Origin of the sequence: Flavobacterium reichenbachii, from assembly GCF_002217435.1 — a bacterium.
In the GTDB taxonomy this organism is placed as follows: domain Bacteria; phylum Bacteroidota; class Bacteroidia; order Flavobacteriales; family Flavobacteriaceae; genus Flavobacterium; species Flavobacterium reichenbachii.
In genome coordinates, this window is record NZ_MUHF01000003.1 from 346,030 (window position 1) to 403,700 (window position 57,671).

Consider the following 57,671-nt stretch of genomic DNA (forward strand, 5'->3'; position numbering starts at 1 on the left):
ATACCTATATCGCCAGTATTTTGGCCATTATAGAAGCTGGTTTAGTTCCGGTTTTTGCAGAGCCCAGATTAGAAACTTATAATATCGATCCCGACCTAATTTTAGAAAAAATTACAGCAAAAACAAAAGCGATTTTAGTCGTTCATTTATACGGTCAACTGGCAGAAATGGATCAAATTGGCGCAATTGCAGAATGCAATAATCTTTTGGTTATTCAAGATGCAGCGCAGTCGCATGGTGCAGATTCAGTAAACGGCACACAGCTTAAAAATCAAGAAAATCTAAAATCGACAGCTGCGTATAGTTTTTATCCAGGCAAGAATCTGGGTTGTCTGGGCGATGGCGGGGCTGTTACCACAAATGACGAAGCCTTGGCAAAAGTACTTTATTCGCTTCGGAATTATGGTTCTGAACAAAAATATCATAACGAATATATTGGAGTAAATTCCAGATTAGATGAACTTCAGGCTTCCTTTTTAAATTTAAAACTTCCCAATTTAGACGATGATAATCAAAAACGTCGAAACATTGCAAAACGCTATTTATCAGAAATTAAAAATGACAAAATAAAACTTCCGTTTTGGGATTTATCAGAGAATCATGTGTTTCATTTATTTGTCATTAGAACAGAAAACAGACAAGCCTTGCAGGATTACTTATTAAAAAATAAGATACAAACCGTAATTCATTATCCGATTCCGCCCCACAAACAAAAAGCTTTTTCTGCCTATAATAATCTCTCGTTTCCAATTACAGAAAAGATTCATAATGAGGTTTTAAGCCTGCCGATAAGTCCTGTTTTAACAATGGAAAAAGTCAGTATCATTATCGAAATTTTAAATCAATATTAATTTGAATTTCCTTAAAAAAATAATCCAAACGACTTTGTTTAAGATTACTTCTTTAAACAGTTTCAGTGTAGGCTTAAAAATCGGAATAGGATTAATTACTTCAAAGATATTAGCCGTTTTTGTTGGTCCGGGCGGTATGGCTTTGGTTGGAAATCTACGTAATTTTTTAACTTCATTAGAGAGTATTTCTACTTTAGGTTTTCAAAACGGGATTGTAAAATACACTGCAGAAAATGAAAAAAATAAAGAAGCACTTCAAAAAATAATCGCTACAATTTTTATCAGTTTAATGCTGATAAGCCTTGTTTTAAGCGTTTTCTTATTCTTTTTTGCTTCCTATTGGAACCAAGCAGTCTTTGGTTCTGGTTTTGAATATGCTTTAGTTTTCAAAGTACTTGCTCTTGCTTTGCCGTGGTACGCCGTTTCCATTTTTTTGATAGCCGTAATCAATGGTTTGGGGAAATTTCAAAAAGTAATCTGGATAAACATTATCGGCAATATTATAGGTTTAGTATCTTCAGTTTGTATGATCTTGCAGTTTAGAACTTTAGGAGCTCTATTGGCAATTGTAATTACACCCGCACTGTTGTTTTTTGTAACCTTTTATTTTGTTCATAAAGAGATTAAGTTTTTAGAAACAATCAAATTAGGTTTATTTGATTTTAAGATCTTAAAAAACCTTTCTTCTTATTCTTTAATGGCTTTAGCTTCGTCTGTTTTTGGACCTTTTGTTTTCTTAGCAATACGAACTCATATTATTCAGAATCTCGGAATAGAAGAGGCAGGGTATTGGGAAACAATGACTCGTATTTCGTCTTATTATCTATTGTTTGTAAGCACAATTCTAACCGTTTATTTTTTGCCTAAATTATCAAAAGCAAAAGATAATCTGGAAACAAAAAGTATTTTTTGGCAGTTCTACAAATCAATTCTGCCTGTTTTTATTTTTATAGTAATACTGATTTATTTTACTCGGTTTTTTATTATTGAGATCTTATTTAGTAAAGCATTTTTGCCTGTAACTTCTTTGTTTTTCTGGCAGTTATTGGGAGATGTTTTTAAGGTTTGCGCCTTGATTTTAGGTTTTCAGTTTTTTGCAAAAAAAATGACTGCCGCTTTTATAATTACAGAAATTCTTTCGCTGTGCTTTTTATATTGTGCCAGTTTATATTTTATCCGTTTTTTTGCAATAGAAGGCGTTGTAATGGCACAGGCTCTTGAAAATTTTGTTTATTTTATAGTTCTTGCCGTATATTTTAGAAAAAGTTTGATATAAAATTTTAAAAAATGAATCAAAACAGTAATTCTATAAATAAGATCTTCAATTCATTTTTTACTAAAGAAATTAGAATTTTAATTGGGTTAGGATTGCTTTTTCGTGCTTTATTATCAGTTCTGTATTTTCATGTAACTATCTTTCCGGATTCTGAGGGATATTTGTTTTTAGCAAAAAAAATATCCGAATTTAATCTGGATTTTTATAACGGAGAAAGAAGCCTGGGTTATCCCTTATTTATTTCATTGGCTTTTAATTCTGTTGTTGTAACGGTTGTATATCAGGTGTTTTTAGGTATTATCACGTCAGTATATTGGTATAAAACAATTTTGAATTTTAATTTTAGTTCAAAAAAAGCTTTATGTCTTACACTCTTTCTTCAAAGTTTTTTGCAGATTCATTTTTACGAAAGAATAATATTAGTAGAATCGCTCACACTCTTTTTTGTGTCTCTTTTATTCTATTATTTATCATCAGATTATTTAGAAAGCAAAAACATAAAAAAAGATTTAGCAGTAGGATTTGTGCTTGGGATTTTGGTATTGATAAAACCTTTTTATGCTTTTATTCCTTTTGTTATATACGGTTTGAGCGTGATTAAAAATTTTAGGTTTTCAAAATTTATAAGCTCTAAAATAATCATTTTGATTTTTCCTCTTCTGGCTTATTTTGGCTGGTCTTATGTCAATAAAGTAAATACGGGATATTTTGTTTCCACTACTTTTTTTGGACTTAATCTATCTCAAAACTGTGTTTATTTTGCCGAAAAAACAACTCAGGAATACCATTGGATTGGTTCTGTATATGCAAAAACCAGAGAGAATATTATTGTTCAAAATAAAAAGTTGCAGCCAGAAAACAGAAAAGAGGAAGCGATGACCATCTGGGATGCTCAAAATGAATTAATAAAAAAAACAGACCATAATTTTCCTAAACTGTCTGCAGTTTTAGGCCGTTATGCAATAGCGACAATTAAAAAAAATCCGTTGGAATACGCAAAACAAGTAGTTTTGAGATCGTGGTTTGATTTCTGGAAACCCAAATTGTATTGGAATTATAACAACTTTTCTTTTCCATTTGTCAATAAAATATTTTTAGGAATTTGGTATTTACAGACGCTGCTAATCTGGTTTTTCAAGCTTTCGTTTGTATTTTTAATTCCTTATTATTTGATACAATTCTTTAAGAATCGCATAATCTCAAAAGAGGTGGTATTTATAACCATTATTTTTGCAGTTTCTGTGCTTCAGGCACTCGTGACATATGGAGGCAATGCCAGATTTAGTTTCCCTTTTGAGTACATTATGATGCTGGTTGTTATTTTATTTATAAAAGAGAACTTCAATAAAAAGAAAGCACTTTAAATTCTTTTAGTTTTCATTCCAGGTATTCAAATATTGTTGTGCGATTTGAATATAATGATGTTCTTTTTCTATAAAATCTCGCGCTCTTTTTCCTATTGTGATAATCTCTTCAGGATTTTCAATTAGAAATGATAATTCAGTTACCAAATAATCCACATCTGGTAAGGCATTAATGCATACTTTTTCCGTTAAATTATAGTAATCCATAAATTCCTTTTCCGCTCCTGTAAAAACAACTTTTCCTTTGCTCATAGCTTCCAGTGCATTGTAACCTTGATCATAACCATAAACCTGATCCAGAATAATATGAGCGCTGTTATAAAGTTGGACATATTTCTGGTAAGGAAGACTTTTACTTATTATGATTTCTACCTTATCAGTATATTTTTGGTTTATAATTTCTAATGCTTTTTCAAAATATATTGTTCCTTTTTTTGTAAAACTGCTTTCATTTATTCCAAGAAAAATAATCACTTTTTCTAAAATAATTAAAGGTTCAAAAGCAATTTTATCGGTGTTTACAGGGTTTGGAATTAGTTTACACTGCGGAAGCGGAATTTTATAATCTAAATCAGAAACAATGGTCTGGCACACATTTGAATTTATAAAATCGTACAAATCCCTATAATTTTTTTGAGTATATTTTAAAGAAAAAGAATAAGAAGATTTTAATTTTTCGTTCTCAAGAAGCGGTGTCAAAATAGAATACTTCATTTCGTTTTTTAACAGGAAATCAATAATCGGCGTGTCTTCTCCGCATACTAAAAGGAAACTTTTTTTATTATTTTTAAAAATCTTTTTCAATAAATATTTAGAGAAAAAAGGGTACGTTTCAACAGCATTAGAATTGATTAATTGCACAATATCATAGTTCTTGAGTTTGGGTAAATAAAACCAAAATCGGATTCCCTTTTCTGCTGTTTGCAAATCGGTTCTAAAAATTTTAAAGAAGACTTTATTAAAAAAAAGCAACAGTCTAGTTGAGGTAATAAACCTAGGAAAGGTGGAGTAATCAACAGGAAACTGCTTAAAACTATCGCCCGTTCCTATAATCTTTACGTCGTGTTTTAGTGCTTCTAATCCTTCTTTTAAAGAATTATGCAGCCGGCTGTATTCTCCAATTAAGAGGATTTTCATTTTTCTTAATAAAAACATTTATATTTACGTAAATATAGATTAAAATGGCAAATGTTTTTTCGGAAAATGATCTGGAAATTTTGATTGCGACTAAAGACAGGAGCAATTTAGACTTTTTGACGAAGATGTTTCCGTCAGAACATTTTTCGAATTTTAATTTATTGATTATAAACCAATCAGAAATTTTGGTTTTACATTCAGAATATCCAACTGTCCGGGTTATAAATGCTGCGGAAATCGGTTTGTCCAAAAGCAGGAATAAGGCAGTAAAAAATGCTGTAAAAAAGATCTGCCTGATCACCGATGACGATGTTGTGTTTATTCCTAATTTTCAGAAAGATATCGTCGAAGCTTTTTCAGAACTTACAGAAGCTTCTGTAATTACTTTCAATCATATTCGATTTGGAAATTCCCAGCCCGAAAAGAAAGAAATTCAATCCTATAAACATTCTTTAAAATCAATTTGGAAGGTAAGCTCTATAGAAATTGCTTTTAAATTGGAAGAAATTAAAAAGCATCAGATTTATTTTGACGAATGGTTTGGTTTAGGTTCGTTTTTTGAAACTGCTGAAGAATTTTTATTTCTCAAAACTGCTTTAAAACACAGATTAAAGATGTATTACAGTCCGAAAATTATTGTTTCACATCCCGAAATATCTTCTGGAAGAAACGAAGGTTCACACCAATTAATCTTTGCCAGATCTGCATTATTTTACAAAATAAAAGGCAAATATGCCTACTTATGGCTTCTGAAATACTTGCTTTTTTTATACAGAAACGATCATATAAGCAAATCGGGTTTTAAGGAAAAATATAAAATAGGTTTATCTGGTATTTACAAATATCAAGAATTAGCACAGAAAAATTTATGACAACAATCGCTGATGTTCAATTGATTGAAATTCCCAAAATTCAGGATCGAAGAGGGAATCTTTCTGTAATTCAGGGAGAAACTATTCCGTTTGTGTCCAAAAGAGTGTATTATTTGTATGATGTTCCCAGCGGCAGTAAAAGGGGAGGGCACGCGCATAAAGAACAGCAGGCATTTTTGATTGCTTTAAGCGGCAGTTTTGATGTTGTGCTAAAAGACGGCAGACAAATAAAAACAGTAACACTCAATAAGCCCAATATTGGTCTGCTTATTGTTCCCGGCATTTGGCGTGAACTGCAGAATTTTTCTTCAGGTTCTGTCTGTCTGGTATTGTCTTCGGATGAATTTAATGAGGAAGATTATATTCGGGAATATAAAAAATTCAAATTATTTAAAAACAGCTGATACCAAACCTAAATCTGCTAATCTGGTTTTAAACGAAATTAGAATTTTTAATAAAGCGGAAGGAAGTCTTAAAAGTATTTTCTTTTTAAGACTCAAATTGTTCAGATCAATATCCTTATAATACATTTTGAATTGTTCATTTTCTTCGGCAATTTTGCTTTTTACGGCTAATGAAAAGCGATTTAAATCTAAGAATTTTTTCAACTCTGCATTTGATTTTTCTGCTTCGTTAAATTTAGAAAAATCCATTTTTTCATGAATAAGTTTTGTGTTTTTAGAAAGACTTTTAGAGTCGTAAACGTAACGCGCTAAAATTTTCCAGATAAACACAACAGGATATTTAAGCCCGATTCTAATCCATAAATCAGTGTCTTGTCCGCTTTTTATTTTAGTATCAAAATTTCCAATTTCGCTAAAAATAGTTGTGTGAAATACGGCGCAGGAAGTCCATATCGCACTCTCTTTCAGGCTTGCCTTAAAGTAATTTACAATTTGAGATTCTGGATCAGATTTTATAATAGAATACTGTGCCGGAATTGTTTTTTTTGAAGTTTCAAACTCAATTGCACCAGCAAAAACTTTCTGTTCCGGAAAGCGTTTGATGTTTTGCAGCATCGCCTCTAAAAATATCGGCCGCCAATAATCGTCTGCATCCAGAAAGGTAATATAAGATGCGCTTGCTTTTGTAATTCCGTAATTTCTGGCTGCAGAAACACCATTATTTTCTGTGCTGAAATAACTAATCCTTAAATCCTCAAACTGCAGTATTTTTTCTTCACTTTTGTCTGTAGATCCGTCGTTTATTACAATGATTTCAAAATCGCCAAAAGTTTGCTCCAAAACACTTTGTATCGTGTTTTTGATGAAATTCTCTTTGTTGTACAGCGGAATTATAATTGAAAAAAAAGCCATTTATTTTGTTTTTAAAGAGCAGTAAAAGCCCAATTTATAAAGGTCAAATAAAAGTAATGATGGTTTTTCTGAAAGTAAATTTTGTTCAATCCTTGATGCCGTCTTTTTAAACAAAAAAGCAAATGCAGTGGTAAGTTTAAGTGTTTTTAAACGAACAAACAACGCTATAATTTTACTATTGTCTTTTGTTATTTTTTTTGAATCATAAAGAAAAGAAAGATTCTCTAGTGCTGTTTTTGTTTTGTTTAGAAATACAGCACCCGTTTCTAAATTAAGATGATAAACAGGATTTTCCAGGTGTGTAATTGGTATTTTTCCGGATTTTAAAACAGAAAAAAAAAGCATATCCTCGAAACCATATTTTATAATTGTCTCATCAAAAGGAAAGCGGACAGCAATTTCTTTTTTTATCAATAAGTTCGATACAAATGCCGACTGAGCAGGATTTTTAATTCGGTCATCTACCTTTAAGGCTTCTCTTTTTCGACCATAAATCCAGCGTAAAAGCTGTTCTTTTGGAGGTTTTATATCTTTATATAAAATTCCGCCGTAAGCAATTGTTGTGCCTTTTTGCAGTTCCTGAATGTATTTTGAAATGAAATCATAATGCACCGGAATTGTATCGGCATCTAGAAAAAGTACATTTTCGTAAGAAGCTTTTTGAACTAATAAATTTCGAATATTGCTTCTTCCAACATTGTTTTTTAAACTACTGAAAGATACATTGTTAAGTTGATTTAGCTGCTGATTTTTAGTCAAAAACTCGTTTGACGCATCATCTAAACAGATAATTTCAAAAGAAATATCAGACTCCAGACATTGATTATAAAGTGTTTCAACTAAAGTAAAAACATTATAATTATAAACTGGAATAAGAATAGAAAGCATTACACGCTTCTTTGCACCACTTCAAAAATTCTTTCGTCTTCACATTTTAATGTTTTAGACGGGAATTTCATCAATAAAGCATAATCGTGAGTTGCCATAATAATGGTTTTACCGTTAGCGTTGATTTTTTTCAATACTTCCAAAACTTCAGAACTTGTCTGCGGATCCAGGTTTCCTGTAGGTTCATCTGCAAGAATAAATTCTGGATCATTAAGAAGTGCTCTTGCAATCGCAACACGCTGCTGTTCTCCTCCAGAAAGCTGATGAGGCATTTTGTTTACAAAATCTTTCATCCCGACTTTGTCTAAAACTTCATCAATTTTATGCTCCATTGCATCTTTTTCATGCCATCCGGTAGCTCTTAATACAAAAAGCATATTGTCTTTGATAGAACGATCAGGAAGTAATTTAAAGTCCTGAAACACAATCCCAATTTTACGTCTTAAAAACGGAATATCATTTTCTCTAATAGCAGCCAGATCAAATTCTACGATATGTCCTTCGCCTTCTGTTAAGGGTAAATCGGCGTATAAAGTTTTCATGAAGCTGCTTTTTCCAGAGCCTGTTTTTCCGATTATGTATATAAATTCACCGTGTTTAACATCTAAATTTATGTGAGATAAAATTTTTCTTCCTTCTTGATATATAGTGACTTCTTTAAGAGATAGTACGGTTTGTGACATAATAAAGTGATTAGAATGGTAAAAGTAATAAGATAACGGTTGGATTCAAAATAAATTTCAATCAATTCTTAAGAAAAACTTTAAAAAAAACAATTGCTTTTGAAAGTTTGAGAACCAATATTTTGAAGTTCATACGGCATTAAATAACAGCTTTTAAAATATTTGTTCATAATAAAACCTTAAAACAATTCGTTATAAACGTTATAAAATGATAAATTTGAATACTAAACAAAATTAAAATGCGTAAACTTTCTTGGTTCTTTTTATTACAAATTATCCTTTTTTCGACCATAGTTTCGGCACAAAAATCAGCTATATATACTTACGATTTAAAGGATTTTGACAAAGCACTCGCTTTATACAATGATAAACAATATGCTTCTGCACAACATATTTTTGAAGAAGTAAAAAATAAAACAGCAAACGAAGAAGTTAAGTCAGACTGTGCTTATTATATCGCCAATTGCGCCATTAGAACCAATCAGGCAAATGCAGATGATTTGATGGAAAGGTTTGTAGACGATTACCCTACAAGTACCAAACAAAACCAAGCCTACATTGAGGTTGCTCAATATTTCTTCGAACAGGGAAATTATCCAAAAGCGCTGGAGTGGTTTGACAGAGTTGACGAAAGTTACATGAGCAAAACCGAATCTGATAAATTCAATTTTCAAAAAGGATACAGCTACTTTAATGCTAAAAAGAAAAATGAAGCTACAACCTATTTTAATAAAGTTGTAAATTCTCCTGAATTTGGTTCGCAAGCCAAATATTATTTAGGATTTATGGCGTATGAAGGTGATGATTACAAAGAAGCAACAAAATATTTTGATGAGGTTTCTGGCGAAGAAAAATACAAAGAAAAGCTGTCGTATTATCAGGCTGATATGAATTTTAAGCTTGGAAATTTTCAAAAAGCAATTGATTTAGGGCAGAAAGCAATGGATAAATCAAACGCTCTGGAAAAATCTGAACTGAATAAAATTATCGGAGAGAGTTATTTCAATTTAAAACAATACGACAAAGCTATTCCTTTTTTGGAGCAGTATACAGGGAAAAAAGGGAAATGGAGCAATACCGATTTTTATCAGTTAGGGTATGCTTATTACGAACAGAAAAATTACGAAAAAGCAATTTCTCAATTCAATAAAATTATTGAAGGAAAAGATTTTGTGGCTCAAAATGCTTATTATCATTTGGGGTTGAGTTATCTAAATACAGGCAAAAAACAAGAAGCTCTTAATGCTTTTAAAAATGCTTCTGAAATGGATTTTAATGCACAGATTCAGGAAGATGCATCTTTAAATTATGCCAAAGTAAGTTACGATATAGGAAATGCATACCAGACAGTTCCGGGAATTTTGCTTGATTTCTTAAAAAAATACCCAAATAATTCGAGCAGATCTGAGATCGAAAAATTGTTGGTTGACTCTTATATTTCGACTAAAAACTACAAAGAAGCTTTGGTTTTATTAGAAAAAAACAGAAATCCAGAAAACAAAGCAGCGTATCAAAAAGTGCTTTTTTACAGAGGTTTAGAATTGTATAATGAATCTAATTATACAGAGGCTTCAAAAATGTTTAAAAGTGCTATCAGCGAACAAAAAACACCTGAGTTTACGGCACGTGCAACTTTCTGGAAAGCAGAGACAGAATATGTAACAGATGATTTTCAGAATGCTTTATTGAGTTACAAACAATTTGCTGGTTTAGCTGCTGCAAAAACTACAGATGAATATAAAAACATCAATTATAATATTGGATATACGTATTTTAAATTGAAAGAATACGACCAGGCTGCGAATTCATTTCAGGCGCAGATTGATAATGCTCCCGGCGATAAAGTTCGCCTAAATGATTCTTACCTTCGTTTAGGAGATTCTAGATTTGTAAATTCTAAATATGCTCCGGCAATGGAAGCTTACGGAAAGGCAATGGCTTCAAATAGTGTTGATGCCGATTATGCACAGTTTCAAAAAGCGCTTTCATACGGTTTTATGTCCAAAAACGATCAGAAAATCAGCGAGCTGAATAATTTTCTTAAAATGTATAAGAAATCAGAATATCGTGATGATGTTTTATATGAATTAGGAAATACTTACGTGGCAGATAAAAAGAATGATCTGGCGCTAAAAACGTACGATCAGCTTATTTCAGAATATAAAAATGGTTCATTTACTTCAAAATCTATTTTAAAACAAGGTTTGATTTATTATAATTCCGATCGTGACGAACAGGCTTTGACAAAATTCAAAAAAGTTGCAGCCGAGTTTCCAAAAACGCCTGAAGCTCTGGAAGCCGTTTCGACAGCAAGATTAATTTATGTTGATTCTGGAAAAGTAGATGAATATGCAACTTGGGTTCGAACTTTAGATTTTGTTTCGGTAACCGATGCAGAATTAGATAACGATACTTATAACGCTGCTTTTAAACAATACAGTCAAAACAACAGTAAAGCTGCAATTACAGGTTTTTCTGGTTATGTGAGCAAATTTTCATCTGGATTACATTCGCTTGAAAGTAATTTTTATTTAGCTCAATTGTATTACGCAGAAGGTTCTGAAACAAAAGCGGCTGCAAATTATGAATATGTAATCAGCCAGCCGAGAAGTGAGTTTACAGAGCAGTCGTTGTCAAGATTAGCTCAGATTTTCCTAAAAGCTAAAAATTGCGATAAATCGGTTCCGGTTTTAACCCGATTAGAAGACGAAGCAGATTCTCCTCAAAATAAAACTTTTGCGCAGTCTAATTTGATGAAATGTTACTATGATAAAAAAGATTATAACAATTCTGTAATCTATGCAGACAAAGTATTGCAAAATCCTAAAGCAGATGCAAATGTAAAATCTGATGCGCAGATTATTGTAGCGCGCGCAGCAATGCAGACTGGAGATGAGGATAAGGCAAAACAAGCTTATGCCAAATTATCTACAACATCTAAAGGCGAATTGGCAGCAGAAGCACTTTATTACGATGCTTATTTTAAAACTAAAGAAGGCAAATTTGATGCATCAAATGTTTCGGTTCAGAAACTGGCCAAAAACTACTCTGCGTATAAATATTACGGAGCAAAAAGTTTGGTTTTAATGGCCAAAAACTTTTACGGGTTAAAAGACAGCTATCAGGCAACTTATATTTTAGATAACGTAATTAACAATTTTACAGATTATCCAGATGTGGTTGAAGAGGCTAAAAGAGAATTAAGCGCTATTAAATTAGAAGAGTCAAAAACAAATTCATCGATTAATAAATAAGAAGAAAGAAGTAAGAAGAAAGATTAGAAAATAAAGAGAATAGAATAAAGAGAGAACAATAAAGAGAAAAGAGAAAAGACTTCTCGGTACTCTTTCTTCTTGGTTCTTTTCTCTATTTTCTCAAGAAAAAAAGAAAGAAATGAGTTTACCTTTTTATATAGTTGATGTTTTTGCTGATAGAAAATATGCTGGAAATCAGCTGGCAGTTTTTTTAGATGCTGAGAATTTGAGTTCGGAAGAAATGCAGCAAATTGCCCGCGAAATTAACTTCGCAGAAAGCACATTTGTAACCAAATTGGATAGAGAAAATAATAAAGCGGAGATTAAAATTTTTACTCCGGCGCAAGAGATGCAGTTTGCGGGACATCCGATAATTGGAACATCTTGGGTTTTGATGAATAAGATATTTGAAAATTCGCCAAGCGAAATTAAACTTACAGTTCCGATTGGAGGAATTCCAATTGATAAAACAGAAGATTTGATTTGGCTGAAAGCCGCACAGCCAAAATTTTGGGATGTTTTTTCGAAAGAAGATTTTACACTTTTTAGTAATTTGAAAGTCAGTGATTTTGAAAATCAATTTCCAATTCAGGAAGTAACAACCGGAAGTGCTTTTGTAATGGTTGGATTAAGTAGTAAAAGAGCTTTGGAGAATTTGGTTTTAGATAAAGATAAGGCCGATAAATGGATGAGGGAGCATTGTAAAACTGATCATAGAGGCTTATATTTTTATTATCTGGAAGATTCAAAACTGTTTAGCAGAATGCTTTGTATCGAACACAATCAATTGGTAGAAGATGCAGCGACAGGAAGTGCAAGTACTTGTCTTCAGGCTTTTCTGCTAAAATATCATAAACCTGAGTTTGAAATAATTAATTATCAGGGAGATTATATAGGTCGTCCGTCTCAAATTTATTTTAAAGGTAAATTAGCTGACGATCAATTTGATATTAAAATTGGAGGAAAAGCTCAATTTGTCGCAAAAGGAGAATGGGAAGCATAAAACAGAACAAAGAAAATAGAAAATAGAACAAAGAATATAGATTTTTAAAATATAGAAACAGAACAAGAGGTTGAATTTAAGAATTAAGAAATAGTATTCGTCTATGCTCTATATTCTTTTCTCTATACTCTTAAAAAGAATAAATATGAAATTAAATTGCCGAAATAAAATCATCGTCTTACTAGTATTATTTGTTTGCCAGCTTTCATTTTCACAGAAGAAAGATGAAACGATTGGGACAGAAACGGTAAATGTAGTAAAACCTTATTCGCCAACTATTTCTGATGCTTTTAAAGTAAAAGAAATGCCATCACTTGACGATACTGGAAACCAGCCAAAAGAAACCATAAAATATAGTATTTTGTCTGTTCCTGTAGCATCGACTTTTACGCCTTCTAAAGGAAAGGCAGAAGGTGTAGAAAAATCTAAAAAAGAAAGATTGTTTACTAACTATGCAACAGTTGGAGTTGGTAATTACAGCACGCTGAATGCAGAACTATTTGTAACGCAAGATTTAGGAAATAACGATTATGTAGCTGGAATGTTTCGCCATCATTCCTCGCAGGGAGGAATTAAAGATGTAGAATTAAACGATGAATTTTATGATACCGCATTAAATGTAGGTTATGGTGTAAACAGTCGTGATATTACATGGAATATAGATTTGGGATATCAAAATCAAATATATAACTGGTACGGTCTTCCGGCAGAATTTGGAGCAACAATTCCGGACCAGCGTTTTGATTTAGTTAGAGGAATTAATCCTAATCACTCTTATAACACAATTACTGCGGGCGGAAACATTGAGTTTACGGAAAGTATTTTTAATAAAATTGCGGCAAAATTCACCCACTTTTCAGACAGTTTTTCTTCGTCAGAAAATCGTTTTTATCTAAAACCAACTTTTAAAGTTGATGTTATGGAGCAATCCATCAATACCAATGTTATTGTAGATCACGTAAGCGGTTCTTTTGAAAATAATTATGCACACGATAATCTGGCACCTGTTAAATACGGTTATACAAATGTGGGCATTGAGCCAAGTTTTGTGATTAATGAAAATGACTGGACATTAGAATTAGGAGCTGGTTTATTCTACAGTGGAGGTTCTGAAAACGGCAGCAACAAATTTTATATTTATCCAAAAGTAAACGCTTCTTATAAATTGGTCGGCGACTTAATGATTTTCTATACGGGAGTAAACGGAAGCATAAATCAAAATTCTTATGCTGATCTGGTAACAGAAAATCCATTTTTATCACCGACACTAAATATCAGGCCAACCAATAATCAATACACGGTTTTTGCTGGTTTGAAAGGGAAATTGGCTAATAATGTAAATTATAATCTGACGGGTTCTTATCTAAACGAAAAAGATAAAGCTCTGTTTAAAAGTAATGATTATACAGAAGATGCTTCGAATGAAAATTATGCTTTTGGAAACTCATTTGGAGTTGTTTATCAGGATATCAGAACGTTTCGTTTTTATGGAGAGTTAAAAGCTGATTTTTCTCAAAACGTAACTTTCGGAATCAATGGAACTTTTAACAGCTACAAAACAGATGGAGCTTTAGAAGCTTGGAATTTACCCACTATAAAACTAAGTTCAACTTTGGATGTTAATATCACCAAACAATGGTATGCAGGTTTAAATGTGTTTTATGTAGGAGAACGAAAAGATATGCAGTTGAATACCTCGATTGTAACAAATGCGGCTCCAATAACATTAAAAAGCTATTTTGATGCCAATGCTCATTTAGGATATAAATTCAGCGAGCGTCTGACTTTTTTCTTGAAACTTAATAATATAGGAAATCAAGCCTACGAAAAATGGCTTAATTATCCTGTACAAGGATTTCAGGTGCTGGGCGGTGCAAATTATAAATTTGATTTTTAGATATTGCCGGAAAGATAATAAGGCACAAAGATATTTTTAAATAAATGTGCCTTTTTTTTCAGCCATGAACTCATGAATTTTTGGAGTAGATTCGTGAATTCATGGCTAATTTTTTTTAAATAAGAAAATACCTTTGCACCTTTGTAACTTTGCACATCAGAACCTAAAAAAATGACTTTTAAAGAAAAAATATATACACATTATAATCAAATGGTTCAAGACCGAATGGATGTTTTTAGAGACATGATTTCTAACTTGACCGAAGATTCTAAAAACGATGCCAAAGGTTCTGCAGGTGACAAACACGAAACGGCTTTGTCAATGATGCATATCGAGCAGGAAAAATTAACCAATAAGCTCAAAGAAGCAATCGAGCATAAAGGGATTTTGGATAAAATTGATCCATTTAAAGTAACAGAAAATATAGTTTTGGGAAGTTTGGTAAAAGCCAACGGAATTTATTTATATGTGAGTGTTGCGCTTCCTAAAATTGCTATTGACGGAATCAATGTTATCGCACTTTCACCTCAGTCTCCACTTGGAGCGCATTTAATGGGAAATAAAGCTGGGTTTAAATTTGAGATTAACAAAACGCATTACACGATTGAAAGTGTTGAATAGTCTGCGTCCATTTTTATTATTTTAGCAGGAAATAAATTAAAAATGAAAAATATCTTTTTTTTGATAGTATGTTTTATATATGCTGGTTTAAATGCCCAAACAATTAATTTAGAAGCTAAAGCTATAGAATTGGGAGTAGACAGAATAAGTAAAATTGGCAGTACCAAAATTTATAGACTAAATAAAAATGAGTTATACGGGTTTGCTGATGAGAATTTTTCAATTATAATTCCTTGTGAAAATGATTATAATGAGTTTGTAGGGAATCATTATTTAAGAATAAGAAATTCAAATGGTAAGTATTCACTTTTTGATATGTCTCTAAAAAAGTATGTTCAAAAGGATAAACATTATATTTCAATAATTTATACCATTACAACAGGAAATACAGCCAAAAGCTATTTTTCAAGTTCTAACTTAGTAGAAGATGATACCATAATATATGATCTCGAAGGAAAAACTATAGCAAATATAAAAGATTATAGCATTTCAATGCATGGAGGAAACGAATACGGTATTATTATGTTAGAAAATGGAAATGGATCTAACTTTAAAATGCTTAATGAGTTTGGAAAAGAAATTGCTTCATTTGATTATATATATTGTCCATACAAAGATCGCGACTATTTTTATGTTAGAAAAGACAGCAATATTTATACAAATCCCAGTCGCAAATATGGTATTATAAATCATGAAGGAAAAGAACTTTTAAAGCTTAATCATGATAAAATTACTTTTCAGGAAGAGTCTATAATTATTACATTAAAAGATAAAATCACTGTTTTGGATCGCAATTTAAAACTCAAATTTAATTTAGAAAATGCAATTAATGCAGATGGAGTTAGAGGAAATACTTTTCTGGCTCAATATCCCAATAATAAATGGAAAGTGATCGATGCAGATGGGAGAACGCTCTTTAAAGTTGAGGCAAAAAAAGTGGAATCCTATCCGAATAATTTGTTTAAGGTCGAGAACCAAAATACCAGCTACTTCGTTAACATGGAAGGAAAAACTGTTTCAGCTGAGTAAACAATAATTTTTGAATAGCTTTTATTGTTCTCTTTCGTAATCTTTCAACGAATCTGAAAAATCTGTAATTTTAATTCAAAGATCTGTTTGAAACCTTGTATTTTACGCTTTTATTAAGCCCATAATTAAAATTTTCAAGTTCAAGGCTTTTTTTTATATTAAAATTTTACATTTTATATGTAAAAATGAACTTATGGTTTTAAATTATAACTGAAATCGTCTTTTGTGTTTTTCAATTATAACCATTACCGCATCTTTGCCTTATCAAAATAAAAATTATAATAAAAATATAGAATTATGTGTGGAATCGTATGTGCCTTTGATCTAAAACAAAAAGCCGAAACCTTAAGACCTCAAGTATTAGAAATGTCTAAAATCATTCGCCACCGCGGACCAGACTGGAGCGGAATTTACAGTAATGAAAAAGCAATTCTTTCTCACGAGCGTTTGGCAATTGTAGATCCAGCGTCAGGAAAACAACCTTTATTTACAGAAGATAAAAAATTGGTTCTGGCTGCAAACGGTGAAATTTATAACCACAGAGAATTGCGTAAACAATTTGAAGGAAAATATAACTTTCAGACCGAAAGTGACTGCGAAGTAATTTTGGCATTATATAAAGAAAAAGGACCTCATTTTGTTGATGAAATGAACGGAATCTTCGGATTTGCAATTTATGATGTAGAGAAAGACGAGTATTTTATTGCTCGTGACCATATGGGAATTATTCCATTATATATTGGATGGGATCAGCACGGAACTTTTTACGTAGCGTCTGAATTAAAAGCTTTGGAAGGATATTGTACAAAGATTCAATTGTTTCCTCCGGGACATTATATGACAAGTAAAGATGGTGAATTTGTGCAATGGTACAAAAGAGACTGGACAGAATTTGATGCTGTAAAAGACAACGAAACCAGTATTTCGGAAATCAAAAAAGCACTTGAAGCTGCAGTTCACAGACAGTTAATGAGTGATGTTCCTTATGGAGTTTTACTTTCTGGAGGTTTAGATTCGTCTATTACTTCTGCAGTGGCCAAAAAATTTGCTCAAAAACGTATTGAGTCAGACGATACTACAGATGCCTGGTATCCGCAATTGCACTCTTTTTCAGTAGGACTTGACGGTTCTCCTGATTTGGCAGCGGCTCAGGTTGTTGCGAAACATATCGGAACAATTCACCACGAAATTAAATTTACAATCCAAGAAGGTTTAGATGCTGTTCGCGATGTAATTTATAACCTTGAAACATACGATGTAACTACAGTAAGAGCTTCGACTCCAATGTGGTTAATGGCTAGAGTTATCAAATCAATGGGAATCAAAATGGTTCTTTCAGGAGAAGGCGCAGATGAGTTATTTGGAGGATATTTATATTTCCATAAAGCACCAAACGCAAGAGAATTTCACGAAGAAAACGTTCGTAAATTAGGTAAACTTCATATGTACGACTGTTTACGTGCAAACAAAAGTTTGGCAGCTTGGGGAATTGAAGGCCGTGTCCCTTTTTTAGATAAAGAATTTATGGATGTTGCAATGCGCATCAACCCACAAGATAAAATGATCAACAAAGAACATCCAATGGAAAAATGGGTGGTTCGTAAAGCTTTTGAAGATATGCTTCCGGAAAGTGTTGCCTGGAGACAGAAAGAACAATTTTCTGATGGAGTAGGATACAGCTGGATTGATACTTTGAAAGAAGTGGTAGGAAGAGAAGTTTCTGACGAACAATTGGCAAACGCTAAATATAAATTCCCGCTTCAAACCCCAACTTCAAAAGAAGAATATTATTATCGTTCTATTTTTGCAGAACATTTCCCTAGTGATGCAGCAGCTTTATGCGTGCCTCAGGAAGCAAGTGTTGCCTGCAGTACAAAAATCGCTTTGGAGTGGGATGAAGCTTTTAAAAACATGAATGATCCTTCTGGAAGAGCCGTTGCGAGTGTTCATGACGACGCTTACGCTAAAGCATAACAGTGAATTATTAGAATTAGTATATATTTATTTTTAGAAAAACGTTCTCTCTTGAGAACGTTTTTTGTGTCTTAAATTGTTAAATTCTATTATTTCAATTACTTAAAAAGTTTTTTTGGTAATTAATTAACTTACATTTTTTATATTTGGCATTCCCCAAAATAAAAAAGCTGCATTTCTTTTTAAATGTTACTTACGAAAGATAAAATAAAACTTCATGTTTTCTTTTGTATGCAATAATAGTGTCTTTAAGGCGCTCATAAAGTTATGCCGGGTATCGCAAAAATTAAAATAAATAAAAAGAATAATAGTATGTCTGGAATATTAGCCGTTATCGGTAAAGGAAAAGACCCGCAACTTGTAAATGAGCTTTCTAAGAGAATGTCACATCGTGGTCCTGATGAACGTGATTTGCATATTATGGAGAATGGCAGTATAATCTGCCATGAAAGTCTGTCGATTATCGATCTGGAAACTGGTAAACAGCCAATACAGGGGACTGCGAAGGCTTGGATGATTCATGATGGAGAAATTTACAATTATAAAGAATTAAAAGAAACGATTTTAAAAGGACATACTTTTAGAACAAAATCAGATTCTGAAGTTATTGTGCATTTGTACGAAGAATTTGGATATGATTTTTGTAATTTGCTGGACGGGGATTTTGCTTTTGTAGTTATAGATGGTGATAATTATATTGCCGGACGTGATCCAATTGGGATTAAACCTTTGTATTACGGATTGGATGAAAGGGGAAGAATTTATTTTTCTTCTGAAATGAAATCTATTGCAGACCAGTGTAAATCATTTTCTACTTTTCCTCCAGGGCATTATTATACAGCAAAAACTGGTTTTGTAAAATATTATCAGCCCGAATATGAAGATCATCAAAATGCAAAACAATCTCTTGATTTAGATGTAATTCGCGAAACTTTGATCGATGCTACGCGCAAACGTTTGTTAGGAAACGTGCCTGTAGGAGTTTTGCTTTCGGGCGGTTTAGATTCATCTTTGACTTCTGCGATTGCATCAAGATTAATGGCTGAAAATGGCAAAAAACTACAATCTTTTTCAATCGGATTAGATGCTGATTGTCCAGATAATGCTGCAGCAAGAAAAGCGGCTGCGTTTTTAGGAACAGAACATCACGAAATTCATTTTTCTGTAGAAGAGGGAGTTCAGATTTTAGAAAAAGTTATTTATCATATAGAGACTTACGATATTATTTCGGTAAGAGCTGGAGTTCCGATGTATTTATTAGCGAAAGCGATAAGCGATAAAGGAGTTAAAATTATTCTTTCCGGAGAAGGTGCCGATGAGGTTTTCGGAGGGCATTTGTATTTTAGAAATGCGCCTTCAACAGAAGAATTTCAGGACGAAACTATAGAAAGAGTTCAGAAATTGTTTACTGCCGATTTACTTCGCGCAGATAAAACAACAATGGCACATGGATTAGAGGCTAGAATTCCGTTTTTAGACAAGGATTTCTTAGATGCTACCATTCGTATTAAGCCAGAAGAAAAACAGCCAAAAACTTATGACGGTATTGAAAAATACATTTTAAGAAAAGCATTTGATACACCCGAAAATCCTTATCTGCCAGAAGAAATTTTATGGAGACAGAAAGAACAGTTTTCAGATGGTGTGGGATACAATTGGGTAGATGAATTAATCGAATATTGTGCCTCACAAGTTACAGATGAGCAATTAGCGGGAGCGAGTGCAGAATTTCCGTATAATTCACCAACGACAAAAGAAGCTTATTTATACCGATCAATTTTTCATAAATACTATCCTCAGGTCAGTGCTGCGCAAACAGTTCGAAAATGGATTCCTAAATGGCAGGAAAACCTGGATCCGAGCGGAAGAGCAAATGCGGCACACGTAAGGGCAGATGTAGAGATTTCAAAAGCTGGAATAACGGTTTAAATGCGAGATAATAAATTCCAAATTCCAATTTGGGAACAGTAAAGGAAAATCCAAAACGAACATTTAAAATGTTTGTTTTGGATTTTTTTATGCGTTTTAATTTTTTTGATTTTTGAATTTTATTTTTTTCGAAGCCATGGGATTAGAACTTTTTAAAGAATTAATTTTTAGGATATTTTCATTTTTAAAATTTGGATTTTATCCCAATTCTTCAGTATTGGAATTTAAAACTAACTTTTGGATTTATTTTCTAGTTTTTCAGACCATTGTGTTAATAACTTAAGTGCTTTAAGTGGTATTTTACTGGATATATAGCCCGCGTTTTTATATATTTGCGTGTTAGACAATAATTACATTTTTTAGAATAAATTATATGAGCGAAGAAATCAAGAAGAACAATTATTCAGCAGATAGTATTCAGGCATTAGAAGGAATGGAGCACGTTAGAATGCGTCCATCGATGTACATTGGAGATGTGGGAGTTAGAGGACTTCATCATCTTGTTTATGAGGTTGTTGATAACTCTATTGATGAGGCGATGGGAGGACATTGTGATACGATTGGTGTTGCAATAAACGAAGATGGTTCTGTAACGGTTGAAGACAACGGTCGTGGTATTCCAGTTGATTTACATAAAAAAGAAGGTGTTTCTGCACTTGAGGTAGTAATGACTAAAATTGGTGCCGGAGGTAAATTTGATAAAGATTCTTATAAAGTTTCCGGAGGTTTGCACGGTGTTGGGGTTTCTGTTGTAAATGCACTTTCTATTCATATGAAATCTACGGTTTTTAGAGACGGTAAGATCTATGAGCAGGAATACGAAAGAGGAAAATCATTATATCCGGTAAAACAAATCGGAGAAACAGATAAAAGAGGTACGCGTCAGACTTTTTATCCAGACGATACTATTTTTACTCAGACAACAGAATTTTCTTACGACACTTTGTCTGCTCGTATGCGTGAGCTTTCTTTCTTGAATAAAGGAATCACAATTACTTTTACAGACAAAAGAGAAGTTGATGAAAAAGGAGAATTCAGAAGTGAAGTTTTTCATTCTACAGAAGGATTAAAAGAATATATCCGTTACTTAGACGGTAATCGTGAGCCAATTGTTTCGCATGTAATCAGCATGGATCATGATAAAGGTGAAATTCCTGTAGAAGTTGCCTTAATCTATAATACAAGTTATACAGAGAATATTTTTTCTTATGTAAATAATATTAATACACACGAAGGTGGAACGCACTTGCAGGGTTTTAGAAGCGGTTTAACAAGAACGCTTAAAAAATATGCAGATGCTTCTGGTTTGTTAGATAAATTAAAGTTCGAAATTGCTGGAGATGATTTCCGTGAAGGATTAACAGCGATTATTTCTGTAAAAGTTGCAGAACCTCAATTTGAAGGTCAGACTAAAACTAAACTTGGAAATAGAGAAGTAGTTTCTCCTGTTTCTCAGGCTGTTGGTGAGATGTTGGAGAATTATTTGGAAGAAAATCCAAATGATGCAAGATTAATTATCCAAAAAGTAATTTTAGCAGCGCAGGCTCGTCATGCGGCAAAGAAAGCCCGTGAAATGGTACAGCGTAAAACCGTTATGGGCGGTGGCGGACTTCCGGGAAAATTATCAGATTGTTCTGAGCAGGATCCTGCAAGATGTGAAGTTTACCTTGTCGAGGGAGATTCGGCTGGTGGTACAGCAAAACAAGGTCGTGATCGTAACTTTCAGGCAATTTTACCATTACGTGGTAAGATTCTGAACGTTGAGAAAGCAATGCACCATAAAGTATTCGAAAACGAAGAGATTAGAAATATCTTTACTGCTTTGGGAGTTACAGTTGGTACAGCAGAAGACAGTAAAGCATTAAATATTGAAAAATTAAGATATCACAAGGTAATCATCATGTGTGATGCCGATGTCGATGGTAGTCACATTTCTACCTTAATATTAACGTTCTTTTTCCGCTTCATGAAAGAACTTATAGAAGAAGGTCACGTTTATATTGCAGCACCTCCTTTGTACATGGTTAAAAAAGGAAATAAAAAAGAATATGCATGGAATGATGTACAGAGAGACCAGGCAAACGAAAGAATGGGAGGAAGTGCTAACATTCAGCGTTATAAAGGTCTTGGAGAGATGAACGCGGAGCAATTGTGGGAAACAACAATGGATCCTAGTTTTAGAACTTTACGTCAGGTAACTATTGATAGTCTTGCAGAAGCAGATAGAGTTTTCTCTATGTTAATGGGAGATGAGGTACCACCTCGTAGAGAATTCATCGAGAAAAATGCAGTTTACGCAAATATTGACGCATAAATTGAAAATTTAATAAATCCAATTCGTTTAATTGTTTAAATTTACTAAAACAATTAAACGAATTGTCGTTTAAAGATATAACTTAATTAATAACCGATAAAGTATAAAATATGAAAGTTACCATTGTAGGAGCAGGAAATGTTGGAGCTACATGTGCAGATGTTATTTCTTATAGAGGAATTGCCAGCGAAGTAGTGTTGTTGGATATTAAAGAAGGTTTTGCCGAAGGTAAAGCGTTGGATATTATGCAATGTGCCACAAATACAGGTTTTAATACCAAGGTTTCCGGCGTAACCAACGATTATTCTAAAACAGCGGGAAGTGATGTAGTGGTTATTACATCAGGAATCCCGAGAAAACCAGGAATGACTCGTGAAGAATTAATAGGTATAAATGCAGGAATTGTAAAAACAGTTGCTGAAAATGTACTGAAACATTCTCCAGATACTATAATTGTTGTAGTCTCGAATCCAATGGATACGATGACTTATTTAGCTTTAAAAGCTACAGGTTTGCCAAAAAACAGAATTATTGGTATGGGAGGAGCTTTAGATAGTTCTCGTTTCAGAACATATCTTTCTTTGGCTTTAGATAAACCTGCAAATGATATATCAGCAATGGTTATTGGAGGTCATGGCGATACAACGATGATCCCGCTGACACGTTTGGCTTCTTATAACGGAATTCCGGTAACTGAATTTCTTTCAGAAGAAGCGTTGCAAAAAGTTGCTGCAGATACTATGGTAGGAGGAGCAACTCTTACAGGTCTTTTAGGGACTTCAGCATGGTATGCGCCGGGAGCTTCTGTTGCTTATCTGGTGGATAGTATTCTAAATGATCAAAAGAAAATGATTGCTTGCTCTGTATTCGTAGAAGGAGAATACGGCCAAAACGATATTTGTATTGGTGTGCCTTGTATCATTGGTAAAAACGGAGTAGAAGAAATTTTAGATATCAAACTAAACGATCAGGAAAAGGCTTTATTTGCAAAAAGTGCAGATGCAGTTAGAGGGATGAATGATGCCCTAAAATCGATTTTAGTATAATGATTTGGATAAAAAAAAGATAAGGCTGCACTTTTGCAGTCTTTTTTTTGAGATTAATTAATAAATAAATTGGTTAATCTTTTCGTAAATTATATATTTGCTCGGTTTAAGAAAAATGTTGTAATTCGTGATTCAGTTTTTTAGTTAAAAAAAATCAAGTCAGGGCTTATTTTATGGGACTTTAAAACAAAAACAAACAATAAAACATAATTAATTTTTAGTAATAATGCAGAATAAAGGACTTATTAAATTTTTTGCAATTCTATTTGCATTGGTAAGTATTTACCAACTTTCTTTCACTTTTGTGGCAAATAAGGTCAAAAGTGAGGCCAAAGCTCTTGCAGGAGATAATCCTGATAAAGAATTAAAATATTTAGATTCTATTGGTAAAGAAAAAGTATTGAATCTTGGCTTTACAGATTTTACTTATAATGAAGTAAAAAACAAGCAATTAAATAAAGGTCTTGACTTAGAAGGAGGAATCAACGTGATTCTTCAAATTTCTATTAAAGATGTATTAAAAGGATTAGCTAATAATTCTAAAAATCCTGTATTTAATAAATCATTAGATGATGCAACTGCAAATCTAGAAGGAAATAAAACATATTTGAATAAGTTTTTTGAAGCTTTTGAAGCAAACTCAAAAGGAAATGTAAAATTAGCTTCACCAGATATCTTTGCAAACAGAAGTTTACAAGGAGAAGGCGGTGTTGATAATAAAATGACTGACTCTGAAGTTCAAAAAGTAATCAAAAGAAAAGTTGATGAGTCTGTAGAAAGTGCTTATAAAGTACTAAGAGAACGTATCGACAAATTTGGTGTTACGCAACCTAATATTCAAAAATTAGGAGAGACAGGAAGAATCTTAGTAGAACTTCCAGGTGCTAAAGATGTAGATAGAATTAAAAAATTATTGGGTGGAAAAGCTCAATTAGAGTTCTGGGAAACTTATAAAATTGAAGAAATTGGTAATTTCTTAGTTTCTGCTAATGAAGCATTAAAAAAGACTGAAATCAAAAAGACAGAAACTAAAGCTGTTGCTAAAGATTCATTAAATGCATTATTGACAGATACTAAAGATTCTACTGAAGCTAAAAAAGGAAACAATCCATTATTTGATAAAATTATCAATAACGGTGCTGGTCCTATTTTAGGATATTTTGCACCAAAAGATACTGCTGCTATCAATTCATATTTCAAAAGACCAGAAATTAGAGTTTTATTGGCTGCTGACCAGCACAATGCAAAGTTTGTTTGGAGTAAGCCTACAACTTTAACAGATGCTAAAGGAAAACAAATTGAAGCAGTTGAATTATATGCTTTAAAAGGAAGCAGAGACAATGTACCTGCTATGAGCGGTGGAGTTGTAACTGATGCTAAAGATACTTTTGACCAAATGGGTAAACCAGCTGTTTCTATGCAAATGAACAGTCAGGGTGCTAAAGTTTGGGAAGAATTGACAGGTAGAGCTTTTGCTCAAAAAAGTTATATTGCTATTGTTTTAGATAATATTGTTTACTCTGCTCCAGGTGTAACCAGCGGTCCTATTGCTGGTGGAAGATCTGAAATTACAGGTTCTTTTGATGTTGCAGAAACTAAAGATTTAGCAAACGTATTAAACGCAGGTAAATTACCAGCTTCTGCAGATATCGTTCAATCAACTGTTGTAGGACCATCTTTAGGTCAGGCAGCTATTGATGCAGGAACAATTTCTTCTGTATTAGGTTTCTTATTAGTTTGCGGATGGATGGTGTTCTATTATGGTAAAGCAGGCTGGTACGCTAACTTGGCTTTATTATTAAACTTACTTTTCTTATTCGGAATTATGGCAAGTTTTGGTTTTGTACTTACATTGCCAGGTATTGCAGGTATCGTTTTAACATTAGGTACTGCGGTAGATGCCAACATTATTATATTTGAAAGAGCAAAAGAAGAATTGCGTGAAGGTAAATCATTATCTGAGGCAGTTGTTGCTTCTTACGGATGGCATGGTGCAATGCGTTCTATCATTGATGCTAACGTTACTCACGTTTTAACTGGTGCGATCTTATTCATTTTCGGAACTGGACCAATCAAAGGTTTTGCATTGACATTGCTTATCGGTATTGTAACATCATTGTTTACTTCTATCTTTATTGCAAGAATCTTTATCGACAGAAATATTGCAGGAAAAGCCGATTTAACTTTCTCTACAAATATTACTAAAAATTGGTTTACTAATTTCCACTTTGATTTTATCAAAATCAAAAAATTCACTTACATCTTCTCTTCAATTGTAGTTGTAGTAAGTTTAATTTCTATCTTCTTCGTTAACGGATTAGATGAAGGCGTTGATTTTGTAGGAGGTAGAACTTTCCAGGTTAAATTTGAAAAACCAGTTGATGCAACTGTAGTTTCAGATGAATTATCTGCTGCTTTTGGTACTCCGGTTGAGGCTAAAATTTTAGGTGATGATGATCAGTTAAAAATTACAACAAAATACAAAATCAAAGAAGATGGAGTAGCTGTTGATGAAGAAGTAAATCAGATATTGTATAAAGCATTAGCTAAATATTTCCCAAATACTACTTACGATAAGTTTACTAATACATTTGATGGTAAAAAAGTAGGTGTATTACAAGCTTCTAAAGTTGGAGCTTCTATCTCTGAAGATATTAAAACAAACTCTTACTGGGCAGTTCTTGGTGCAATGGCAGTTATTTTCTTATACTTAATGGTTTCTTTCCGTAAATGGCAGTATTCATTAGGAGCGATTGCAGCTGTAGCGCATGACGTAATCTTCGTATTAGGAATTTACTCTTTATGTTATAAAATCATGCCTTTCCACATGGAAATGGATCAGCACTTTATTGCTGCAATTCTTACTGTGATTGGATACTCTATGAATGATACAGTAATTGTATTTGACAGAATTAGAGAGTTCATCATCGGAAACCGTAAAGGAAGTTTTGAAGATATTGTAAATGCTTCTATTAATACTACTTTGTCAAGAACGTTAAATACGTCATTAATGATGATCATTGTACTGTTAACAATGTTTATCTTTGGTGGAGAATCTATTAGAGGATTCATCTTTGCAATGTTAATTGGTATTGTTGTAGGTACTTATTCATCTTTATTTATCGCAACTCCAGTATTGGTAGATTCGATTTCTTCTGATGATAAACACACTATCGAAGACAAACATAATAAGGCATAATTAAAACCTTAATTTATATAAAAAGAAGATCCAGTGAAAACTGGATCTTTTTTTTTATGCTTATATTTAACTTGTATAAAAAGACTATATGAGGAGATTTTTAGTGTTTATTTTCTTTTCTTTTTGGGTTCTTACAGCGTCTGCACAATTTGCAGGTAAGTTTAGTATTGGCTTTAATTATGGATTCGGAAGTGAATTTAAAAACAAGGATTATACATTTGAAAATAATTTTTGTAAACTTCAGATTTATTACACGCTGAAAGAAAATAAAAACATCAATTATCAAATCCTCGTGCAGCCAGAAATTAATTTTGCAAAACACAAATTGCTGAATTTATATTTTGTGAAACCTGAAACACCTAATTTTGAAGAAAAGAGGGCAATATATACACAATCGAAAAATATTAGGGAGTATGTGTTGAATATAGGTTTTTTGGTGCGTAAACCAATAAATGAGGAGTTATCAGTTTATGCTTTGGCAAGTATTGGTCCGATGATTACAGATACTGAAACAGAACGTATGTCGAAAGGATTTGCTTTTGCAGATGTTTTAGCGGTTGGTTTTTGTGTAAAAATTCGACGTACTCAGTTTGATATACGACCGAGCTTAAGGCATGTCTCAAATGCGGGCTTGGGAAGTTCTAATGCAGGCTATAATACTAAAAATTTAGAATTTGGAGTTTCTTATAATCTATAAAAAAAAACGCTCAGTATCGTTAAATACTAAGCGTTTGATATATTGTTGAGTTAATATTAAGATGCAGCCAGAGGATTTCTTTGTGCTCTGATGATAAAGAAAAGTCCAATGATGATAAATGGAATACTTAACCATTGTCCGGTTGAAAATAAGCCTAATTCTTCTTCGATACCGCCTTGGCTTTCTTTTACAAATTCTACTACAAAACGAACTACAAATAAAAGGACTAAAAACAAACCGAATAAAAGTCCTGATTTAAGTCTTGCATTTGTTTTCCAATAAAGGAAAAATAAGATTGCAAAAACAAATATATACGAGAAACCTTCATATAATTGTGTTGGATGTTTAGCCGGAACCTGAGCAAGTAAATCAGCAAATTTAGGATCTGATACTATTGCATTGTAAGCTTCTTTTGGATTTGCAATTCCGGTTTTATTTGCAACTTCAGCTTTACTGAATTTGTCATGTAAAAATCGAATTCCAAAAGCAGAATCAGTTTCATGACCGATGATCTCCGAATTGAAAAAATTCCCTAAACGTACAAAAATAGCTCCGCTTGCAACTGGAATTACTACTCGGTCTAAGATCCATAATAAAGGGCGTTTTAATATCTTTTTGCTGTAATAATACATCGCAACAATAATGGCTATTGCAGCACCATGACTTGCTAATCCCTGAAATCCTGTAAATTCGAATTGTGGTTCAAATCTAAAAGGTAAAAATATTTCAAGTAGATGATTTCTAAAATACTCCCAATCGTAAAATAATACGTGTCCTAAACGAGCGCCTATTAAAGTTGCTAAAACAGTCCAGACAAATAAAGAATCTAGTTTGTCAATTGATTCGTTTTCGCGTTCAAAGATTTTTTTCATGATATACCATCCTAAACCAAAGGCAATTACGAACATCAAACTGTAGTAACGAATCATAAAAAATCCTAAATCTATTCCTTCTGAAGGATTCCAAACGATATTTAAGGGTTGTGTCATGTATTTTTATATTTTATATGTTGTAAAAATAAATATTTAAAGTAAAGTTCCTCTTTATATAAAGTTAATGTTTGTGTGAACATTTCTTCTCAGGAACAGGATCGTAGCCAGTTCTTCCCCAGGGATTACAGCTTAAAATCCGCTTTATTCCCAAATAACCTCCATAAAACAATCCGTGTTTTTGTAAAGCCTGAATCATATAGGTAGAGCAAGTGGGCTCAAATCTGCAAGATGCCGGTGTAAACGGTGAAATTGCTGTTTGATAAAAACGAACTAATAAAACAAATGGAGTTATAACTTTCATAGTTTATTAGATATAAAAATTTATATCGAAAAGCTGGTTCCTTCTTTTCCGTCTTTTAACTGAATGCCTAAAGCGATCAACTGATCACGAATCTGGTCAGAAAGTGCAAAGTTTTTATCTGCTCTGGCCTGATTTCTCATTTGAATTAATAATTCAATTGTTCCGTTTAATTTTTCAGTTGTATCCGCAGTATTTTGAGAAATTTTATTGTTTACTCCTAAAACATCAAACAGAAAAGTAGAAAATGTAGTTGATAACAATTCGATATCTTCAGATGTCAATGTTTCAGCTCCGTCATTTACTACATTAATGTAGCGGGCTCCTTCAAATAATTGTGCAATTAAAATAGGAGTATTAAAATCGTCATTCATAGCATCATAACAATTTTGTCTCCATGCAGCAACATCTAATGAAGATGAATTACTTGCTTTTAAAGATGAAGTCAATTTATATGATTCCATTAAGCGATGGTATCCTTTTTCGCTAGCAACCATTGCATCATTAGAAATATCTAAAACACTTCTATAATGTGCCTGAAGAAAACAGAAACGAACGATATTTGGTTCAAATGGTTTTTCAAAAAAAGTATTATCACCTTTAACTAATTCTAAAGGTAAAATATAATTTCCGGTTGATTTACTCATGCGTAATCCATTCATGGTAAGCATGTTGGTGTGTAACCAGTAATTTACCGGCGATTCTCCATTGCATGCTTTTCCTTGAGCAACTTCACATTCATGGTGTGGGAATTTTAAATCCATTCCACCGCCGTGAATATCAAATTTTTCTCCCAGATATTTAGTGCTCATTGCTGTACATTCTAAATGCCAGCCCGGAAAACCTTCCCCCCAAGGAGAATTCCAACGCATAATATGTGCTGGCGAAGCACTTTTCCAGAGAGCAAAATCTTGTGGATTTTTCTTTTCATTTTGTCCATCCAAATCTCTGGTATTGGCGAAAAGCTCATCGATATTTCGATTGCTTAATTCGCCATATTTCATTCCTCTTTTGTTATATTCAAATACGTCAAAATAAACCGATCCTTTGCTTTCGTATGCAAAACCTGAATCAATTAATTTTTGAGTTAATTCTATTTGCTCTATAATATGACCCGTAGCCGTTGGTTCAATAGTTGGAGGAAGAAAATTAAAGGTATCCAGTACTTTATGAAAATCTACAGTGTATTTCTGTACAATTTCCATAGGTTCTAATTTTTCTAATCTGGATTGTTTTACAAAGCGATCATTGTCAATATCACCATCATCTGTTAAATGTCCCGCATCTGTGATGTTTCTCACATAACGTACTTTATAATCAAGGTGTAAAAGATACCTGAAAATTACGTCAAATGACATAAAAGTCCTAACGTTTCCAAGATGTACATTACTGTAAACTGTAGGTCCGCAAACATACATTCCAATATTTCCCTCATGAATAGGATTGAAATTTTCTTTTTCGCCCGAAAGCGTGTTATGTACTTTTAAAGATTGACTTTTATATAAAGGCATATTGTTTTTTGCTGTTTAATCGTTTGACCGCTTAACTGTTTAATTGTTTGATTTGTTTAAACTGTTTTATCGTTTTAATTAACTATTTTTTTATTCTTTTGAAAGGTAATACTTTTTTAAACTATTGATCTGATTGCAAATTTTTTCGATTTTTTCACGAGATTCGATATATTCTATCTCAGTTACATAACTTAGATCTTTTGAAATAATTAAGTGGTTTAATGTTTCCATTGCTGATGAATAAGATATCGTTAAAAAATGAGCTTTGTCTTTATTGGTACTTCTCGAAGTTCCTTCGGCAATATTTGTAGCAATCGAAGAAGAACTTCTTTTTATTTGAGAAGTTATTCCAAACAACTCATTTGATGGAAATTTACTAGTTAATTTGTAAATATCCAAAATAAACATTCTTGCATTTTGCCAGACCTCCAGCTTTTCAAATGAAAAAAGATACATTGTTTTGTATTTAATTGTTGATTTGTTTAATCGTTTAATCGGAAAGAAATGCTTTTGATGAGCGATTAAACAAATTAACGATTTACCGATTAAACTAAAATTGAGTATCTAATTTAATATAATCTAAAAACTCTCTTTTTGTTTGAGGATCTTTGAATTTTCCGCCAAATTCAGAAGTTACGGTACTGCTCTCAATGTCTTTAATTCCTCTGGAGTTAACACAAAGGTGTTTTGCATCAATAACGCAGGCAACATCTTCTGTTCCTAAAGCTTTTTGCAATTCCTGAACAATCTGCATGGTTAAACGCTCCTGAACCTGAGGTCTTTTTGCATAATATTCTACAATTCGGTTCATTTTAGACAAACCAATCACTCTTCCGCTCGAAATATAAGCTACATGTGCTCTTCCGATAATAGGAAGCAAGTGATGTTCGCAGGTAGAATAAACAGTAATGTTTTTCTCTACTAACATTTCGCCGTATTTGTAATTATTGTCAAAAGTGGAAGCTTTTGGCTGTTTTGAAGGATTAAGACCGCCAAAAATCTCCTTTACAAACATTTTTGCCACTCGGTTTGGAGTACCTTTTATACTATCGTCAGTTAAATCCATTCCAAGAGTCTGCAGAATGTTTTCAACATCTTTTTTAATTCTTTCTATTTTTTCATCATCACTTAAGTCAAAAGCATCCTGTCTTACAGGGTTTTGCGCGTTGCTGCTGAAATGATTATCTCCTATTTCGTCTAGAAATTCTTCGTTATTTATCATTAAAAACTACTATTATAATGGGTATATCTTTTTAAGGCGGTAAAGATAATTAATAAAAAGCAAACCTTTTCTATCGTTTTTACTATTTAGTGGGTTACTTTTTTGTTATAATAAAAATTAATAGAAAATGCATCTTCATTAAACAAAAAAAAGACAATAACTTTAATGTGTTATTGTCTTTTATAATTTATAAATTCTTGTTTAATCTATTTTTTAGCATTGTAAACCAATAACGCTTCTTTAAGAATGTTAACGGCACTAATCAGATCTTTTTTGTTTAAAACATAAGCAATTCGAACCTGATTTAGTCCCATGCCGGGAGTAGAATAAAAACCTTTTGCAGGAGCAATCATAACTGTTTCTCCGTTTAGGTTGTAACTTTCCAGAAGCCATTGTGCAAAATCGTCAGAATCTGCTATTGGAAGCTGTGCGATACAATAAAAAGCACCTTTTGGTTTGGTTACAATTACGCCTTCGATTTTATTTAATTCAGTGATCAGAGTATCGCGACGGCTTTTGTATTCTGAAATAACTTCATCAAAATAACTCTGCGGTGTGTCTATCGCAGCTTCGCATGCAATTTGTTCAATTGTCGGCGGACTTAATCTTGCCTGCGCAAATTTCATCACAGTTGCCAGAACCGCTTTATTTTTAGTAATCAGGCACCCAATTCTTGCGCCGCACATGCTGTAGCGCTTAGAAACAGAATCTACCATAATTACGTTTTGCTGTACATTTTCTAAATTCATTACAGAAAAATGAACATCATCTCCGTCATACAAAAATTCACGGTAAACTTCATCGGCAATTAAATACAAATCATGTTTTTTAATTAAGCCGGCTAATTGTTTAATTTCTGTTTCTGAATATAAATATCCGGTTGGATTTCCGGGATTGCAAATTAAAATCGCTTTTGTTTTCTCAGTAATCAGTTTTTCAACCTCCTCAATACTTGGTAAAGCAAATCCGCTGTCTATTGTAGAAATTACAGGTATAACTGTTGCACTTGTAGAAGATGCAAACGCATGATAATTAGCATAAAAAGGCTCCGGAATAATAATTTCGTCTCCAGGATCTGTTATTGTGGCCAGTGCAAATAATAAAGCTTCAGAACCACCAGTAGTTACAATGATGTCTTCTGAGTTTACATTTACATTTTGGCGTTGGTAAAACTGAGCTAATTTTTTTCTATAACTTTCATATCCTGCAGATGGACTGTATTCTATTATACTTAAATCAATATTTTTTACCGCCTCGATGGCCACTTCGGGTGTCTTGATATCCGGTTGACCAATGTTTAGATGATACACTTTATGTCCTTTCTGCTTAGCAATATCTGCATAAGGAGCAAGTTTACGTATCGGTGATTCGGGCATGTTTCTGCCTTTGTGTGAAATTGTTGGCATGAGTTTGATTATTGAAGTGCAAATTTGCATTTTTTTTTCGAATTTAACGTAAACAATAAGAGTACTTACAGAAATCTAACAATTATAAATATATTTACTAATTTTATAATAAAATATTGCCAATGAAAAAATATATAGCATTGTTTCTTGTCTTATTCTTATGTTTTTCCTTAAAAGCGCAGGGAGATTTTGCAATTCAAAATAAGAGTAAAAAGGTGACTATTCCCTTTAAAATGATTAATAATTTGATTTTTATTCCGATAAAAGTAAACGGAATTGAATTAAATTTTCTTCTGGATTCGGGGGTAGAAGAAACGATCTTGTTTAGTATGGAAGAACGAAAAGAGGTAAGTTTTAATAATGTTGTAAAAATAAAATTGAGAGGTTTAGGAAGCGAAGAAGAAGTTGAAGGCCTAAAATCGACCAGCAATATTTTGGAAACGCATGGTCTTAAATCAAACAATCATTTGGTTTACATTATTCTAGATCAGAATTTTAATTTATCTTCTCAAATCGGGATTCCTGTAAATGGAATTATTGGATATAAGTTTTTCAAGAATAATTTAGTCGAAATAAATTATCAGAAAAAGAAAGTAATTGTGCATTTTAATACTGAAGCAATTCGAAAAAAAATAACAAAAAAATTCCAGTCCATTCCCATAACAATTGAAAGATCAAAACCTTATATTAATACAACTGCAATAGTTGATACTGTTAGTCTTCCTGCAAAACTTCTTATAGATATTGGAAACAGTGATGCATTTTGGATTTTTAAAAACGATAAAATAAAACTTCCAGACAAGAATTTTCCTGACTTTTTAGGAAAAGGCTTCAGCGGTGATATTGAAGGACATCGTGCCAAAATAGAAAAAATTTCGATAGAAAATTTTCATTTTAAAAAACCGATCGTTTCTTTTCCCGATTCTGCCTCTGTTAGAAATGTAAAAATGGTGCCAGGCCGTATAGGATCTGTTGGTGGAGAAGTTTTAAAACGTTTTACCGTGATTTTAGATTATGCAGATGAAAAATTATATTTAAAGAAAAACAGTAAATTTTCTGATCCTTTTACTTATAATAAAAGTGGTATTACGGTACAGCATAACGGACTGCAATGGGTGCAGGAAACAGTTCATTTAGAGACTGTTCAGGTTAAAAGCTCTATAGATGAAGTTGGTTATAGTCCGAGTAATAAAGACAATTTTAAGTATAAATTTATGCTGAAACCCATTTATGAAATTGTCAATATCAGGAAATTTTCTGCAGCAGAAAAATGCGGATTAAAAAAAGGTGATATTATTGTTAGCATCAACGGAATCAGGCCTTATAAGTATTCGTTAGAGCAAATCAATCATCTCTTAAAATCAGGAGATGACATTTGGATTAATATGGAAGTGGAAAGAAACAGTGTCTTATTAAAGCTTAAATTTAAATTGACAGACGAGTTATAAGTTTTTCATTTATAGTTAATTATGGTTTTTGATCTAAATTTTACCAATTAGTATGTTTTTTAGGCATTTAATTGATTTTCTATAAAAATTAATAAGAATTTGGTGTTTTTATATAGGATACGGCATAATTTTCTTATGTTTATGCTAAAATACTAACTATGGTCAAAAACTACTATAAATTCTTACATATTATCTTGTTTTTTGCTTTTTTCTCAATTTTGCCCTCTAAAATTTACGGACAATGTGCAGGACAAGATAATATTTTTACAGTTTGCGATATTCATGATACCAGTAGTCAAACTATAAACTTATTTGCTTTATTGGGAGGAACACCACAGCTCGGAGGTGTCTGGACGGACGATGATAAATCAGGTGGTCTGAATTTGAATACTGGAAATTTAAATGCACAAGTAATTCGCAGGAGCGGCGTTTATCATTATACTTATACGGTTACCAGCGGAGGCTGTACAGATAATTCTGCCACAATAGAAGTTACTGTTGGCGGTTATTCTGGAATAGGCTCAAGAGCTACTGTTTGTAGCTCGCAGTTGTATTTTAATCTTTTTCAGGCTTTTAGCGGAGTCGATCCGCCGCCACAAATTAACGGACATTGGCATAACGATACAACAAATGAGAATTTACCCGATTCTTCTTTTTATATAAAAGGATTACAGGGCAATTATTATTTTACTTACACAATGGATGCCATTGGTTCTTGTCCGGCACAGTCGTCGCAAATTATAGTTTCTGTAAGCAGAGCGCCAGAAGCGGGAGAAGCGGGAGACTTGACTTTATGCGGTGATAATGATTTAACTCCATATACAAATTTCGATTTATTCAGCTTAATTTCAGGTCAGGATCCAGGAGGATTCTGGAGAGATGATTCGGGTACTGGCGAGATCGTTGGCATTGCAGATCATAATATAGATATACAAAAAATATACACAAGTTACGGAGCACAAACCTATAATTTTACTTATGTTGTGCCATCTCCAAATCCTACTGTATGCCCGGTAGATGAGGAAACTGTTCAAATAATACTGCAAAAGAAACTAGATTTTACTGGAGCAACTGTTGAAGTTACTTCTGATATATGTGAAACAGAAATTCCCACAGCAACCTATTTTCTAACTATAAATAAAAATACTGCGGTTATACCAGATGGTACCTATTTGGTATCTTACAATGTTTCTGGTCCAAGAGGCGGTACAAGAATAGATAGAGTCGCATTTGTAAATGGCGTTCTGAGATTTCAAATGAATTCGTCTTATTTTCAGCAGGTCGGCACCTTTAGGGTTACTATTTTGAATATTTACGGTTTAGGTATTCAGGCGTGTCAGAATATTATAGGCGATTTGCATGATGATTTAATTATATCTCCAAATCCAGATTTGCAGGGCGCTCGTATTGATCCGGTAACTACTTGTCAGAATAAAGATGTATTGGTGACCATTTCTAATGCATTAAAACTCGCTGACGGTGATTATGATATAGTGTACAATATTAGAGGAGCAAATTCTTCAACCGCCAGAGTTGCCAGAATTACATCTGTTGGAGGCGTTTCTAGTTTTGTTATTCCTGGAAATCTCCTTGCAGTAAGCGGTACCTCTGTAGTAACGATTACGGCAATTACCCATGTATCATCACAATGTGTAAGTTCTGCCCTTTTACAAGGCAATATTCTAATAAATCCGTTACCCAATACAACAGCTCTTAGAATACAAATTCCAGATGATTGTTTTGGAAAAACGTTTACTGCTTCGGTTACCGGATTAGGAAGTTTGACCGATGTTACATTATCGTATACGCTTTCGGGAAGTAATACATCGACTGTACAAACCATTGTTTTGCCTGTTACAAACGGAAATGCAAGTTTTACAATTCCGTCAAGTCTGCTTTTAAATACAGGCTCTACGACAATCAATGTTACCAACTTAAAAAATAATATTACCACTTGCGATGTGAATGTCAGCGGGATTTCAGATCCATTTCTGTTAAACCCAATTCCAGCGGCGCCATTGGCTTCAAATCAGGTTTTTTGTAAAGCAGAAGATAAGACTATTGCCAATTTAGAACCAATCGGGGCACAGTACAAATGGTATATTTCTGCTGTTGCAACGACTCCTCTTGCCGCTAATTATGTTTTAAAATCAGAAAATTATTTTATAAGAGAAACTTCTTCAGCTGGATGTACCTCAGAACCGGCAATGATTTTGGTAACGATTAATGATATTCCCGCTCCAATATTAAATTCGGATGGACCAAACTTCTGCGGATTAGATAATCCCACAATTTTGGATTTAGTTAATCGCACCAATTCTCGCTCTTCTGTAGTTTGGTATGATGCTGAAGTCAATGGAAATTTATTACCGCCATCAACACCTTTGATCGATAAGAGAACCTATTACGGATTTGATTTTTCGTCAAATACCGGATGTTTTTCTGATGAAAATACAGCAGTAACAGTTTCATTAACAGATTGTGATTCTCCCGATTATCCCTTCTTTATTCCCGACGGATTTTCTCCAAATGGAGACGGAGTAAATGATTCTTTTGTAATTCCGGATATCGACTTTTTATATCCAGATTATACGATCGAAATTTTTAATCGATATGGAAACGGAATGTATAAAGGTAAAAAAGACAAGCCGGCATGGGATGGTATGAATTATGAAGCAAAAGGAGTGGGCAGCGGCATAGCGCCAAATGGAGTCTATTTTTATATTATCAATTTTAATAAAGACAATAAACCTCCAAAACAGGGACGTCTTTATTTAAACCGATAATTTATCTATGCTCATTAAATATATTTTTCAGATGAAAAAAATAATCATTTTTATAACTTTTCTTTTTTATATACTTCCTTCCCGTGGACAGCAAGATCCTGAATACACACATTATATGTATAATATGAGTATTGTAAATCCAGCTTACGCCACCGGAACTCCCGCCATGATGAATTTTGGAGGAATGTACAGAACGCAATGGGTTGGAGCAGTAGGAGCTCCAAAAACATTTTCATTTTTTGGGCACAGCGCTTTAAGCGAAACAGTCGAAGTAGGTTTGTCGCTCCAGTCAGATGACATCGGTGATGGCGCTAAAAAAGAAAATAACTTTTACGCAGATTTTGCTTATGTGCTGAATCTTGGAGGAAAAAACAAACTTTCGCTCGGATTAAAAGCCGGATTTTCGTCCATGCAGACTAATTTTAACGGATTTCAGTTTACAGATCCTGAAACCGATTTTGCATTCTCTAAAAATATTAATGTTACTAAACCCAATATTGGGATTGGTGCATACTATTTTAGAGATAATCTTTATGTCGGAATATCAGCTCCAAATTTATTAAAGTCAAGATACATCGAAGAAAAAGAAGGTATAAATGCTTTTGGGTCCGATAATATTCACACTTTTTTGACAGCAGGATATGTATTTCAGGTTAATGATATGTGGAAAATTAAACCTGCCGTAATGTCAAAATTTGTAAAAGGCGCTCCAATTTCTCTTGATGTTTCTGCCAATGTTTTATACAATGATAAAATTGAATTTGGTGCTGCATACAGAGTAAGTGATGCCGTAAGTGCTTTAGTCAATATCAATGTTACACATTCGCTTAGAGTGGGTTATGCTTACGATTACACCCTTTCAAATTTAGGTCAGTTTAATTCGGGAACGCACGAAATCATGTTGTTGTTTGATTTGGATTTATTAGGAAAAGGATATGATAAATCACCACGATTCTTTTAAAATGAAAAATATGAAAAAACTACTCGTTATTATATTCGTATTTTCAATACAGTTTATAAATGCTCAAACTCAGGATTTGGTTAGAGCCAGACATTTTTTTAATAAAACTTATTACAGCGAATCGATTATATTATATGAAAAATTAGCCGAAGAAAAACCATCACAAGAGGTCATCAGAAACTTGGCAGATTCATATTATTATACCAATAATTTAATAAAAGCCCAGCGCTATTATAGACTTTTAATTCAGAATTATAATACTGATTTAGATCGCGAATATTATTTTAAATATGCTCAAACATTAAAAGCGACAGGCAATGTAGAAGAAGCAAATGCTGCATTAAAAGAATATTACACAAGATCAACAAATACAGAAGATGCTCTTAATTTTGAAAAAGATCTGAAAACGCTGGAAAATGTATCGGCAATAGGAAAACGTTTTGAAATTAAGAACCTGGCTTTGAATACACCAAATTCAGAATTTGGAGCAGTAAAATATAGAGACAATCTTGTTTTTGCAGGTGTAAAATTAAAGCCCGGCATGTTTGATAAAAAGTTTAAATGGGACAATGAAACCTATTTAAATTTAGTTTCTACTCCATTAAAAAACATCAATTCAAACGATTCAATTTCGCATTATTTCTCTAAAGAATTAAAAACGGGAATGCACGAATCGAATGCAGTTTTTACAAAAGATGGTAAAACGATTTATTTTACCCGAAATAATTCTAAAAACGGAAAGAAAAAAAGAAACAATGATAAAATATCAAATCTTCAAATCTTTAGAGCTGAATTGGTAGAAGGAAAGTGGACCAATATTACGTCCCTTCCGTTTAACAGCGAGAATTATTCTGTAGAACATCCCGCTTTAAGTGCAGACGAAAAAATATTATATTTTGCTTCAGACATGCCCGGAACGATAGGTTCTTTTGATATTTATGCGGTCAATATTAACAAAGGAGCATTTGATAAACCAAGGAATTTGGGACCAAATGTAAATACCAATAAAAGAGAACAATTTCCTTTTGCTTCTGCAGATAATAAGCTTTATTTCTCCTCAGACGGACATTTAGGATACGGATCGCTGGATGTTTTTGTTTCTGAAATTAAGGATTCAGAATATTCTAGAGCCATAAATATTGGGCTTCCACTTAATTCTAATTTAGATGATTTTGCTTTCAATATAGATTCAGAAACCAAAGAAGGATATTTTGCATCCAACAGAGAAGGCGGTAAAGGAAGTGATGACATTTATCAATTCAAAGAAATAAAAGATTTAATTGTAGAAGATTGTAAGCAGTTTATTGCCGGAACGATCACTGATGTTGATACCCAATTGGCTCTAGAAAATGCAACAGTATTATTACAGGATTCAGACAATAAAACATTAAATACGATTACAACTGCTGCAGATGGAAAGTTTAGTTTTACCGTTCCGTGTGAAGCATCTTATAAAGTTTCTGCCTTTAAAGAAAAATATACAAACGAATCTAAAACACTGACTTTAGATAAAACAAGAGATAAAATAAATGACGGTTCGCTGGCATTAAAATCCTTAGAAACGATTAAATTAGAAGAAAAAGAATCAGCAGAAAAGAAACGTAAACAGGAACTTATTTTAGAAGAAGAAAACAAGAAAAAAGAAGAACTTGCTGTAGTTGAATTAAAACAAAAAGAGAAAAAGCAGAAAGAAGCCGAAATTGTTGCTGCTGAAGTCAAGAAAAACGAAAAAGTAAAACAAATTTTAGAGCAGGAAAAAGATGTAGTGAGAGACAAAGACCGTCTGATCATTAAAACAGATCCAATTTATTTTGATTACAACATGTGGTACATTCGTAAAGAATCTAAAGTAGTTCTGGGCAGAGTAGTGGCTTTAATGAATAAATATCCGGGAATGGTGATAGAAATAGGATCACATACAGATTCTAGAGGAAATGCAAAATTTAATGAAGATTTGTCTCAAAAAAGAGCCAATTCTACCCGTGAATTTATCATTCAATCTGGAATAAATGCCAAGAGAGTTACCGCAAAAGGATATGGAGAATCGGTACCTATCGTAAAATGCAAAACCGACGAAGCTTGCTCTGAAGAAGAACACGAATTGAATAGACGAAGCGAATTTGTAATAAAGAATTTATAGATTTTTTTAATAATAAAATTAACTAAGAAGCCTGTTTATGGCTTCTTTTTTATTATTTTTATGATATAATGACCAAGTAATTTAAATATACAATTATGAGAAACCTGATTTTACCGTGTTTGCTTTTGTCTGTAATTGGACTACAAAGCTGTAAAAATAATGAAAAGCAAAAAGAAGCTGCCGTAAATCCCGAAGCTGAAAAAGTCGTAAGCAAAGAATGCTACAAAGCGATATATGAAAATGATACACTCGATTTGGATTTGAATATTTTAAAAAATGGAAAAATAAAAGGAGATCTGGTAATGAAAACCGCTGCTTCGCCAGTGAAAAAAGGTGAAATTGCGGGAGAATTTCGTGGAGATACATTATTTGTAGATTATACTTTTGTTGATGGAACAAATAACAATGCAACTTTCAAAAATCCTTTGGCATTATTAAAACGTGATAAACAACTAATTTTAGGCAACGGAACCCTGCAGACTACTATGGGCGTAACGTATTTGGTAAAAGATAAACCGATTGATTTTGATCGTGTAAAATATAAATTTGACAGTGTAAATTGTAAATAAAATACTTACTGTAAGATCATAAAAAAGCCGTTTCTGTCTAAAGAAACGGCTTTTTCTATTTTAAATTTTATTGTTTTTTATTATAAAACTTCACCTTTAATTTTTAAGGCTACTCTTCCATCAGGATAGTTGACGGCATTTGTTTCTACTGTAATCGTTTTACGAATAGGACCGGCGGCCATGTTGTATTTTACATCAATTTTTCCTTTTTTGCCGGGCAGAATGGCTGCTCCCGGTTTTGTGACAACAATAGTGCTGACTGTCGACTCGGCTCCTGTAATTAACAGCGGTGCATCGCCGGTGTTCGTAAACTCGAAAGAACGAACAGCATTATCACTCTTAGAAATTTTTCCATAATCAATTGTATTGTCTTGGGCTGCAAATTCAATTTTTGGGCCGTTTTGTGCAAAACCTATCGCGCTAAACAATAAGACTGCAATAAAAGAGGCTGCATTTTTCATTTGAAATTATTTTTAAGTTGTAAGTAAATATAGTTTCTTTTAATTAATACACAAATTATTATTTCTCTTTTTATAGTGTACTTAATTATTTACTTTTGCTGTGAGTTATAATTACAAAAATTGAACCAAAGTTTTGGTTTATTTGTTTAACTGTTTAATCGTTTAATTGATTTATTCAATACGATTAAACAAATAAACGAATCGACGATTAAACGAATTAACGATTAAACAATCTATTTAAATGACAATTTCAGCACAATTTGACGCTAAGACGATCGAGAACAAATGGTATGAGTATTGGATGAAAAACAACTATTTTCATTCAGAACCAGATCAGAGAACACCATATACTATTGTAATTCCGCCGCCAAACGTCACTGGAGTCCTTCACATGGGACATATGCTGAACAATACCATTCAGGATGTTTTAATTCGTCGTGCACGTCTAAAAGGTTTCAACGCTTGCTGGGTTCCTGGAACAGATCACGCTTCTATTGCAACTGAGGCTAAAGTTGTAGCAAAATTAAAAGCAGAGGGAATCAATAAAAACGATTTAACTCGTGAAGAATTTTTAAAACACGCTTGGGAATGGACCGATAAATATGGTGGAACAATCCTGGAACAGCTTAAGAGATTAGGTGCTTCATGCGATTGGGAACGTACCAAATTTACTATGGATCCTGACATGTCGGCAGCTGTAATTAAATCGTTTGTAGATTTATACAACAAAGGATTAATTTACAGAGGTTACCGTATGGTAAACTGGGATCCGGAAGCAAAAACGACGCTTTCTGATGAAGAAGTTATTTACGAAGAACAACAAGGAAAATTATTTTTCTTGAAATATAAAATCGAAGGTTCAGAAGATTTCCTGACCATTGCAACAACACGTCCTGAAACTATCTTTGGCGATACTGCTATTTGTATCAACCCGAATGATGAGCGTTTTACACATTTAAAGGGGAAAAGCGCCATCGTTCCTATCTGCGGTCGCGTAATTCCGATTATTGAAGATGAATATGTAGATGTAGAATTCGGAACCGGATGTTTAAAAGTAACTCCGGCGCACGATATGAATGACAAAACGCTAGGAGAAAAACATAATCTTGAAATCGTTGATATTTTTAATGAAGATGCTACATTAAATAGTTTCGGATTGCATTATCAAGGAAAAGATCGTTTTGTAGTTCGTACTGAAATTGCAAAAGAATTAGAAGAAATTGGAGCTTTGGCTAAAACCGAAATCCATTTGAATAAAGTAGGAACATCTGAAAGAACCAAAGCGGTAATCGAACCAAGATTATCAGACCAATGGTTTTTGAAAATGGAAGATTTAGTAAAACCGGCAATTAAATCCGTTTTACAAACAGGCGAGATTAAACTGCACCCAAAACGTTTTGAGAATACTTACGCGCATTGGTTAAATAACATACGTGATTGGAATATTTCTCGTCAATTATGGTGGGGACAACAAATTCCGGCTTATTATTACGGAGACGGAAAAGAAGATTTTGTAGTAGCTGAAAATATCGAAGATGCTTTGACGCTTGCTAGAGAGAAAACTTCAAACTTGAAACTTGAAACAAAAGATTTAAAACAAGATGTTGATGCATTAGACACTTGGTTTTCGTCTTGGTTATGGCCAATGTCCGTTTTTGGTGGAATAATGGATCCTGAAAGTGAAGATTTTAAATATTATTATCCAACAAATGACTTGGTTACAGGTCCGGATATTTTGTTTTTCTGGGTTGCCAGAATGATTATCGCAGGTTATGAATATACAGGCGAAAAACCATTTACAAACGTATATTTAACAGGTTTAGTTCGTGATAAACAACGTCGTAAAATGTCTAAATCATTAGGAAATTCTCCTGATCCTTTAGATTTGATCGAGAAATTTGGTGCCGATGGTGTTCGTGTAGGATTGCTTTTGAGTGCTTCTGCAGGAAACGATATTATGTTTGACGAAGAATTATGCCTTCAGGGAAAATCATTCACAAACAAAATTTGGAATGCCTTAAAGTTGATCAAAGGCTGGGAAGTTTCAGAAACTATACCGCAGCCAGAATCATCAAAAGTAGCAATCGAATGGTACGAAGCAAAATTGCAGCAAGCATTGGTGGAGATTGAAGATAACTTTGAGAAATACAGAATCTCAGATTCTCTTATGGCCATTTATAAATTAGTTTGGGATGATTTCTGTGCATTGTTTCTTGAAATGATTAAACCGGCATATCAACAGCCAATTGACAGCGTAACTTTCGCGAAAGCGATCGAAATGTTAGAAAGTAATTTGAAATTACTTCATCCGTTTATGCCTTTCCTTACAGAAGAAATCTGGCATATAATTGGTGAAAGAACGCCAGAAGAAGCTTTAATTGTTTCAACTTGGCCAGAATTAAAACCGTTTGATGCAAAATTAATTGCAGATTTTGAAAATTCGATTGAAGTGATCTCAGGAATCAGAACAATTCGTAAGGAAAAGAATATTGCAATGAAAGACAGTATTGAATTAAAAGCGATTAACAGCGAAAAATTCTCTACTTATTTTGATTCTGTAATAACGAAATTAGGAAATATTTCTGCTTTTGAATATGTTTCTGAAAAAGTTGACGGAGCATTGTCTTTCCGTGTAAAATCAAATGAATATTTTATTCCGATTTCTGGAGGAAACATCAACATAGAAGAAGAAGTTGCAAAACTGAATGCAGAATTAGTTTACACACAAGGTTTCTTAAAATCGGTTCAGGCAAAATTATCAAACGAAAAATTTGTTGCCGGCGCGCCAGAAAAAGTTTTGGCAAACGAAAAACAAAAAGAAGCCGATGCTTTAGCAAAAATTGCTACAATCGAGCAGAGTTTAGCTGGTTTGAAATAAGAATTAAATTCTTATTCAGCCTATAATTTATAGACCCGACAGAATTAAAAAAACCTGTCGGGTTTGTTGTTTTTATAAGCGTATTTTTTTCTAAAAAAAAGTTGAAACATTTTGATTTTTGCATCTTAAAATGATATAATTTTAATACGATTTTACGTTAAAACAAAAATCACTTTACAATGAGAAAAAATCTTTTATTTGTGTTTGTTTCGGTTCTTTTATTAGGATGTTCTGATAAAGAAAATAAAGTTAAAAATGTCGAAAGAGCCTTCTATTACTGGAAGGATGATTCTTCTTTTGAAGAAGAAACCGTAAAAGCAATTAATAAATTAGAGGTTAAGAAAATATACTACAAATTTTTTGAGATTGATTATAATGAAACGATGGGGAATTTTCCTTATCAGAAAAACAAACCGAATGAGTATACATTAAAAAAACTAGATTCGGTCAATCTGGTTCCTACTGTTTTTATTCGAAATGAAATCTTTCAATACAACGACGAAAAATCATTGGATAAACTAGCAGACAATATTGTTTTTCTAATTGATAAATATAGAAAAGGATATGATGAAAAGGAATTTTTTGATTATTCTGAAATTCAAATTGACTGCGACTGGACCAAATCAACCAAAGAGAAATATTTCTATCTATTGAGGAAAATAAAAGAGCTTTCTAAAAAAGAAATCAGCTGTACGCTTCGACTTTATCCTTATAAGTATCCAGATATCATGGGAGTTCCGCCAGTAGATAAAGCAACTTTAATGTGTTACAACTTGATTAAACCATTATCTCAAAAAGATAAAAATTCTATTTTGGATATTGACGAATTAAAATCTTATCTAGATAAAAAAAGAGATTATCCGGTGCATTTAGATGTAGCGCTTCCTGTTTTTTATTGGACCTTATGGTACCATAATAACCGTTTTGCAGGATTGGTCAATTTTAATTCGGCAGATATAAGCAGTATTGCCAAACAAACTAAACCAATGTGGTACGAAATGACAGAAGATTATACGCTTGAATATGAATACTATTTGAAAAAAGGAGATCAATTAAAATTTGAAGAATTAAATGCTGCGACAATCAACGAAGCAATTTCGATTATTAAAAAGAATGTCGAATTAGACGATACAACAACAATTTCATTATTCCATTTAGATAACAGTACTTTTAAAAAATACAACCATGAAGAAGTTTCTAGTTTTTACAGTTCTTTTACTAAGTAGTTTTTATAAAAGTATGGCATGCGGTTATTCTCCGTATGGCGAAGATGTCAGGTATTGTATTTTTAAACCATTTTATTTTAACTATTCAGAATATAAGGCTTTTAACTATAGTGCAGATTTATGGGGATTTGATTACGATCAAAACCCAAATGAATATAAATTTACAGAAGCCAATATATTGGATTGGTATAATTATACAAACAAAAAAGTGTCTATAGAAGATATAGAGGATTTTAATTATAAATTATCCTTTACTGATGTTCATGAAAAATGCGATAATAAGTTTATAAAGTATTTATATCAAAATAATAAAACAGAAGCAATAAATTATCTTAAAATTGCTAAGAACTGCGAATTGCAAAACGATTCAGATAATGTTTGGGAAAGAAATGAAGCAGTAAACTCCAAACGAGAAAATGACATGTTGAATAAATTGACTCAGATTATTAATAAATCTGAGAATCAATATTTTAAGAGAAAATATGCTTTTTTAACCATTCGCCTTGCTTATTATTCCGGAAGACCTGATCTTATAAAAAATGTTTTTGAAACTGTTTTTAAGAACGGCAAAAAAGATTATCTGTATTATTGGAGTTTGTATTTCTACATCTTCGAAAAATCAGATCCTGGATATATGGTTTCTATCGCAAATTTACTGGCAAATTGCCCAGAAAAAGGATATGCGAGTTATTACTATTTTCATCGTGATTTTAAAATCGAAGAGGCATTAAAACATACAGAAAGCAAAGAAGAGATTGCAAATGTTTACGCCTATGCATCCATTCAAAAAGTAGATAAAAATCTGGAATATTTAAAAGAGATTTATAAAAACGATCCAAAATCTAAAATTCTTGGTTTTTTGCTGTTAAGAGAGATTAATAAAATTGAAGATTGGGTTTATACTCCTTATTATTCCAATTTCAATCCTTCGACCGATTTTGAAGCGCGTTGGAGTAGTGAAAGATCAAAAATTACTACTGAAACACTCAGAAATCGTTCTGAGAATGACCGTCTTTATGCACAGGAAGTTCTGGATTTTATAGATACAATTGATTTTAGTAAAATACAAAATCCAAGTGTTTGGGAAGCATCACGAATCAATTTGCAATTTATTACCAGAAATTATTCAGATTGTCTAAAGAGTATTTCCTCATTTGAAAAAGCATACAAATCTGAAAAAATTATTGAAGAAATAGAGAAAATAAAAGCGCTTTGTATTACAGCCCGACAAGAAAATGGCAATGCTGTTATAAAACCTGAAATTGAATCAATCATTGTAAAATATAAAGATGATGCTCGTTTTATTTTTGCTTTAGGCAGAGAATTAGAATTTAGAGGAAATATTACGGATGGTTTGGCCTTAATATCACTAATTGAAGAAACAACTTCTAAATCCTACAGCCAGCGTGATGTTGAATGGGAGGGGAACCGCATCAAGACATCAGGCAACCTCCAGGAGTTTTCTCGTTATTTTGATTATTTGGATTTTGTTTATTCTGCAAAAGAGGTTCAGACAATCGTTACTACTATAGAAAAGGGATTTAAGAACGATTTTCAGAATCAAATTTATGCTAAACTGCTGAAGGATAAAGATTATCTTAAAGATTTATTAGGAACAAAATACCTTAGAGAAAACCAGCTCAATAATGCTTTAATTGCTTTTAGATCATTAGACAAAAAATACTGGGAGGATAATTATAACGCTTGGGAAAGAGGTGATTATGATGATGATTATGTTTTTGATCAAAATCCGTTTTATGATTTCAAGCAGACAAAAAGCTTTATAGAACATAAAGAAAAATATATTGTTACAAAATTGTCTGTAACCGAACATTTAGTAAAGTATATCAATTTAGCCAATAATCCAAAAACAAAAGATCGGGATTATTACTATTTTATTATTGCAAATTGTTATTACAATATGACAAATTCTGGCAATTCATGGATGATGCGCCGTTATTCGAGCTATAGTTATGGTAGTAATGAAGAAAATGAATCTTATATTGACGAAATTGAATACAGGAATAAGATAAAAGCAGTTACAAACTATAAACTTGCTTATCAAAATGCCAAAACAGAAAAGTTTAAAGCATTGTGTTTAAGAATGATGGATTATGCTGAAAAAGACGAGTATTCGAGTTCAAAAAGAGTAGAAAAACAGTTTCCTGATTTAGTTTCAGATCTTTCGGGATGCGAAAGTTTAGAAGGGTATTTTAAAGCAAGAAGATAAAAATCACCTAAATAAAAAAAGTACGTTTGCGATGAAAAAAATCATCTTTTTTCTATTTATTTCTTTTGTTTTATTGGGATGTTCCAATAAAATAGAAACTGTAGAAAAATCGTTTTATTACTGGAAAAGTGATTCTTGGGATTTTTCTGAAAAAGAGAATAGTATTTTACAAACCTTAGAAATCAGAAAGTTATATGTTAAGTTTTTTGAAGTAGATCATGATAAAAATTTCGGAAATTTTCCAATATCAAAATCAAATCTGAAGCTTAATAAACAAGGCAGTTTTTCAGAAATTATTCCGACAGTTTATATAAAAAATGAAGTGTTTAAAGAAACAGATAAAAAAGGCCTGGATACTTTGGCTGCTAATATTAATTTTCTGATCCATAAATATGAAGCAAAATTCAGTCCTTTTGCTGTTGCCAAAGAGTTTCAAATGGATTGTGACTGGACGTTGAAAACAAAAGACAATTATTTTTATTTTTTGAAGAAATTAAAGCTGATTTCTAAAAAAGAAATCAGCTGCACGTTGCGGTTATATCCTTATAAATATCCTGAAAAAATGGGAATTCCGCCTGTAGATAGAGCAACATTAATGTGTTATAATTTGATCAATCCGCTGGAAAATAAATCTAAAAATTCGATTTTAGATCTTAAAGAATTAGAATCTTATCTCAACAAAAAGAGGAAATATCCGCTGCATCTTGATATTGCGCTGCCCACTTATTCCTGGATGCAGGTTTATCAAAATAATAAATTTACAACGGTAATTTATAAAAATCAGAAAGAGATTTTACCCAAGTTAAAAAAGATAAAACCATTGTGGTATGAAGTAACAGAAGATCATCTTGCGGGCGATTTTTATTTGAGAATAGGAGACAAAATTAAACACGAAGTATTACCTCCAGACCAGATAAATCAAGCCATTGAGGTAATTAAAAAAAATGTTGTTTTTGACCTTCAAACAACCGTAACATTATTTTATTTAGATGAAGAACAATTAAGCAAATACAGCGATGAAACACTTTCTGGTTTTTATACTAATTTTAGTAAGTAACAGTATTTTTGCCTGCGGATTTTATCCATATGCTGAAGATGTTCGTTTTTCCTTTTTTAATCCATCAAATTTTAAATATCGCTGGTATTCTGATTTTAATTATTCTTCACTTTCATTCAGTGTAAATCAAATACCTGCTGACGAAGAAATTACAGTTGACGCAAACGAAAAACTCTGGATACAATATTGTAAAAACAAAGTTTCGGCAGAGGCAGTAAGAGAAGTTTTGTTTGATTTTAAATTGGACGATATTACAGATAAAAGTACAAATGAGATGCTTCAATATCTTTATAAAACCAAAGATATTGAAGCAGTAGATTATTTGAAATTTGCTAAAAACTGCGAAGTTTTTAATGTCTTTTATGACAATCTTTGGGAACAAAACAATGCACAAAAGGTAAGAAACAGAACAAAACTTATCGATCAGGCAATTCTGCTTTCAAACTCTGTTAAAAACAAGAACCTTAAGCAGCGATATACTTTTTTGGCTATAAGATTAGCCTATTACAATGGCGATTTTGGAAAGATCAGAACATTGTATGCAAAGGTTTTTAAAACTCAAAAACAGGGTAATGTGTTAAAATACTGGAGTTTATACTTTAGAACGTTTGCAGAACCCGATAAAGCGACTGCCAATTTTTATGCTTCTCAGGTTTTTGCAAATGCGCCAGACAAACGATTTATGGTTTCATTTGCATTTAATGCTAAAATTCCAATTGATGCAGTTTTAAAACATGCCAAAACAAATAAAGAAAAAGCAAATGTTTATTTATTGGCCGGAATCAAAAAGGCAGATCATTCACTTTATTATTTAAAACAGGTTTATAAATACAATCCAGAATTTGACGGATTGGCATTTTTGTTATTGAGAGAGATTAATAAAATAGAAGACTGGGTTTTTACACCGTATTATTCTCTTTTTAATCCGTCTGTTGGATCTTATGATAGAAATGAAGAGAACTCAGTCAGAAATATTATGCAGCGTGTTGAAAAAGATAGAATTTATGCCGGACAAGTAATAGAGTTTATCAATAATGTGAATTTGAAAAAAGTACATGACCCTGCATTATGGAAAACGGGAAAAGCATATTTGGCTCTTATAACAAAGGATAATCAAGGCTGTTTAAAACAAATTTCAAAATTAGAGAAAAGTGTATCCAGAAAAGATTCACTTTACAATCAGATTGAGATTATAAAAGCGCTTGCATTAACTGTAAATCAACAAGTTGGCAAAGCTGTGATTCTGAATGATGTAAAACCAATTTTGCTTAAAAATAAAACCCAAAAGAAATTTTTATTTGCTGTTGGAAGAGAATTAGAATATAAAGGAAATAGGATTGATGCTTCATTTTTATATTCGAAGCTAGAAGAGAATGACAATAATGATGATTATAATAATTATGCATATTGGAAAAGTTCTAAAGCTAAAATAGGCTATTATACCGATTATTACTCTGATTATTTTACCTATATCAATGTTTTTTATTCACCAGAACAAGTTCAGGCTATTGTAGATGAGACGCTAAAAAGTGAAAAGGATTTAGATAAATTCTCGTCTTGGAAATATAGTTTTATGAAAAAAGAAATTGTTAGACTTTATGATTTAATTGGTACAAAATACATTCGCCAGAATAAATTAGAACAGGCTTTATTTTATTTTGGAAAAAATGAAGACAAAACAGAACATAAAATTAATTGTTCTGATTGTTTCTGGGAGAAAGAAGATTGTTCGAATAGGTTTAAAAGTCCATTTTTTGTATTAAAATATACACCTGAGTTTGTTACTCAAAAAAAACTTTACAGCCTTAATAAATATACAGTAACTCAAAATTTAATTTCATATTTAAAAAAAGCTTCAAAACCTGATGAGAAAAACAAAGATTACTACAATTTTTTGATTGCAAACTGTTACTATAATATGACTTTTATAGGAAGCCTTTCGGAAATGAGACGCTACGGATCTGGTGAAGAAATTAGTATTAGAGATTTTCCGGTAGAAGATAACAATGAGTTTTACGAATGTAATTTAGCAAAAAAGTATTATACTCTGGCTTTTAAAAATGCAAAAACAACTAAGTTTAAAGCTTTGTGTTTAAGAATGGCAGGTAAATGCGAAGCAAATAAATTGGCATATCGATATCCAGATGATTATGAAAACCCAATTAAAAACTATAATACTTTTCTTTTGAAAAAAAATAAATATTATCAAGATTTAAAATCAAAGTATGCTGATGATTATGAGGATTTGATTTCTGATTGTAATGCTTTTGAGGAATATTTTAGAGCAAGAAGATAGATTTATTTAATTATTTAACCCGACAGGTTGTAAAACCTGTCGGGTTTGTTATTTATAAATTTTAGTTTTTATTTAGTCTTTTCAAAATCAAAAACAAAGGATAAGAAACCAAAGTTATCCCAACAATAATAATAAAGCTTTTAGGATCGCTGTAAATAAAGCCAGCTAATAAAGCTATAGAAGCAATTATGGCAATTATAGTAGTCCAAGGATACCAAACCGAACGATATGGCCTTGGTAAATCGGGTTCTGTTGTTCTTAATTTTAAAAGGGAACAATACGATAATCCCCAAACAATAATGGACATGAAAGCGGCAAAGGAGAATAATATTTCAAACGAGCCGACAAAAACAATTAAAAATAAACTGAAAAAGGATGAAACTAAAAGCGCTGTAATTGGCGTTCCACCTTTATTCACTTTCATTCCTTTTTCTATAAAAAATCCGTCGCGGCTTAATCCGTAAAGAATTCTTGGCGGAATCATCATAAAAGCATTCAAAATACTGATTAACGAGAATATAGAAATAACAGTTACGATTAAAGCTCCGTTTTCTCCGAAAAGAATTTTGGCAACATCGGCGGCCGCAAGATTAGATTTTGCCAGAGTTGCAATTGGTAAAACATGAAAGAAAGCAGCATTGACCAAAACATAAATTGCCACAACAAGCAAAACGCCGCTGTATAATGATTTCGGAATATTTTTACTCGGATCATCATTTTCTTCTGCAAAAAAACAAACGGCGTTCCAGCCATTATAAGTTCCGATGATTAGCTGTAATGATTTGAAAAATCCAAAAATTAAACCGATTTGAAATACGGTACTATCGGTTTTTATTGCAGGAACTTCAACGCCGGCATACATAAAACAAGCTACAACCAGCGCGACAAAACAAATCACCTTTAAGAAACTTGTAATCTGCTGAATGGTGCTTCCGTTTTTAACACCGCTTAAATGAATCAGTACAAAAGCCGCTAATAAAGAAATGGCTATTACGGTCGAATAATTGGCTAGAGATGGAAACAAAATAATCATGTATTCGCTGATGACGATGCAGTAAAAAGCAGGCGGAATGGCATTGGTAATATAATCAAACCAACCCGAAAGAAATCCTGCATAATTGCCAAAAGCTCTTTTAATATAATTGTAAGATCCTCCGGCTTTTGGTAACATAGTGGCTAATTCTGCATAGGAATTGGCACCCAAAAAAACGTATAAACCGCCAAAAAGCCATGAAGCAATGATCAGCCAATAATTATCGAGCATTTGGGCAATTGTTCCCGGAGTTCGCAAAATTCCGACTCCAATGGTTCCTCCAATTAAAACAGCGATATTAAAACTTAGGCCTAGAGTTTTCTTTAATTGGTTGGTGGTAGAATCTGACATATTTGGATTTTAGTTTGGGAATTTTAACCTTCGCAAAAGTAATTATAATTGAGCGACTTTCTTATAAATAAAAAAACCTCATTTAAGAATAAATAAGGTTTAGGGTATTTTTGAAGGTTTGTTCAAATTTGCTGATCTTAATGCGTTGAATGTAATTCAGAAAAAAAGTAATTTAAAACACAGAAACATAGGTTTTAGATTGTAAAAAGTATACAAAAAAAATAAACTAGTTTCTTTACACATAGCTGTGTTTGTTACACTCCAATGGATTGATCTTATAAATTTGCTTTTATTTTTTCGATGACTGCTTCGTATTCTGTATCAGACAAATATGTTTTTTGAGGATTCATTTCAAAAACTCCTCCAAATCCGTAACCGTCTTTATATTTTGGAACAATGTGAAAGTGTAAGTGCGATAGTGTATCTGCATAAGCACCATAATTAATTTTAGTCGGATTGAAAGCTTTTGCAAGTGCTTTGGCAGCAGTGGCAACATCTTCCATAAATAAATTACGCTGTTCATCGCTTAACTCATAAAATTCGACACCATGATCATTGTACACTACATTGCAGCGTCCAGTAAAGGATTGTTCCTTGAAAAGGAAAAGTTGAGATACTTTTAAATCTTCTATTTTGATCATTAACTGGTGCAAAGTATCATTGTTTTGGCAATACAGACATTCTGAAACTGGACTTGGCATATATTTGATTTGTATTTTATTAGTTAAACTTTTTTATAATTTATATTCTACTAACAAAAATAGTTTTTTATCTTAAAAACCAAAGCTTCTTCTGTTTTTTCAAAAAATGAAAATCCAGAAAAAGCTTTGGAAGACTAAAATCTAATTCAAACTTTTATAATTTATAGCGTAAGCTTATCATTACCTGACGTGGTGCAATAGGGTTTACACTGTAATTCTCGTGAACAGTATAATTCAATTCATTAGTAATATTTGACAATTTGGCTAAAACCGAGAACTTATTCCAGTCGTAACCCAAAGAAGCATCGATAGTTGTATACCCTTCCAGCGGAATATCACGATCTCTAATCGTTATCGTGTAAGTAGGAGGCGTTGTTGCCGGTGTAACTGCTGTCCATAAATAATCATCATTCCATCCTCCTGTGCGATCGCCAACATAGTTTGCAACAGCTCCAAAAGTCAATCCTTTTAATGAACCAACAGGCAATTTATAGAAAAAACTTAAGTTGGCAGTATTTCTTGGCGTTCTGGCTAAAACATCACCAACGACTAAACTTCCGTTTGTTCCGGATGATTTAGAAACTTTAGTTTCATTATAACTATAACCCGCCATAATATTTAATCCTTCAACTGGCCTTGCGGTAATGTCAATTTCGACACCTTTTCCTTTTGTCGCACCAACTAATTCTTTGATTGTAGTTGAAGCATTTTGCGTTACTCCATCTGCTAAAAACGGAGCTGTCTGTGCTAAATTATTATTCGAAATTTGATAAACCGTTACGTTTGTACTTAGAAGACCTTTCCAGAAATCTTTTTTTACACCCACTTCATATTGATCAATAATCGATGGATCTAAAGGTTTTAAGTCTACTGTAGTTCCTGTATTTGGAGTAAAAGAGTTAGAGTAACTTGCAAACAAAGACAAATCTTTAGTAGGCTGAATTACCAATCCTGCTTTAGGAGAAAAAGCTCTGTTTAAAGTTTTGGCTCCTTCAACAGCCACTGCATCATCGAGAGTAGTGGTAAGGGCATCTTTCCCGCTCACTTTAGATATTGTTTCTTTAGAAGTTGTAACCTGACTTTCCTGCCATGACCAGCGTAATCCTGCTAAAACTTTTATATAATCTGTAATCGAAATTAAATCCTGAGCGTAAGCACCAAAACGCTGTGTTTCTGTAGTGGCCAATTGTGTTGCTCTGGTCGGAAAAGGAATATTCATACTCTGCGTGCTGTAATCGTAATTATAGAGATTAATTGCAGTCGCTTCTGTTGTAATTGCGGTAGTTCCGGTTGGAGTTGCATAAAAACCAAAAGTATAACTAGGAGCAATAGAGTTTTCGTAATCAAATCCGGTAAAGATTTGATGTTTGATGCTTCCTGTATTAAAAGTTCCCTGCAAACTCAATTGATCTCCAAAAATCTGCTCTGCACCGTCAGATTTTGTTAAACCGCGTTTCCAGTTTCCATTTGCTTCAACGGTGCTTAATTGCGCTGTAGAAGTCTGAGTTCTGCGGTACGATTGAAAAGAAGAATTAAAATTTAATTTCCAGTTTTCATTAAAATTATGATTTAATAATAAAGAGGCACTAGAAGATTTAGTATTTGCAGTCGACCAAAGCGCTCCGAAATATTCGTTACGAGGCAAATCTAAAATGGTTTTTCCAACAATTCCGGTTCCAAAATCTGGAGTCCAGTCGGCACTAAGATAATCTCCTTGTAAGGTAATCTGCGTTTTATCTGAAAGGTGAAATAAGAAAGACGGATTAATATAAATACGTTCGTTTTTTACATAATCTCTAAAGCTTTCTGAGTTTTCATAAGACGCTGTAAAGCGATACGCAATAGAATTATTCAAAGGTCCGTAGATGTCTAAAGACGGCTTGTAAAAGGAGTAACTTCCTACCTGCATGGCTACTTCACCACCGTGCGTAAATTTTGGTGTTTTGGTCACCAAATTCATAATCCCGCCCGGCGCCACATTTCCATACAATAAAGCAGAACCTCCTTTTAAGAATTCTACTTTTTCTAAAGAAGAAACTTCCGGGATTGAACCGGCATTATAACGAAAACCATTTTTAAACATATTATTGGCAGACATATCATAACCTCTTGAGAAGAACGATTCCTGTGCTCCGCCGCGTGCAGATCCTACATAAACACCGTTTAGGTTTTTTACCACTTCGCTTAATCGTATCGACTGTTGCTGTTCGATTACAGCACCGTCAATAATCTGAACACTTTGCGGTAAATCCATTACTTTGATTCCAGAACGAGCAGCTTCAACTGGTTTTTTGGGTTTGTTTCCTGTAATTAAAACCTCATTTAGTACTTCTCCTTTTTTATTTTTTACAGTATCATTTATAGTTCCAGAGGTTTCAGAGCTCGAAATCTGCTGGCTGTATGATACAAAACTTAGTAATCCGAATGCAAATAGTAAATTATATTTCATGATGTTTATTTAGATTCAATAAAAATAACTGATCGCAAATATACAATGGCATAAATGTTTTAACAAAATTTGAGAGTATATTTTCTTACTTAAACTTTGCTTATTTCTTTCTTAAGATTGGCTTAAGATTTTGGTTTTAATACTTTTTTGTTTATCAATTATAAAGTTGAATCAGTAAAAAAAGAGCATAAAAAAACCTTGCCGAGAAGCAAGGTCTTTTTTATTGAAAATTAATTTTACGAATATTATTTCACTGTAATTTGGTAAGTAGCCATTTTCCAGATTTCATTAAATTTTTTGCCATTATGCTCGCCTTCCGCTTTATCTGTTTGAGCATATTCTACCATATAATTTCCAGACCAAATTGGGGTAAAAGAAAATTCACCTTTATCATTTGTCCATAATTCTTTTTCCCATCCGTTTGGAGCAATTACTTTAATTTTGGTTTCTTTTGCGACAGCACCTTCATACAAAGCAAATCCAGAAACTTTTACATTCTTTTTTGCAACGTCTGCATTTTCAGAAAATACCCCGATTTTATTACTATTTGCAGTCGCTTGGTTTCCTGCAGTTTTATTTCCTACCACTACAGTTGCGCTGGAGTTGTAATCTAGTTTCATTGTTCCGTAAACATCTCCAACAGTATGGTGCATTACGATAGTGTAAACTCCCTCTTCGTCTGGCGTAAAAAAGGCTTGATATTTATTGTCTAAAGCTTTTGAAGTAAGTTTAGTTTCTTTTTTTGAAGGGCTGATTAAAACCAAAGAGAAATCCTTTAAATCTGAAAACCATTTGTCTGCTTTTGTAATATCATTATCTGAAAACTCTCCAAAATAAATTGAAATTTCCTGAGCTTTTCCTTTTGTACCAGTTGCTTTAGTTTCAATCCAAAGGGCGTGAGCAAATAGAGAAGGAGCAGCTGCAAACATTAAAAGTAAAAATGTTATTGTTTTTAAAGTTTTTGATTTCATAATATCAAGTTTAAAATGTTAGGGATATTTTTTACAAACTTAAGTTTTATTTAGAATAATTAAAAATTAAAAATCATAAAAAACCCCGAAATCATTTAATATTATATGCATTTCGAGGCCTTTTGTGATTTAAAATTATTTGAATTTGCGCAAGAAACTTTCTGTATACAAGGCAGAGAAGAAATTATAATTTTTGTGGCAATCCTTATTTACTTGTGGTTACTTTCTTTTTCTTGTTATTTCTTCCCCACCAGATTAAGAAACCTGTAATAGGCAGACTTGCGGCAACCAGACTCGCAAAAAAGGCCAGTACTTTGCCTGGAAAACCAAGAATACGGCCTACATGCAGATCGTAGTTTATAAAGCGGAATTTTTCACCATTATTTTTGTCTTCATAACGTGTTGTTCTGAGTGGTTTGGCAGTGTAGCGGTCAAAATCTATGGCTGTATCGTCAAAACGGCTTTGATATCTGATGAAAGTATTATAAACCGCCAGCGAATCGTTTTCTGTTGGAATAAACAAATAGTAACTTTCTGCTTTTGGATCGGATTGTTTTATAGAAGCGTAAATCTTATCAATCGAATTGCTTTTTGTGTATTGAGCAGTATCAGAAACTACTTTTTCTTTTTTGAATGTTTTTCCTCCATTCAACATCCATTGTATTCCTTTATCATAGCAGTCAAACGCCCAGACTAATCCTGTCAGCGCAAGTATCAAAGCAAAAATCATCGTATAATATCCCAGAATATTATGCAGATCGTAGTTTTTGCGTTTCCATTTTGTCGAGTCTTTCCATCTAAACCAAAAACGCTGTTTGGCAGCTTGTTTGTTTTTAGGCCACCAAAGTATAAGTCCCGTAATTAAAGAAATTATAAATATGATGGTAGCAGTTCCTGTAATAGGATCTCCAATTTTACTGTTTAAGCATAGCGTTTGATGCAGCATTCGGATAAAAACGAAAAATTCGAAATTATATTCTTCCTGTTTTTTGACGGCTCCATTATACGGATCTACATACAGATAAGTAGTTTGATATTGGTTCCAATACCAAAATGCATCCGGGTTTAATTCTTCAAAAAACCAGACAATTACAGTACGATCGTCTTCATTAATTATTCGACATCCCGAAATAGACTGCTTCGGATTTTTATTGGCTTTTTTTGCAATTTCGATTATCTCGCTGAGAGGCAGTTTTTTGTCTTTTACCTGATCGGTAAAATAATAGTTGTGAACCACAGGCCGCAATTCTTCTTCAAAAACATACAAACAGCCCGTAATACCGAGTATGATTACAATTAAGCCGGAAGACAATCCCAGCCAAAGGTGAATTTTAA

Annotated in this window: 42 protein-coding genes (2 of these 42 only partly in view); 26 read left to right on the top strand and 16 right to left on the bottom strand. The window is 32.7% G+C overall.

From position 1 onward, the window contains the following. The 3 genes in view from B0A68_RS04775 to B0A68_RS04785 are tightly spaced (at most 11 nt apart) and all read left to right on the top strand, a layout consistent with a single transcriptional unit that may run on beyond the window. Positions 1 to 851 carry the 3' portion of a DegT/DnrJ/EryC1/StrS family aminotransferase gene (locus B0A68_RS04775; RefSeq protein ID WP_035684335.1) on the top strand. 259 nt of this gene lie to the left of the window's left edge, so the window shows 851 of its 1,110 coding nt (coding positions 260–1,110); its start codon lies off the left edge, out of view; it ends in the stop codon at positions 849 to 851. A 1-nt stretch (position 852) separates the two neighbouring features. Next, a complete protein-coding gene (locus tag B0A68_RS04780) occupies positions 853 to 2,127 on the top strand; it encodes an O-antigen translocase (protein ID WP_035684334.1) in 1,275 nt (424 codons plus the stop codon). Between the two features lie 11 nt (positions 2,128 to 2,138). Continuing rightward, positions 2,139 to 3,491, top strand: coding sequence for a hypothetical protein (locus tag B0A68_RS04785; RefSeq protein WP_051892568.1), 1,353 nt, complete (start codon positions 2,139 to 2,141; stop codon positions 3,489 to 3,491). Between the two features lie 6 nt (positions 3,492 to 3,497). Here B0A68_RS04785 and B0A68_RS04790 read toward each other — a convergent pair whose 3' ends face one another. Next, the gene (locus B0A68_RS04790) at positions 3,498 to 4,628 is read right to left on the bottom strand and encodes a glycosyltransferase (RefSeq protein ID WP_035688091.1); all 1,131 of its coding nucleotides are present in this window, start codon (positions 4,626 to 4,628) and stop codon (positions 3,498 to 3,500) included. A gap of 44 nt (positions 4,629 to 4,672) precedes the next feature. Here B0A68_RS04790 and B0A68_RS04795 point away from each other — a divergent pair, with 44 nt between their 5' ends. Beyond that, positions 4,673 to 5,500, top strand: a complete 828-nt coding sequence (locus tag B0A68_RS04795) for a glycosyltransferase family 2 protein (protein WP_035684332.1) — start codon at positions 4,673 to 4,675, stop codon at positions 5,498 to 5,500. Then, positions 5,497 to 5,904, top strand: a complete 408-nt coding sequence (locus B0A68_RS04800) for a sugar 3,4-ketoisomerase (protein WP_035684331.1) — start codon at positions 5,497 to 5,499, stop codon at positions 5,902 to 5,904. The genes B0A68_RS04795 and B0A68_RS04800 overlap by 4 nt, the downstream gene beginning before the upstream one ends. Here B0A68_RS04800 and B0A68_RS04805 read toward each other — a convergent pair. From B0A68_RS04805 to B0A68_RS04815, 3 genes are read right to left on the bottom strand one after another with little or no spacing between them, the layout of a single operon-like run. Next, positions 5,887 to 6,816, bottom strand: coding sequence for a glycosyltransferase family 2 protein (locus B0A68_RS04805; RefSeq protein WP_035684330.1), 930 nt, complete (start codon positions 6,814 to 6,816; stop codon positions 5,887 to 5,889). The genes B0A68_RS04800 and B0A68_RS04805 overlap by 18 nt on opposite strands. Next, positions 6,817 to 7,704, bottom strand: a complete 888-nt coding sequence (locus B0A68_RS04810; RefSeq protein WP_035684328.1) for a glycosyltransferase family 2 protein — start codon at positions 7,702 to 7,704, stop codon at positions 6,817 to 6,819. After that, positions 7,704 to 8,387, bottom strand: a complete 684-nt coding sequence (locus B0A68_RS04815) for a cell division ATP-binding protein FtsE (protein ID WP_035684326.1) — start codon at positions 8,385 to 8,387, stop codon at positions 7,704 to 7,706. Before B0A68_RS04815 ends, B0A68_RS04810 begins: the two co-directional genes overlap by 1 nt. A 239-nt stretch (positions 8,388 to 8,626) precedes the next feature. Here B0A68_RS04815 and B0A68_RS04820 point away from each other — a divergent pair, with 239 nt between their 5' ends. The 11 genes from B0A68_RS04820 (at position 8,627) to B0A68_RS04870 (ending at position 27,350) form a co-directional block, all read left to right on the top strand. Then, complete coding sequence (locus tag B0A68_RS04820; RefSeq protein WP_035684325.1) at positions 8,627 to 11,641, top strand: tetratricopeptide repeat protein; 3,015 nt, start codon at positions 8,627 to 8,629, stop codon at positions 11,639 to 11,641. 139 nt (positions 11,642 to 11,780) lie between these two features. After that, positions 11,781 to 12,644, top strand: coding sequence for a PhzF family phenazine biosynthesis protein (locus B0A68_RS04825; protein WP_035684324.1), 864 nt, complete (start codon positions 11,781 to 11,783; stop codon positions 12,642 to 12,644). A gap of 145 nt (positions 12,645 to 12,789) precedes the next feature. Continuing rightward, positions 12,790 to 14,541, top strand: coding sequence for a TonB-dependent receptor (locus B0A68_RS04830; protein ID WP_035684323.1), 1,752 nt, complete (start codon positions 12,790 to 12,792; stop codon positions 14,539 to 14,541). 171 nt (positions 14,542 to 14,712) lie between these two features. Continuing rightward, positions 14,713 to 15,162, top strand: a complete 450-nt coding sequence (locus tag B0A68_RS04835; protein ID WP_035684322.1) for a hypothetical protein — start codon at positions 14,713 to 14,715, stop codon at positions 15,160 to 15,162. A gap of 42 nt (positions 15,163 to 15,204) precedes the next feature. After that, on the top strand, positions 15,205 to 16,191 hold the full coding sequence (locus B0A68_RS04840; RefSeq protein WP_035684320.1) for a hypothetical protein: 987 nt from the start codon (positions 15,205 to 15,207) through the stop codon (positions 16,189 to 16,191). Positions 16,192 to 16,488: 297 nt separating this feature from the next. Next, positions 16,489 to 18,165, top strand: a complete 1,677-nt coding sequence (gene asnB / locus B0A68_RS04845; protein WP_035684319.1) for an asparagine synthase B — start codon at positions 16,489 to 16,491, stop codon at positions 18,163 to 18,165. 312 nt (positions 18,166 to 18,477) lie between these two features. Then, the gene (gene asnB / locus B0A68_RS04850; protein ID WP_035688089.1) at positions 18,478 to 20,094 is read left to right on the top strand and encodes an asparagine synthase B; all 1,617 of its coding nucleotides are present in this window, start codon (positions 18,478 to 18,480) and stop codon (positions 20,092 to 20,094) included. 373 nt (positions 20,095 to 20,467) lie between these two features. Then, a complete protein-coding gene (gyrB, locus tag B0A68_RS04855; RefSeq protein ID WP_035684317.1) occupies positions 20,468 to 22,408 on the top strand; it encodes a DNA topoisomerase (ATP-hydrolyzing) subunit B in 1,941 nt (646 codons plus the stop codon). A 110-nt stretch (positions 22,409 to 22,518) separates the two neighbouring features. Then, positions 22,519 to 23,454, top strand: a complete 936-nt coding sequence (gene mdh / locus B0A68_RS04860) for a malate dehydrogenase (RefSeq protein WP_035684316.1) — start codon at positions 22,519 to 22,521, stop codon at positions 23,452 to 23,454. A gap of 226 nt (positions 23,455 to 23,680) precedes the next feature. Next, positions 23,681 to 26,653: a protein translocase subunit SecDF gene (gene secDF / locus B0A68_RS04865; RefSeq protein WP_035684314.1), complete on the top strand. Its 2,973-nt coding sequence runs from the start codon at positions 23,681 to 23,683 to the stop codon at positions 26,651 to 26,653. A gap of 88 nt (positions 26,654 to 26,741) precedes the next feature. After that, entirely contained in the window at positions 26,742 to 27,350 is a 609-nt protein-coding gene (locus tag B0A68_RS04870; RefSeq protein ID WP_035684313.1) for an acyloxyacyl hydrolase, read from the top strand. A gap of 56 nt (positions 27,351 to 27,406) precedes the next feature. Here the strand turns inward: B0A68_RS04870 and lgt are convergent, their stop codons facing one another. The 6 genes from lgt to B0A68_RS04900 form a co-directional block, all read right to left on the bottom strand. Then, complete coding sequence (lgt, locus tag B0A68_RS04875; RefSeq protein WP_035684311.1) at positions 27,407 to 28,339, bottom strand: prolipoprotein diacylglyceryl transferase; 933 nt, start codon at positions 28,337 to 28,339, stop codon at positions 27,407 to 27,409. Between the two features lie 64 nt (positions 28,340 to 28,403). Further along, the gene (yidD, locus tag B0A68_RS04880; protein ID WP_035684309.1) at positions 28,404 to 28,643 is read right to left on the bottom strand and encodes a membrane protein insertion efficiency factor YidD; all 240 of its coding nucleotides are present in this window, start codon (positions 28,641 to 28,643) and stop codon (positions 28,404 to 28,406) included. Positions 28,644 to 28,663: 20 nt separating this feature from the next. Continuing rightward, positions 28,664 to 30,151, bottom strand: coding sequence for a cysteine--tRNA ligase (cysS, locus tag B0A68_RS04885; protein WP_035684308.1), 1,488 nt, complete (start codon positions 30,149 to 30,151; stop codon positions 28,664 to 28,666). Between the two features lie 90 nt (positions 30,152 to 30,241). After that, on the bottom strand, positions 30,242 to 30,607 hold the full coding sequence (locus B0A68_RS04890; RefSeq protein ID WP_035684306.1) for a four helix bundle protein: 366 nt from the start codon (positions 30,605 to 30,607) through the stop codon (positions 30,242 to 30,244). Between the two features lie 94 nt (positions 30,608 to 30,701). Further along, positions 30,702 to 31,373 carry a GTP cyclohydrolase I FolE gene (folE, locus tag B0A68_RS04895; RefSeq protein WP_035684305.1) on the bottom strand — a complete coding sequence of 224 codons (672 nt, stop codon included), beginning with the start codon at positions 31,371 to 31,373 and terminating at the stop codon, positions 30,702 to 30,704. A gap of 206 nt (positions 31,374 to 31,579) precedes the next feature. Beyond that, positions 31,580 to 32,779 (bottom strand): pyridoxal phosphate-dependent aminotransferase, encoded by a 1,200-nt coding sequence (locus B0A68_RS04900; RefSeq protein WP_035684304.1) that lies wholly within the window; start codon positions 32,777 to 32,779, stop codon positions 31,580 to 31,582. 122 nt (positions 32,780 to 32,901) lie between these two features. Here B0A68_RS04900 and B0A68_RS04905 point away from each other — a divergent pair, with 122 nt between their 5' ends. The 5 genes from B0A68_RS04905 to B0A68_RS04925 all read left to right on the top strand — a co-directional run bounded on the left by B0A68_RS04905 (position 32,902) and on the right by B0A68_RS04925 (position 40,683). Next, a complete protein-coding gene (locus B0A68_RS04905) occupies positions 32,902 to 34,227 on the top strand; it encodes a PDZ domain-containing protein (RefSeq protein WP_035684303.1) in 1,326 nt (441 codons plus the stop codon). A 158-nt stretch (positions 34,228 to 34,385) separates the two neighbouring features. Then, on the top strand, positions 34,386 to 37,013 hold the full coding sequence (locus B0A68_RS04910) for a gliding motility-associated C-terminal domain-containing protein (RefSeq protein WP_035684301.1): 2,628 nt from the start codon (positions 34,386 to 34,388) through the stop codon (positions 37,011 to 37,013). 31 nt (positions 37,014 to 37,044) lie between these two features. Next, entirely contained in the window at positions 37,045 to 37,974 is a 930-nt protein-coding gene (locus B0A68_RS04915) for a PorP/SprF family type IX secretion system membrane protein (RefSeq protein WP_035684300.1), read from the top strand. Between the two features lie 10 nt (positions 37,975 to 37,984). Next, positions 37,985 to 40,114 (top strand): OmpA family protein, encoded by a 2,130-nt coding sequence (locus B0A68_RS04920; protein WP_051892788.1) that lies wholly within the window; start codon positions 37,985 to 37,987, stop codon positions 40,112 to 40,114. Between the two features lie 95 nt (positions 40,115 to 40,209). Further along, positions 40,210 to 40,683, top strand: coding sequence for a hypothetical protein (locus B0A68_RS04925; RefSeq protein ID WP_035684298.1), 474 nt, complete (start codon positions 40,210 to 40,212; stop codon positions 40,681 to 40,683). Positions 40,684 to 40,763: 80 nt separating this feature from the next. On the opposite strand, the gene B0A68_RS04930 is transcribed toward B0A68_RS04925, so the two are convergent. Then, entirely contained in the window at positions 40,764 to 41,144 is a 381-nt protein-coding gene (locus tag B0A68_RS04930) for a DUF1573 domain-containing protein (protein WP_035684297.1), read from the bottom strand. 241 nt (positions 41,145 to 41,385) lie between these two features. On the opposite strand from B0A68_RS04930, the gene B0A68_RS04935 reads away from it, so the two are divergent. The 5 genes from B0A68_RS04935 to B0A68_RS04955 all read left to right on the top strand — a co-directional run bounded on the left by B0A68_RS04935 (position 41,386) and on the right by B0A68_RS04955 (position 50,831). Continuing rightward, entirely contained in the window at positions 41,386 to 44,022 is a 2,637-nt protein-coding gene (locus tag B0A68_RS04935; RefSeq protein WP_035684296.1) for a valine--tRNA ligase, read from the top strand. A 179-nt stretch (positions 44,023 to 44,201) separates the two neighbouring features. Then, on the top strand, positions 44,202 to 45,248 hold the full coding sequence (locus tag B0A68_RS04940; protein WP_035684294.1) for a hypothetical protein: 1,047 nt from the start codon (positions 44,202 to 44,204) through the stop codon (positions 45,246 to 45,248). After that, on the top strand, positions 45,208 to 47,478 hold the full coding sequence (locus B0A68_RS04945; protein WP_123947476.1) for a hypothetical protein: 2,271 nt from the start codon (positions 45,208 to 45,210) through the stop codon (positions 47,476 to 47,478). Before B0A68_RS04940 ends, B0A68_RS04945 begins: the two co-directional genes overlap by 41 nt. Positions 47,479 to 47,509: 31 nt before the next feature. Further along, complete coding sequence (locus tag B0A68_RS04950) at positions 47,510 to 48,535, top strand: membrane lipoprotein lipid attachment site-containing protein (RefSeq protein WP_035684291.1); 1,026 nt, start codon at positions 47,510 to 47,512, stop codon at positions 48,533 to 48,535. Next, complete coding sequence (locus B0A68_RS04955; RefSeq protein ID WP_035684290.1) at positions 48,495 to 50,831, top strand: hypothetical protein; 2,337 nt, start codon at positions 48,495 to 48,497, stop codon at positions 50,829 to 50,831. Before B0A68_RS04950 ends, B0A68_RS04955 begins: the two co-directional genes overlap by 41 nt. 61 nt (positions 50,832 to 50,892) lie before the next feature. On the opposite strand, the gene B0A68_RS04960 is transcribed toward B0A68_RS04955, so the two are convergent. The 5 genes from B0A68_RS04960 to B0A68_RS04980 form a co-directional block, all read right to left on the bottom strand. Beyond that, positions 50,893 to 52,215: an APC family permease gene (locus tag B0A68_RS04960; protein WP_035684289.1), complete on the bottom strand. Its 1,323-nt coding sequence runs from the start codon at positions 52,213 to 52,215 to the stop codon at positions 50,893 to 50,895. Between the two features lie 275 nt (positions 52,216 to 52,490). Then, positions 52,491 to 52,916 (bottom strand): HIT family protein, encoded by a 426-nt coding sequence (locus B0A68_RS04965; protein WP_035684287.1) that lies wholly within the window; start codon positions 52,914 to 52,916, stop codon positions 52,491 to 52,493. A gap of 154 nt (positions 52,917 to 53,070) precedes the next feature. Continuing rightward, positions 53,071 to 55,365, bottom strand: coding sequence for a TonB-dependent siderophore receptor (locus B0A68_RS04970; protein WP_035684285.1), 2,295 nt, complete (start codon positions 55,363 to 55,365; stop codon positions 53,071 to 53,073). A gap of 245 nt (positions 55,366 to 55,610) precedes the next feature. Then, a complete protein-coding gene (locus B0A68_RS04975; RefSeq protein ID WP_035684282.1) occupies positions 55,611 to 56,336 on the bottom strand; it encodes a hypothetical protein in 726 nt (241 codons plus the stop codon). A gap of 205 nt (positions 56,337 to 56,541) precedes the next feature. Further along, positions 56,542 to 57,671, bottom strand: partial view of a PepSY-associated TM helix domain-containing protein gene (locus B0A68_RS04980; RefSeq protein WP_035684281.1) — the 3' portion only. It continues 22 nt past the right edge of the window; 1,130 of the gene's 1,152 nt are visible here — the last part of the coding sequence; its start codon lies off the right edge, out of view; it ends in the stop codon at positions 56,542 to 56,544.

What these genes read in the sequence shown, in the direction of transcription:
- B0A68_RS04960 (WP_035684289.1), bottom strand. Translation starts at nt 52,215, where the DNA reads ATGTCAGATTCTACCACCAACCAATTAAAGAAAACTCTAGGCCTAAGT.
- B0A68_RS04790 (WP_035688091.1), bottom strand. Translation starts at nt 4,628, where the DNA reads ATGAAAATCCTCTTAATTGGAGAATACAGCCGGCTGCATAATTCTTTA.
- B0A68_RS04900 (WP_035684304.1), bottom strand. Translation starts at nt 32,779, where the DNA reads ATGCCAACAATTTCACACAAAGGCAGAAACATGCCCGAATCACCGATA.
- asnB (WP_035684319.1), top strand. Translation starts at nt 16,489, where the DNA reads ATGTGTGGAATCGTATGTGCCTTTGATCTAAAACAAAAAGCCGAAACC.
- asnB (WP_035688089.1), top strand. Translation starts at nt 18,478, where the DNA reads ATGTCTGGAATATTAGCCGTTATCGGTAAAGGAAAAGACCCGCAACTT.
- B0A68_RS04795 (WP_035684332.1), top strand. Translation starts at nt 4,673, where the DNA reads ATGGCAAATGTTTTTTCGGAAAATGATCTGGAAATTTTGATTGCGACT.
- folE (WP_035684305.1), bottom strand. Translation starts at nt 31,373, where the DNA reads ATGATAAATAACGAAGAATTTCTAGACGAAATAGGAGATAATCATTTC.
- B0A68_RS04910 (WP_035684301.1), top strand. Translation starts at nt 34,386, where the DNA reads ATGGTCAAAAACTACTATAAATTCTTACATATTATCTTGTTTTTTGCT.
- B0A68_RS04830 (WP_035684323.1), top strand. Translation starts at nt 12,790, where the DNA reads ATGAAATTAAATTGCCGAAATAAAATCATCGTCTTACTAGTATTATTT.
- B0A68_RS04800 (WP_035684331.1), top strand. Translation starts at nt 5,497, where the DNA reads ATGACAACAATCGCTGATGTTCAATTGATTGAAATTCCCAAAATTCAG.
- B0A68_RS04785 (WP_051892568.1), top strand. Translation starts at nt 2,139, where the DNA reads ATGAATCAAAACAGTAATTCTATAAATAAGATCTTCAATTCATTTTTT.
- B0A68_RS04820 (WP_035684325.1), top strand. Translation starts at nt 8,627, where the DNA reads ATGCGTAAACTTTCTTGGTTCTTTTTATTACAAATTATCCTTTTTTCG.
- B0A68_RS04840 (WP_035684320.1), top strand. Translation starts at nt 15,205, where the DNA reads ATGAAAAATATCTTTTTTTTGATAGTATGTTTTATATATGCTGGTTTA.
- B0A68_RS04825 (WP_035684324.1), top strand. Translation starts at nt 11,781, where the DNA reads ATGAGTTTACCTTTTTATATAGTTGATGTTTTTGCTGATAGAAAATAT.
- B0A68_RS04975 (WP_035684282.1), bottom strand. Translation starts at nt 56,336, where the DNA reads ATGAAATCAAAAACTTTAAAAACAATAACATTTTTACTTTTAATGTTT.
- B0A68_RS04915 (WP_035684300.1), top strand. Translation starts at nt 37,045, where the DNA reads ATGAAAAAAATAATCATTTTTATAACTTTTCTTTTTTATATACTTCCT.
- B0A68_RS04935 (WP_035684296.1), top strand. Translation starts at nt 41,386, where the DNA reads ATGACAATTTCAGCACAATTTGACGCTAAGACGATCGAGAACAAATGG.
- B0A68_RS04955 (WP_035684290.1), top strand. Translation starts at nt 48,495, where the DNA reads ATGAAACACTTTCTGGTTTTTATACTAATTTTAGTAAGTAACAGTATT.
- B0A68_RS04905 (WP_035684303.1), top strand. Translation starts at nt 32,902, where the DNA reads ATGAAAAAATATATAGCATTGTTTCTTGTCTTATTCTTATGTTTTTCC.
- cysS (WP_035684308.1), bottom strand. Translation starts at nt 30,151, where the DNA reads ATGCCTTTATATAAAAGTCAATCTTTAAAAGTACATAACACGCTTTCG.
- lgt (WP_035684311.1), bottom strand. Translation starts at nt 28,339, where the DNA reads ATGACACAACCCTTAAATATCGTTTGGAATCCTTCAGAAGGAATAGAT.
- B0A68_RS04835 (WP_035684322.1), top strand. Translation starts at nt 14,713, where the DNA reads ATGACTTTTAAAGAAAAAATATATACACATTATAATCAAATGGTTCAA.
- mdh (WP_035684316.1), top strand. Translation starts at nt 22,519, where the DNA reads ATGAAAGTTACCATTGTAGGAGCAGGAAATGTTGGAGCTACATGTGCA.
- B0A68_RS04940 (WP_035684294.1), top strand. Translation starts at nt 44,202, where the DNA reads ATGAGAAAAAATCTTTTATTTGTGTTTGTTTCGGTTCTTTTATTAGGA.
- B0A68_RS04870 (WP_035684313.1), top strand. Translation starts at nt 26,742, where the DNA reads ATGAGGAGATTTTTAGTGTTTATTTTCTTTTCTTTTTGGGTTCTTACA.
- B0A68_RS04805 (WP_035684330.1), bottom strand. Translation starts at nt 6,816, where the DNA reads ATGGCTTTTTTTTCAATTATAATTCCGCTGTACAACAAAGAGAATTTC.
- secDF (WP_035684314.1), top strand. Translation starts at nt 23,681, where the DNA reads ATGCAGAATAAAGGACTTATTAAATTTTTTGCAATTCTATTTGCATTG.
- B0A68_RS04810 (WP_035684328.1), bottom strand. Translation starts at nt 7,704, where the DNA reads ATGCTTTCTATTCTTATTCCAGTTTATAATTATAATGTTTTTACTTTA.
- B0A68_RS04950 (WP_035684291.1), top strand. Translation starts at nt 47,510, where the DNA reads ATGAAAAAAATCATCTTTTTTCTATTTATTTCTTTTGTTTTATTGGGA.
- B0A68_RS04890 (WP_035684306.1), bottom strand. Translation starts at nt 30,607, where the DNA reads ATGTATCTTTTTTCATTTGAAAAGCTGGAGGTCTGGCAAAATGCAAGA.
- B0A68_RS04925 (WP_035684298.1), top strand. Translation starts at nt 40,210, where the DNA reads ATGAGAAACCTGATTTTACCGTGTTTGCTTTTGTCTGTAATTGGACTA.
- yidD (WP_035684309.1), bottom strand. Translation starts at nt 28,643, where the DNA reads ATGAAAGTTATAACTCCATTTGTTTTATTAGTTCGTTTTTATCAAACA.
- B0A68_RS04930 (WP_035684297.1), bottom strand. Translation starts at nt 41,144, where the DNA reads ATGAAAAATGCAGCCTCTTTTATTGCAGTCTTATTGTTTAGCGCGATA.
- B0A68_RS04965 (WP_035684287.1), bottom strand. Translation starts at nt 52,916, where the DNA reads ATGCCAAGTCCAGTTTCAGAATGTCTGTATTGCCAAAACAATGATACT.
- B0A68_RS04945 (WP_123947476.1), top strand. Translation starts at nt 45,208, where the DNA reads ATGAAGAAGTTTCTAGTTTTTACAGTTCTTTTACTAAGTAGTTTTTAT.
- B0A68_RS04970 (WP_035684285.1), bottom strand. Translation starts at nt 55,365, where the DNA reads ATGAAATATAATTTACTATTTGCATTCGGATTACTAAGTTTTGTATCA.
- B0A68_RS04815 (WP_035684326.1), bottom strand. Translation starts at nt 8,387, where the DNA reads ATGTCACAAACCGTACTATCTCTTAAAGAAGTCACTATATATCAAGAA.
- gyrB (WP_035684317.1), top strand. Translation starts at nt 20,468, where the DNA reads ATGAGCGAAGAAATCAAGAAGAACAATTATTCAGCAGATAGTATTCAG.
- B0A68_RS04920 (WP_051892788.1), top strand. Translation starts at nt 37,985, where the DNA reads ATGAAAAAACTACTCGTTATTATATTCGTATTTTCAATACAGTTTATA.